Genomic DNA, 56244 nt, shown 5'->3' on the forward strand with positions numbered 1-56244 from the left:
CGCTTGGATACAAGCCACCGGCACCCGAGGCCATCATCTGGCCTGCGCCAGCAAGCGGAGCAGCACCGTCATCTGCCCAGGCAATAGCCCCAAGGCCGAACATGAACTAAGATTGAAACCGGACCACCCTATGGGGTCAGGCCAACGGTAACCCCGCGAATACCATTGCGTGCGAATTTTTCGGCGACACGGATGTCAGTAGTCCAGGCCAACCCGGTGACGTAATTCCGACCGCAACGGTGGTCGTTTTGCCCTCGATAGATCTCCAACACGTCCTCGCTGGGAAACAGCGCATCCAGATCCCGCTGACAGGCCTTGGTCAGATAAGCGTGGCGGTAAAGCGTATTTAGCATTAGATTTTGAATGGCATCGTGATCAATGTTGTCGAAGGTTGGCCAGTAGGAGGACAAATCACGCCAGAATGCCCGATGGTTTTTCGGTTTATCCTCGATATTTTCATAGTGGCTGATAAGCGCTGCGCATCGCTGTTCGGAATCGAATTTATTCAGGTCAATCTGGCTTTTCATGTGGGCTCCTTGAGGTTCGGTCATTCATCATTGTCGACCAACGGCTTGGAATAAACCACCTCGTATTTCGCGATTTTGCATTTAGATCTAGACAAGACCGATTCTTCATCGTATATGAACTTCACAAACAAGGATAAAGATCGTGAACACCACCCTGACCTTCAACAGCATAGCATGCATAGCGGGCGTCAAACACGTCACGATAATAGCTATATCTGTTTGAAGTTTATAAGGTTTCGCGGTAATAGAAAGCTCTCCTGAACTGAGCTTAGCGGCCGCTCCAAGGCCGTGATTTCCAACACTTCAATACCGGATCGACACAGGCGAATTCATATCGCTTGCGTCTTTGACGTCCAGGGGTTTCCCGCCTTCTATTGGTGAACAACCCGGTATACGACGTTTTAAATATATAAATCCGAATTGGTAGCCGTAGCTACCAATTCGGGCAAAGTCCGAAACCTCAGGTGGCCTGTTATTGGCCACCTGACCCCAACACAAGGAAATACGATCAGGCAGCGGTGAGCCCTCGCAACAGGGGAGCTGTGCCTACAAAATATGGAGAAATAAAATGAGCAGATATTGGCTGGATTGGTTTGCTGAACACGTGATGGAACATGATAATCCAAGCCGGATTGAACGTGGGCAAAAGCCTTACGCTTCGCATATCGAATGCTTCAATGACATTGTCAGACAAGCCTTCGAAATCATCAGGAATCCACACTCGTCGGTACATCCTTCGATCAATCAGGATTACTTATTCCTGATCGATAAAATGGCTCCGTTTGGGAACGTGAGTTTCAACAAACCTCCTCTCGCTGTAGCTGTCACTGATGCGCCGCATCCTGAAATTTTTGCTCATGACAATGATGTAGTGGAACATGCTAAAGAGGTCATCAATGCGCACAGCAGTGTCTATCTGGACCTTGCAGATCGCGTGTTCATGATGCCTGGCGGCGTTTTTCAGGTGCGTGCGCTATTCATTACGGGATTCGATAAACTCGCTAAATTCAACGCCATTCTGACACGTCCTGGATCAAACAAGAGCTGGGTGTTCGCATGGCTAGAAGGCCACCATGCTCGACATCCGACTAATGCGCTTTACGATGACGTCTGGGCACCGGAACTTTGGATGATTGCCGACGCAAGCAGGCCAATCAATCGCAATAAGATCGACTACAGTGCCTTTGCTGACCTCGAAAGGCTGGTCTGGATGTCAATTGTCAACTGGTCGACACTGAAGAGTAATGCAGCACCTGCTGTTATGGTGGACTTTGACAGACATCCAACCGCTGCAAACGATGCGCCGCTGCCAGTGGAAGCAATGGCGGAAGATGTTGCAAACGAGGATCGGATCGGTGAAGTGCCGATGGCGGATTCGATCTTCAATGTAGTCGCTCTGCCAGCTCTCGGTGAGGAACGAATCCAACAGATTCGTAGTCGCATTTCGGGCATTAAGTACCAGGATCGTCAGCGTAAGAATTGCGCTCATACGGTCGATGGATTCTGGAGAATGCAGGCATTCGGACCAGGTCGCAAATTGCGTAAAAGGGTTTGGATCGACGGATTCAAGCGTGGTCACGGTTCACCTAAACCCGTGATGAACTCGTTGCCCAGGGAATACCGTGCTGCATAATGAAAATGAAAACGACCGGATGACTTCAATCATATGACGTTGTCCGGTCTACCCTACGGGGAAAGGGCGGTCTCCAAACTGGTTCACCGGAGACACAAACTGGTGAGTGTTTATCCCAACATTCAAAACCCGTTTCTAAGGCCATAAAACACGGGTTCCGTTATGGTTATTGGTTGGGCCTTATCTCGACACGGGATTCCAGATTTTCTGATGTTTAAATCCCGTTATTTCCAGACGGTTCAATTCTCCAATCCGGCAACCCATCATCTAAACGCGAGTTTGGCAGATATAGTTTCAGCCACATCACGATTAGTCTGGAAAAACCGCTTCCGTGGTCTGGAAACAGGGAAGCCATCGTTGTCCGACCTGTCTATGACATCGAGAGCCTGGTTTCCGATTTCGGTTACCGTTTGACCGCTTCTGTTGGTTTTCCCGATCTCGATCTGGTTGGCCGACTCCGGTTTTCCTTTGATGGCGACTACCTGACGGTCATGGTTGGCCACCATTGGTGCCTGAATGTTGGAACGCTGAGGGAGATTCTGGTTCTTAAACATATCCGTGTTAGGGAATATCTTTTTATCTATACACTTATCTTTACACTTCCCGACACGGTTCAATAGCCTGAAAACCTGATCCCAATATTTGTGAACGGTCTGACGAGAAATGCCCGAAAGACGGGAAACAATCGTCTTCGTCAATTCGACCCCGTCTGCAGTCAACTTCTGTATCGTAGCCTTCAACGTCGCCACCACCCGGTCCGTCTTTTGCGTTGCAGCATATCGTGCACCTGTAGCCTGGCGGTCGGATAAGGACTTCATTCCCTGAACCAAATGCATAGCTGCGCCACGATTACGTTTCGTCGTGAGCTTATCCGGATTCCATTTCGACACAGCATAATTGGCAACGCTGGCAATCAGGTACTGAACATTGCCGTCCTTCTTCGACGGACGAAGATCAGATTGGGCAACAGCGCGTTCCAGTTCGATATGTAAGCGGTCGCTGATGGCACCCAGACGGCCTTCTTTATGATTGCGAGCGAATTCAGGATCGCCAGCAAAATGCCAGCTTGTCATGATACCGTAGGCGGTCTTCTGGAGAAAATTGAAGAGACCATTCGACTGCTGGATATCCATGCCGGACTGCACAGATGCCGAACGACGGGTCAGGGATTCACGATTGTGGCCGAGTTCCAAATATTCGGCGTGTTCACTGAGATCGGGGAAATGGGCGTCCTGAGGGCATACTGTGAACCATTCAGGGCTAAGCGGGTTCTTGACCTGTTGGCTCGCAGCTGGCGCACCAGCATCAGCTCCGGCGTCCAGCAAGGCATTGCAAAGCCCGTAATAGACGGAATGAAAGAGGTCGACAGGTGCGCGGTTGAATCCGTCTTTGGAAGGTTCGTTCCACACACCTGACCTGTATGGCAACATCCAGATAGCGTGGGGGCGTATGAACTGACTGTTTGGCAAACGGAGTCCAACCAGAAAATGTGGCTGGCTGGCTATCTTGCCATCGTGGGCGAGCTGGCGGAAGAAATCGACGCATTGCTCAAATGAATCCCACACGCGATCTGTGTCGATGCGGATAAATGACAGGAATTTGCGATTACCTTCAATGTATGGCTCGTCCAATGAAAGAAGTTTGTTACCAATTGTAGCCAGAGCGCCCTTCCCCCAGTTAGAACGGAGATCCTTGGCCTTCGGGACTGCGGCGACAAACAGCTTGGCAGCTTGGGAATTCAAGGTATTTGAACGGAGCCCCATTTCAGAAACTGGGGCAACCTGATGGCCGGACAGCATCTTCCAACCACGGCGATCATATCCGTTTTCGAGACGTTCCTTGATCAGCTCGCGCTGGATACGGGATTGCTCGATGAAATATTCGGCCTCAGGCGTGACCTCACGATTTGAATTCTTGCGACGGGCTTGCTTGCTGGCCTTCGCCAAATTGGAACGGAAAATGTCTTCCTGAAACTGCTTCATGAACGTCGCCGGCGACGATGGTGATGATTTGACACCGCTGAAACGGGTTTTCTGAAAATTATTTTTTGGGGTGTTTTGTGGACGAGCTGAACTGGTGTGGGAGTTATCATCAGATGCATTATCGCCACGGCAATCTACCTTCGAGATTTCGAAGTTTTTACAGTTGACGATTCCTGGGTTTGATCTGATCATTATCCTGTTCCTTGAACCTCCGCCGAGCCCTGCCAGGGGCGATGAAAGCGGGGGTTTTCTTTTTCCAATTCAATAGTTTGGTCTGTCGGCGCGGAAAAAAGCAACCCCTATTCTTTACAATTTCGCATTACTGTTGGATATTAATGCACAGTCGCTTTTTGTGATGTCGGCGGAATCAGCTATTTTGCGATTGAATTGAAATTGAGAACACCTGAACCATGGCGATCCATCAACTGATGTTGGCATATGAAATCACGGGCAAAACGAGTCATGCTCGGCGAGCGACGACGCATAAGATCGTCGAGAAGGTCGCCGTTCGGGTGCAGGAAATTGATGACATCGATGCCCTTAATGGCCTGACGATCACTATCGGCGGCTACTCCGAGACACTGAAATTTTATAATGATCGCTTCTGGATACGCGATAAATTGGATGGCGCAGCAGCTGGTATGCTGCGCGCTCAGGCTGGGGTCATCGAGGATATGCGATTGGCCACTGCTCTGGTAAAATCCCATAGCACCTTCGAGGTCTTCCATTACCGGGATCCAGAGATATTCTCCGACGATTTCAAATCAATTTCGGCCGACGACCTGAAAGACGTAAACGATGCTGGCAGAGCAACAGCATTGGAGCGCCTTGAGAATGCCGCTGAAGCAGATCTCATAGACATTGATGGCGAGCTATATGTTGCCCTTGGAGAGCCAGTTTACTGCCTGCGACTGCTGCCAGATACACTGCAGGTGCTCGTAAGTTTCCAGAAATCGAATGAGGTTGCTGTCACACGCACGCCGACCATTCGAATTCCCATCGGTGATATGGCGACATCAAATCGAGATGATCTGGATGCCCTGACGGCTATCTGGAAAGCCGAAACTGGCAAAGGCGTCACGCAGGTCGCAGAAGCCAGCCTTCATTTCGATTTAAAGCCTGAACTCGATTATTCGGTGGAACGCCAAATTGAAGACACGGCATCCGAAGTTGTAAACCGGACGTCGGGTATCGTTGAATGGTCGACGGCGCAGATCACAAAATGGGCTGAGCTACGAGATACTTTGAAATCTTATCGAGATAAAAATTCTGATGTGTATGATTTGGCAAGCAGTCTGACAGATTATGCATCCGCACAAACACCAGAAATGCGAGCATATATTCGGATGTTGAAGGATCTTTTGGATAATTCCCCGATACATATTCCAGAAATTTCTTTTACGGATTTTCCTCAATAGATTTTTTTGCTATATGTAGATTGCTGGCTGGAGCCAAGAACCCCTTAAGCCCCCCCCTTGTTCAACAGTTTCGGCCAGCTTGAATATCCTCCGTTGAGACTGAGGCCTGCGTTAATGTCATCTAACGCAGGCCTTGCCTTTTACTTTGTTGAATTCTCAACCTTTTTTCTCTTGTATTTTATCGGCGGAACTTCACCCGGCTTACGACCGAGACCCATATTCTTGGCCATTGCAGACCGCTTTGCCGAATAGTTTTTTGTGACCATTGGGTAATCCTGCGGCAACCCCCATTTCGCGCGATATTCATCCGGCGTCAGATTGTACACGGTCTTCAAATGCCGCTTCATGGATTGGAACTTCTTGCCGTCTTCAAGGCAGATGATGTGGTCATCGAATACCGACTTTTTCGGATTCACAGCAGGTTTTCGGGCCTCGGCCGCTTCGACTACTTCAACAGGGCCATTTTGCAACTCATTGAGCTTTCCATGAACCAGACTAATCAGGGATGGCAGTTCAGAATGCTGGATAGTATTGTTCGACACGTATGAAGATACAATGTCGGTCGTCAATTCTAGCAATGCGATAGTAGTCGGATCAGACATGATATATTGGCCTTATTAATCGGTAATCTGAATATGACCATATGGACGCGAAAATAATAGTAAAATATAATTGCGAAGTCCCTTATCGACTCCTTTCTTGTTTCCAAACGCCTCCTTTAAACATCCGGAAACAATCGGCAAGGGACATCACAGACGGCCTGATTGTAAAGCTGTCAATGGCTGAATTAGGCGGCAGCGCGGTGGAATTTCTCGACCGATTTTTCTACAAGAATATATGCCAATGCATATTCATCCAATGATTGAAGATCATCGTCGAGATCCATACTGGCAGACATCCAGTTAAAGAAGCGATCCTGCACCGAAATATCAGCATAATCGCTATCGCCGCCACGGATGACCCATAGATTTACAACAGGCAGCAGGTTTAATCTTGCAGTCAGCTCCGTTGGAAGGTCGAACTCATAGATTTCAAGAGTTCCGGTAGCCTTCCTACGATTATTCAAGCGCCATACCTCGTGACCAACGGCTGCCTGTAGAAGCTTCTGGACATCGGTATGGTATGGACTGTCTTCGCGTTCGTCAGCAATGTAGGCCTTTACCTTGTCTACTAGGACATCGTTGATCGTCACATAGGCCGTCTGCAGGCCTCTCGCTCCACTGATAATGCTTGTGAAAGCCACGCGTAGGGTGTTTCCTTTGAGCATGAATGAGACATCGTTGAGATACGATCTGCCGTATTCGATGCGGAATTTGTGCTTGAATAAATCGGACATGTTCGGTTCCCTTTTATTGTTTGGTTGACTTTGAGGTCGCCCCCTCCCCGAGGCTTCAATTCGAGGAGGGAACTTTTCGCGAGGAATTAGCCCAGACCTCGCTACGAGAAATATTCATCTCTCATGTTTATAATTATATGTAGCGCCGTGACACATAACAATGACCAAATTCAATACTTTTGAACATTCTGCATTTTCTTAAGTTGTTCTTAATATGGGATAATTTGGATTACAGTCCGCCGAACATTAAACGCCCGTATAACCAAGCGGTGTTCACAAATTGCGTTCCAATGGCGATATCGGAAATTAACGCTACTACTGTAATTCCAACGGCCATTTTCAGCCAGCCAACCAATAGTTTTGGCCGACGAGGTTTTGGTTTGTAGCCGACAGATTTTAAAAACTCGGACTTCGACATGCGAACGCAGCTCTTGCAAATGGCCACAGCTTCGTCGGCCGACAATTGGAAGAATTCGCGCTTATGATTGAGGCGATATCGATCCAAAGCCTGATGCAGGAGCTTCTCAGTCCAGTTTGGATACTTGGTGCGGATAGAGGCTTCCAGCTTAAATGGCAGAGCGACACCGGATGCTGAATTCAGTTCGCGCACGCGGTCTGTTGGATGTCGGGTAGTTCGGCCGATTTTTACCAATCCAGGCATTGCTGGATTCGATAGGACGTAAACGTAGCCCTCCTTCTTTTCACTCATGAGCAATCTCCTCTGCTCATGAGTATGGGCTCACAAATTGCACGTTCAAAACGCCGACAGAAAATATTGGAAGGAGGTAAGTCAGGTTTCTGAAAAGGAAAGCTTAGAGTTCGATCTCGGGTTTGATGACCTTGAGCGCCAGCAATGGGTTTTCGTAAATGCCCGCAAAGCTGCCGAAATGACGCTTTACGTCGTCGTGCGTCAGATCGATGCGCTGTTCACCCGAACTGTCATGCCAAATGATAGAGGCGTCAAGGGTATCCTCGAACATGTAGATACCGATTTCACCATTTCCGCGAACGCCTGTTGTCAATTGGCCAGCCTTGGTGAGCTTTAGGAAGATGTCGTCGCCACTCTGGGTAATTTCCTTCAGGTCGGTCGCCTTTGAAAACATCAGTGAACGTTTTAGATCATCGGGCGAAATCGTGATCCCGACCATACCGCCTTCGAATTTTATTTCATTCATGATCGCGGTATTCAGCGATGGCAGTTCTAGGCGTTCGGCTTCGGTTTCGGATTGTACTTTGATGATCATAACTCGGCCGTGCATATCGTATTCATTTTTGGTCATATTGGTTTTCCTTTAAATTGATTGGTTTTCGTAGTGATATTCAGCCTTCGACTACGCTTCCCTGATTGAAGAGCTCTAGCCATTCAGATGGGGTCTTTTCGGCAAGCATTTTTTCAATCAACTGCCTGTTATCATCGGTTAGTTTTGCGGCTTCTGCGTGCGGGTCAGCTGACTTTACGATTTCGAGAAAGCTGATACGCAATTCGGATATCGTGTCGATAAGAGAGAAGTCCTCAGCAGATCTCCATTCGCTTGGACAAATCTTTTCAGCGGCAACGAGATTATCAAAATTAGCCTTATTACGTATGAAGATATCGGTTTTCATCGAAGTCATATTATTCTCCTGATTGTAGCCTTTCCTGTTTGGTGGCCGATTGTTAGGGTTTGAGCATGCCGCTCTCAATCCTCTCAGCGAATGTGACCGGAGGATAAAGCGGGGCATGATCCATGCCCCTGCCCTCAGTGCTTATGATAACCGGAATTCAATGCGATGAGCGGGAGAATAACCTGACGATAGTCGGCAATCAAACGATCCATAAGTTCGCCATTCTCATCTACCTTTTTGGTGGTGCGAAGGCCTTTTTCCGTATCTTTCCATTCAATGTGGATGCTATCGTCTTCAAAATCCAACGTGACATTGATCGCGTGGGAGGCGTCAATCCGATACTGCAACAGGTAATCTGATGAGAGTTCAAATGTACCACGATTTGACTCCTGGTTGTGGGCAGCGGTGATGTCGACGGTTACGATTTCGGAATTGTTCATTTAATTATTCCTAATTAGGTTGTTTACGGTTTCGAGTGATGCCACTCCCCATCCCCACTCCTCTGACTTCAATGCCAGAGGTTGGGGATGAAATGGGACATCATCAGTCGCCCAGACGGACACCCCATTTCCAAGTTGCAGCTTCCTCGGCTACTCGGATCGAATAGAAGCGCTCTTCGTTGGCAAATATCGGGTCGTGTTGACCTTTGGTGTGAACAACGGTTGGGCACCAAGCGACAACATCAATGATTTCATCATCTTCAGTGCGGGCATACATCTCAGTTGAACGGACTTCGTGGGAGCCGCCAACGACTGCAGTTACTTCATCAACTCGGACATATTTGTCAGATGGGCGCTTGGAAGGCACCATCAAGACATCACCCTGACGAATAGAGGCATCGAGCTGCTTGTCCGTCACCTTCCACATCCAACGCTGTGCAGCGCGAACTGCGGCCTTTGGATCAGATGGGTTCTTGCGGATAGCTGCGTGGATAGCATGCGGCGATACAGGATGGCGGAAGAAGTCGTTTGTGATCTCGTTCTGGCCGACCAACACGTAGTCTTTATGGATGTTCGCGAAGCCCTTGGCATAGCGCTTGTAGAAGTGACGGATCTGAACGATGGCAACGCCCTGTTCAGCATCGTAGCCGTAGAGATCGAGATTCAGGCTATCACCGCGCATCTTCTTATCGAACTCAACGAAGGTCTCAGGAAGCACGGATTCGAAGATATTCATGATCTTGGAAGCTGATACTGCTACGCCTTCGGCATCGGTATAACGAATGATTTCATTGTAATGACCGCGTTCGACGGTGTTCTGCTTGTAAGTATTGATTGCGGTTTTATTGATTTCTACTGATGATAACATTTTACGTTCCTTAGAATTGAGAATTAAACCCTATGTCTAATCTCTATACTTATTATTATATGTGACGGCGCGGCACATAACAAGTGTTTTCAACAAATAATTTGCATATTTTTAAATTATTTTATTGACATGTTTTGTTAGTGTTTCCGGGCTTTATTTGTTTGAAATTCAAAGTAACCTATGATTTTTACATGAATATTTCACTTTTCACGATCTTTCTTGCTATGAAGATCGACTTCCAAAGTCGCTGACATGCGATGTGCAGCACTCGATCCGTCGATTACAGCTTCGAGATCGGTGTCGATTTCATGAACTAAATCCAGGAATTCGGCCGACAGCAGGAAGTCAGCGAGTTCCTTATTGCGGATGTCGTTGGGTAATGAGATGCGGATAATATCGGATTCGAAGGCCTGCCCGAGCGGATAGACGGCTCTTGCAATGGAAACAGACTCCGCTTTCAAATCGATATCAACGGCCGAGAATGGATGCCGGACTGTGCCGATCAAGGCATCAGGGTCGTTCATCAGCTGCTTTGCAAGAACTTTAGCATTCCATTCGGTTTTCAGGGGCTTAACGAAGTCGTTCATGGTTACGCATTCCCCGCGACTTCGGCTTTGAAAAGCATCAGTTTTGACAGCTCGTCGGCTGAAATAGCCAGCACAGTCTGTAGAAGCACGACCTCGTCGATGCCTGCTTCCTGATTCAAGAGATCTTGCCAGAAACCCAGAATGGCCTGCGCTATCATTCGAGGGTCGCGACCTTCGTCTCCAGATATGCAGTATAGGCTGCCAGAATGGGTGGTGAAATTGGTGCCGTCGAATTTGCGAATTGGTGACGTAACGCGGATCTTTTCGCCAGCGATCCCGCCTTTTGGGAAGCCCATGCAGTGAACTTCATTGGTCTTCGTATCGAATAGAAAGTGCCAGTTAGATAATGGTGTTGGTGACATGTAATCTCCTTAAGCAATGTCGGTATTAAGCAATAATGCATATAATATGTCGCAAGGCACAAGCAGTTATTTGCCTCGCCGTGCCCTCTCGTATGCGTATTTCTTGAGCCCTCGCACGCGCTGAATGTCCTCCCTAGCTTCCTGCGGCATCCACGCACGGATCAGGTCGCCATTGCGAATTAGGAGGTCATCTGCGAGCCGCAATACCTGCAAATTAACTGCCGCTTTAGGCACCAGTTTGATAATCCTCTCGACAGCCTCGTTTTCACGCCCTGCCCCCATTTTCCATGCAATAAGTAGCAGCGCAATCGCCGGGGATCGACACCGACCTGCATGGCAATGGATGAGAAGCCTAAGCCCCAAGCTCCTTCCAATAGAAAAATCCCTATAGAAACTGAGGGCATCGACTAGATGTTGGCTTGCCACCGACAATTCAGTACCGTCATCAAAATCGATGTCATTGAATCTCAGGGTGAGATGCGGACGGCCATCATCGATGGTCAGCGACACTAGATTTCGGTCAGCGTTCTCGATGCTGATAACGGCATCGAATTCCGCATGCCTTTCAAGGGCATTCTTTAAAGACATGACCTCCAGTCGGTTTAATTCGGTTTCCATCTTGCCTGCTTTCACTCCCATTACATTCTGATTCCGATTCCAAATCGGTCGGAAACCATTCCCTTTCACGTCCAATTTTCAACGGCGAAAAAATTCGCTTGTCGTATGCATGCTTGTCAATCACCATACTGCATATATTGCGGTATTGCATATATTGCAAGCGGAATCTTCAGGTCGACCTGTTGGCCGTCTCGATCCGAAACCGAGACCGTTCCGTGAGCTGATGATGAGACTGCAAAAACCGATAAAAGGAGAAAATTGAATGACTGATTTAATATCGGCGCTTGAGGAACTTCGTGATGAGGTTCCGGTGTTGAAAATGGCGGAAGCCAATAAGTCCCCGACGCGACGCCTCATGGAAAGTGTCGACCTCTTTAAACAGCTGATTGATCTCAAATTCCGCCCTTCGCAGGTCTATGCGAAGGTTAAGGACACTGACGGGATTAAAGAAATCCGCGTCGCCTCAGGCATGACAGACGAGGCATACAAGCAGCACTTTGCATCCGTATACAATGCTTACAAGCGCGACCTACGCAAGAAGGCCAACAGGTCTGTAAAGGCGAAGCCCGCACCAAAGGTGACGGCTGCCAACGCAGCACCATCCAAGACATCGACATCGGAAATCGCGATGTCCACCACCCCTGCCCCGACATCTGATGTTGTTGAGCCGACATCCGAGGTGCCTGTTGCGGAAACCAAAGCTGAAAAGAAAACCGAAAAGCCAGGCACACCTGCGCTGACTACTGGTGGTCGTGTCGACCGCCTAGCAAATTTCTAAAAAGGAGAAAACAATGACTGATATCGAAAATAGAAAAATCACTTTTGCTGATCGCTACATCGGATTCAAAATGAGTTCGGCAGGCGGCATCGGAAAGTCACGTGATTCAACTGAGACGGTGGACATACTACGCTCATCGTCAAGTTTGAGTACAATCGCAATTGACGGTGACAGCGATGAGCCGTTGGCGAACGAGACTTTATACAAGACAATGGGCAACCGCGAAGGCGGCAGTCATTTTGGCGCGCTTTTGCCAGCGTCAGAACAGGATCCCTATACCGGGGTTCTTACCGTGAATCTGCGGAAGGCAAACGCTCGTTCAGGTGATGTAATTTTCAACGCTATGGGTACCGAGGCAGATCGCATATGGGTCGACGGCGCGGGCGGATCGGAGCCTAACTTTGGCAAGCTGCTCATGGAAGACAACGGTGATCCAGAGTTTTTCGTCGAGACCATTTCAGAGGCTGGTTACGGCCTCGTCATATCGTTAATCGCATTACCTAGCAATCACAGCCGATGTGAGGATGCTGCAGAGTCGATCAGGTATTATTTCGAACTCTATGGCTCGTTTCCGAGTGTTCATTTTGTTGTCACGATGAACATGTGGGGCAGTGAAAAACTGGACGATATGGGCGACCCAAGCTTCGCGTATTGGTACAATTCAAAGACACGGAAGGCGATGATGGAATCTGGTCGCTTGAGCGAGATCAAGATGCCTAGTTTGGCCAAAGACATGTTTAAAATCTTTGGTGACTTTGCTTCGAAGGAATGCGGAGCAGCACTGTCTAAGATCATCGACAAGGACTTTGCTCAAGCGAATGGAGTTCCTTTCCGCCAGCGATCAACGATTGCTCGTACTCGGGCGATTTATATGAAGCAAATCGAGGCCGACCCATTTCTGAAGCACTTCTTCGGCATCGCCTAAGCGGTGTCGGGAAAGGAGACCACGATGCAACAAAAATGGGAGACGAATGCGCGCCTCGCCGAGAGCCTTCGGAAGATAGAAGGCCTCACCGACGACGACATTAAAACGTTGTTTGATGTCGCTGACGCAACCGGGATGCCTATAACCGATGAACTGCTGCCCTTCTTCGCGACGATGTTGAGCCTTCGCCGCGAGGGTAAAAATACGACAGCCGCGATGAAAGAGCTGCTCGACAATTTTCAGCAGAATTCATCCATGATGCTGGAGCTCGAACGAGAGGCGAAAACGAACTTTATCGAGGAGCTCGATGCCAGGGGTAATCAGGAGCTCGATCTCGCAAAGATAAAGCTGGAAGCCATCTCAAAAGAAATCGTCGGCGACACTGTAAAAACATTCAGCGCCGATATTCAGCAAAAAATGGCGGCAGCACTCGATGAAGCTCGGCATCAGGAACGAGACAGGATCGGCATCGAAAAGAAGGCTGTTGAATCCGAAAATCGGCGCAAGAACACCCGAATGCTTGCATCTGTATCAGCTGGCGTCGTAGCTCTTTTATTGCTGTCGAGTGCGGTGTTCTTTTCTATCGGGTACGTGAACGGCAAATCCAATGCGCAACTGATGGGGAGTGAAATCGCTCAGTGGGCAAAACTCCCGAATTCGAGACAGTTGGTGGATATCCTGAACAATGCCGATCCCTTGGCCATTACTCAGAAATGCGACCGCGCGGGTGGTGGTATGGTGGACGAGTTGGAGACCTGTCAGATCACCATCGTGAAAGGTCGGGACAGCCTGAGGCTTGCTTCTGGGACGCCCGTTTTTGATCAGATCGAAGTCTGGTTGAAGACCACAGGTTATGGATGGCTTATTGGCATATCAGCGATTTCGACACTGTTTATGCGACGTCTGCTGCGATCCGTTTTCCGACATCGTTGGGTGTCCTGGGTCCTCGAATAATTCTCATAAAATAATTCAGCAATGGCAGGGGTTTTGCCTTGTCTCTTGCATGAACTGCAAACAAACTATTCATAACTGTTTATCTGCGAGTCTTTCAATGGAGGTGAACATGTACCGTTAAAAAGGAGAAAATTCAATGAAATCAATCGGAAGTCTAAGGCTGTTTTTAGTGATGGTCACTCTATATATGCTTGCCGCAGTTAACCCTGGTTGGGCGGCGTCGGCAGTGACCTTGGAGGCGAAGGTTTCCCAATATTTTCAGCACAACTTCGCTGACGACTTCGCAGCTGGGCCATATTCGCTGGAAAGCGGCACACTGCCACCAGGTTTAGTGATGAACCTGAGCGGGGTTATCGATAATCCTACCCAGGTTGGGGTATATACTTTTACTATTCGTGGTTTCGATCTCAATGGAGATGAGGACAGGGTCACCTACACAATCAGGGTCAATCCGTTAGACCCAATAGTCGCACATGATGCACAGGCTTCACTCGGCACCAGTGGGAATTACACATATATCTATGATTTTTGGCAGCATGTGAACGCTGGAGACATGGCAGCTAGTCAGATCGTTATCAAATCTGTATCCGATTCTCGTGCTACAATTAGCCCAAGTTCCGGCTTTCGACCTGTCTATCTTTATCTTCCATTCGCCGTTCGTGGTGATTTGGTCGTCCAATATGTGGCCGTCGATGTTCTCAATGGTGTTGAATCCAATATCGCAACCATCACTTTTCAGGTTACTCGCCCTGAAATGGCAATCCGGTTAAACGAGTCTTCGCCTCCTACAAGCGGCGATACAGGTTATGGCGTGAGCTTTATTGCTAGCAGCGGCGTCGGTCCATTTACATACTCGTATTCCGGCAACATTCCTGCCGGACTCGTATGGGAAGAAGATCATAATGGCTCCGGCACAAATAACGCAGAAAGCGCTATTTTCACGCTTCGTGGCACGCTGCCGAACAATGGTGTCTATCCGATAACCGTCACCATCACCGATGCTCTTGGCCAGACCAAATCGATTTCGCACACCATCGATCTGGGAGCCGTTGATCCCGTCACTGCATCCGATGCAACTTTCGATCTGACATATGGCGGTTCACTCGATGTCGATCTGTCTACCTTAGTGACAGGTGATGTCTCTGCATTCGACAAAAGCTGGATTGATACGAGCTACTATCGTGCCGACCTGAATGGGAGTGTAGTTACAATTCATTCCATGATTGACGGCGGTAATCCACCACGGTCTTTCACGATCCCTTATATGGTTTTTGGTGCGAACGGTGGTTCAGCATCAGGCACCCTTACGATCAATCTCGTGATCGCGGCACCCACGGTGTCAGACCTCAGCGTTTCTGCCGACCACTCTGGTGCCATTAATATCGATTTCGCTTCAGTCATCACCAAAGGCTCGTTTGACATCATGGATGTTGCTTTCGAAAGCACCAGCCTGAATATCGTCAACACGTCGCCGACCACGTGGCACGTTCAGTACGATATCCTGGACAGCGCCAGAGAAGAAGTTATCCGGTTTTACGCTACCGATAACTTCGGTGAGCAATCGAACCGCGCCACGCTTCGTATTTCGATACCTGCTCAGAAGATGATTTATGTCCAAGGCAGTGCATTGATCGGCAAAGTCGGCGAGAAACTTGAACACCAGGTCGTCGTCACAGGCGGTGTGGCACCATATACCTTAACCGTGTCGCCTGCTCTGCCGGACGGACTTGCTCTCAATGACGGCAAGATCGAAGGCACGCCAACTGCTGAGGGAAGCCAGCTGGTTCAGGTCACCGCTATCGATGCTGAGGGAACTTTCGGGTCCGGCATATTCAGTATCACAATCTCCTCTGCTGAGGCCGTAATCGAAGCTCCGAAGGCTGAAAATGGCTCGCTCGATCTCGACTTTGGTCAGTCCGGCACCGTTGATTTGGCTCAGTTGATTTCCGGTGACGTGGACACGATTGCCATTGTTTCGCAGCCATCCAAGGGCAGCATCAAGCTGGAAAGCAACACCGTTACTTACGTGCCGAATGAAGGCGCAACGGGTTCCGACATATTCAGTTTCATGGCTTCCAATGGAGGTGGATCTGCGATTGCAAACATCGCAATTTCTATCAAAGAACCTGTTGGGGAAGCACCGATTGCCAAAAATCACTTCATCCGCCTTCAGCCATTACAGGCGGGCGATGTCAATTTGACAGAGGGTGCGGTATCGAAAGATACGATCACCAGAGTTCACGTGTTGTCTTCGATTTCAGATGACATTGGTATTGCAAACCTGGCTGATACACATCTCGGTTTCCAGCCAAATAAGGCCTTCGCGGGCAATGCCGTGGTCAGCTACCAGTTGGAAAACAAGTGGGGTCGTTCGGCAATTGCGACGGCAACATTTGCTGTAGCTGAACGCCCTGATCCATCTAAAGACGCCGAAGTGGCAGCGCTGCTGAAGGCGCAGGTTGATGCAGCAATCCGTCTTGCTGACGATCAGGTCGACAATATTACTCGTCGTCTTGAACAGATTCGTGCGGAAGCCCCTGGTGCCCGTTCGAATTCCTTTGATTGGCAGCTTGGTGTCGATTCCAAGGATAGCGCTCGCTATGACCATGAAGGCAATGACATCAGCGCGCAGAACAGTCTGAATGCCCGTGGAACGTTTGAGTCTTCAAATCCGCTGGCTGTTTGGACCACGGGTTATTTGAGATTGGGTGAGAGTGAGCTGGGCGGCATCGACATGAAGTCGACTGCGGTAGGTGGAACGGCTGGAGTCGATTATCGTTTCTCAGACGCCTTCGTTGGTGGTGTTGCTATCGGTTTCGGTCGTGAGATGTCGGAAATCGGCTCTAACGGCACCGAAAATGAAGCCAAGGCGATTTCAGGCGCTCTATACGGCACCTGGCATAACCGCAATGGTGCCTTTGTTGATGGCATTCTGGGCTTCTCCCATCTCACAATGGATAGCACGCGTTATGTGACGTCTACAGGTGAACTAGCATATGGTTCCCGTGATGGTACCACCGTCTTCGGATCGATCATCGGCGGATATCGCTTTGAGACGGAAAAGGGTCTCAAAATCGAGCCATACGCAGGCTTCCGTGGTGTAGTTGGAAAGCTGAATGGCTTTACGGAACGCGGTTACGACTGGACGAACCTCGCATACGGCAACACGGACATTCGCTCCCTCAAGGCTGTTGCTGGTATCCGTGTTGAGAAGCAGTATGAGACGGATGATTTCCTGATCACTCCAAATGCCAAGGTTGAATACCGTCATGAGCTTGCTAGCGGTACGAATACGGCTCTCGGATATGCTGACCTCGGTACCATGCCATACTCGGTGCTGACCGATCCAAGCGAAACCAGCAGCGTTGTTGCTTCCGTGGGTGTCCGTGTGAAACCGAAGGCTTCCAACCTGTCTGTCGAGGCATCCGCGCAGGCCAGCATGAGTGGTTCCGGTAAACCAACAATGACTTATGCAGTTCGTGCCAATTGGGAAATCTGCGGCATCGGCTTCAAGAAAACGGACTGCATGACCCGTGAGCAGCGCGTGACCTTCTTCAAGGGCGAGCTAACCAAGGCAGAAAAGAAGAAAGACGCGAAGAAAATCGCCGAATTCAAAAAGCTGCTAGCCAAAGCGGAAGCCGACCTTCGCGAATGGAATGCACTTTCGGCAAAGCTGACTCCGGTTCCAGATATGAACACCCAGTTCGTAGATACGATATCGGGCAAGGGGAAACGCAAGCGCTAGCCTTCCAAAATCGACATCCAAATGGGGCGGCTTGGGTCGCCCCATTTCATTTCTGTCGGCCGAATTTCTTCTCAGTTTGTGCTATGCAACCACCTCTCCAACAATGATGGCATCCGGCAAAAAATTGCCGTCATTAAAAGGAGAAAATTATGATCACTAAATTTATAATAGTCGCGGCAAGCGCACTATTGGCGACCGCGTCTTTTGCATCAGCAGACACCTCGCCTGACGGTTTTGATGCCAAAGGCCAGGTTGGGATTCAGTCTCATGAGTTCAGGAATGCCGCTGCCAATTCCTATAAGCTAAATCATTGCGCCGATTTGGACTCTGAGGCCCTGAAGGCGGAAATCGAGGCTGACGTTCTCGATGCCTCCGCAAAAACCGGAATTGAGGCTGGCAAGCTTCTGGTGCTGGTGGATGCCCGTGCCAAAAACATCGAAACCAGTTTTGCCAAAGCCGGAGCTGATGTGTCGTGGGTTTGTCAGACTGAATCTGTCGATGAATTCAGAAGTTTCAGCACCTTCAGGTGGTCGCAGATACCTGCTGATGCGGCATCGAATTAAGGGGGTATGGATATGAGAAAGACAATTTTATCCGCCCTCGCCTCTACTGCAATCATGGCATCAACTTTTTCCGTATCGGCAGCGCCTGTTGATCTGTTGGGGGGACAAGAGGACTACTCGAAGGTCGTCGCTGGAATGCTTCAAGTAAAGGTATGCGATGACGAGTCGGCATACGAAGGCCTACGCGTGGCAGCGCATTCATCCGCCAGAAAGCTGAACATGAGCATTGGCGAAATCATGTATTTCGCTCATGAGGAATCCGAGAAGATCGAGCACTCAAAAGGCGGCGCTTATCAGCATGCCAATCTCTATAGCGCACTCTGCGATCTGAAAAGACCATCCATCGCAGTCTCTCCAATTCCTACCGATTTCAAATCGACACTAAAAGCTAAGATCGCCGATGAAGCCCTTAAGGACATCGCAATTGAGACCATCGCCCTGCGCATGGAATCCAAGAATTGCGGTCTCAGCGATGACGAATTGGAAATCGCAGATCAGGCTGTTGTTGACCGCCAGGCTCGACTGAGGGCCATCGCATTTGATGATGAATTTCTGAGTGTCGGTGCTTGGTCGATGGCCGACCGTGCTGAGATTTTTAGCAAGCGTTTTGGGTCTAAGTCGGCCTGCGATGTCATCAAAGAATTGATTTCGAATGAGCGCAATAATGAAGTCGGTGGTGAGTGATGATGATTAAGAAAACAGTCTTTGCCGCCGGACTTCTCGCAATGCTTGCGACCAGTGCATATGCCGAGCCAAAATTCTATTTTCGCTACGCTTCGGGAGGTAAGACTATCGATGTCTCTCAACCAGAAAACCCCGTTGAACCGGAGATGCCGCAGCCAGAGAAAAAGGGGGTACTCAATATAAGCAACGGCTACCTTTCGCATTCTGATTACAATGCAAATGGTATAATCGACTCTGGCGACCACGTTTCTGTGCAGTGGACGCTTAGAAATACAGGTAAGGGTGAGATCAGAGGAATTTCAACCGCTGCAACCTTTTTGATAGAGGATCGCGGGATAGGCGGAATTGTCTGGAGCGGTGGGTCAACCCCGCTTTCTTGCGCAACCACGCTTGCACCAGGTGCGAGCGTGGTCTGCTCGACATCTATGTCCGTCACGGCAGGAATGCTGCCATCTAGCCGATCAGAGTCCTATTTTAGTGTTTTTTTTGGTATGTCGATGCCCGATAATGTTGATGACATAACCGGGGATAGCGAAATAAACAGCATCCCACTCGGCTCTGAGATGCTGGTCGAAGTGTCAGGATCGCCGAATGTATTTGAACTTCCCCATCAGCTAAAGCTGGGGGAAAAAATGAGCATGGAATTTGACCTGCGATCAGGAAATACCGATCCATTTTATGACTATGCGATTGCTGTCCGAATTCCGGAATTGAATACGACAATTCCCGCTAATTGCGGAGACACCTCAACACCTGATTACTTTGCCCGCTGCACAGCATCCTTGCCGCTCACTGAAACTCATAGATCGCTGCTCTATGCTGGCTTTCCTGACAATTACGCACTTTCCTATGAAATCATTCAAACAAAAATGGGCGGATATCCAACGGGCAAAAAACTTGCCGAATACACGCTTATGGAAGGCCCAGTTCAGTACGGTTATACGCAACTTGATTTGTCGTCGCTTTCAATTTCAGCACCAGCATATTTAGATGGTGACTTCGTAATAAATGCCATGATTCAAAACAACACAACTGATTACTTTCGTGGCTGGGAATACGATATCGATCTCGGATTAGATGTAAAATTAAAGAATATTTGTCCCAATAATGTCAACTTCAGTCCCAATCAAACGGTAAAATGCACGACGACAATGAAGCTGACGGAGACGCAAATAAATACTATCAAAAGTTTCTTTTATTCGAGTAGCTCCGCGACACTAAATTACTCTGCAATGCTTGGCAAAGAAAACGGTAGTGAATCTGGCGTAACAACCGGTCCATACGGGAGTTTCGATATAAGTTGGTAGAATACCACGATAACTACCAATAAGAATTAGCCTCCTTATGGGAGGCTTTTTATTGCCGATTTTAGCATCTTTGGCTTTAGTAACTCCTACAGTCGATAGCATCATAAAATATTGCCTAATTAATTTTAGATTATTTTGCTTTTCTGAACTTGATCTGAACGTCGACCATCCAAGCTTGTTCTCGTGCGCTACAGACTAGCGCCCCTTTGGTGGCAGAAAGTCGCCGTTTTTACAAAAAATCAACTCAGAAAAGGAGTACGACCATATGTCGTCTATCAATACTAATATCGCTTCAATGACTGCTCTCCAGACCCTGAAGACTGTACAGAGCAATCTAACGGAAACCCAGGGCAGAGTATCCACTGGCCTTAAGGTTCAGAGTGCAAAAGACAATGCTGCTTACTACTCCATCGCTCAGACGATGCGAGGTGACGCGGCCGTTTTCAATGCAATTAGCGAAAACCTTTCAATTACTGGCGCATCCATATCTGTTGCCCGTCAGGGGCTAGAGGAAATTGGAAACCTCACCAAGGAGATTCTGGAACGCGTGTCGTTTGCTCAGGCTGACAAGTCCGTCGACAAAGCCCTCATTCAGAAAGAGATCGTTGACTTGATCGGTCAGATCGAAACAACCCGTAGTCAGGCCACGTACAACGGTCAGAGCTTGCTGGAAAGCGACGGTTCTGCGACATCAGATTTGACAGTTGTCACGGGCGTTAAGCGTGAGATAGGTGGCCTGATGACGACCAGCTTTGTTGTGCAGACAGCTGAATTAGACAGTTATATCACGAACTTGAAAGGCATTAATGTTGAAACCGCAACAAACGCAAGCGATCTCGAAGATGCTTTGGCAACAGTTGAAACGCAGATCGCATGGGCGGCGCAGTATGAAACCAGTTTTGGTATGGCTGAAAAGCGCATCGAGAACCAGCAGAACTTTATTAGCAAGCTGGTAGACAAATTCGATACTGGCGTTGGCGCTCTCGTTGACGCAGACATGAACAAGGAAGCTGCTCGTCTTTCGGCTCTCCAGGTTCAGGAGCAGCTTGCTACGCAGGCTCTCTCTATCGCCAACCAGGCACCTCAGTCGATCCTGTCACTGTTCAGATAACTTCGACATCCAACCATTCTCAAGGGAGGCTTCGGCCTCCTTTTTGTTTTGGTACAAAATCGAGAAAATTGGCGGCGAACCTCCAGACCGTTAACCCATTGTTAAGAGCTATTAAAATTTTGTTAACAAAACCTAATACGACCTTAGCTTTGGGCACTACCGATTGATTTTTGGACTGCCATCCACTCATCGAATCAAGCGGCAAGTCGTGATAAGTCATTTTCCATCTTCCCAACTCCGACGTCAATTAGCGGCCATCGCAGTCCAATTCTCCTTCAAAGTGGACATCAATAGCTGCGAGATCGAAAAGCCCCCTCCCCTCGCCTTCTGGGTCAAGGACCGCAGATATCCACCTGCCGACTGGATGTCCCCTGCTCGTTGCAGAAGCCACGCAATGACTGCAGATACGCCTTCCATGCCCATGGTTTGTCGGGCTTCGACATAGGCCGAGTGTGTGATGCCGAGAAATCTTGAAACCATGGTGCTGGCCTCAACGAGGTCTCTCCAAGACCTGATGCCGTCAGATGCATACTCTCTGATGTCCGGACAGGCTCTGAGCACCATGTCGAGTGGAATGGTTTCCGCAACGATGGACACAGGTGCCTGCTTGTCCGCAGAATTCGCCTTCAAATCAATTTTTTGACCTGATTTAGATTCAAAAAGGGATTCTGGTAGGGATTCATAATGGTGCCGCTCAATTTGAGCGTCGCTGGCGCTCACTTCTTCAGCAATATCATTGTTTTTCAACTGGTTAGCCAATTCCGCGCAAATGGCTTCCAAATTGGCTTTTATGGTCTGCAGTTCCTGCACAGTGGCACGCCTTGGAATGGCATCAACGATTTCCCTGAACTTGAGAAACAGTCCCTCCAGATCGTCAGAATGGGCGTCTGGAGTGATTTCAGCGAAGCCAGATGCGATTTCGCGTCGGATGACGGAAACCTCGTCCCTGAGGCGTTTCAGGACCTTCTGATCGGTAACGATGCGTTCGGCTACCTGCGCAATCTCAATTGAACGGCAAACCATTGGTGCGAAGGAGAAACCATAGGCGATCTCTACTTCACCCTCTTTGTCCTTGTGCGCATAACGCTTGCGGGTTGGACTGTCCTTGCGTTCGATAATCCCGGCTTCAACCAGTGACGCGAGATGACGCCGTAGGGTGCTTTCGGGCATACCATGAGCGCGCAATGAAAGCTGACGATTGGATGGAAAGACGACAAGGCCATTCTTCTCATTGATCTCGTCTTCAGGCAGGAACGACAGCAAGGAGCTCAGCACAGCCAGACCACGATCATTCAGACCGAATTCGGACTTTGCGATGCATAGCTGTTTATAGATTGTCCAGCGATTAAGTCCCCTGCCCTTTTCAGAATTTTGGGCACGGTTCTGCAATCGACCGCGAATTGCGGACGCAACAGTCTCCAGAACTTGCATTTCCCTTCACCTTTCTAAAGGCAAAAGAATTCCGCTCGCCAAAACGACGCCAACGACTCTTGACAGTGATTCATGGAAATGCGATTCTCTAGCTGCTTAGACTTATGAGAAGGGCTTCCACGCGGTGACGTTTGGGGGCCTTTTTCTTTTGCGGTTTAGTCTCCTGTTTCCTTATTCATTGACTGTTCGAACTCGTCGTAGAGACGATCCAAGCGTGTTGTCAGCCAATCGCTGAATGGTTTTGCGTTCTTCTCTTCGAGCTTGATCGCAACCATTTTTGGCTTCTGATTCATGGATAGGCTAACTGAATTATCCTTAGATCTCCAGGCTTTAGCTGCAGAACCATTTTCGATGTCAGTTTCTGTGTTCTTGGAGTCGCTATCATGTTTACGGAGCGCCGACATGAGCTTTGCAAAACGCTGATCACTATCAAGCGATTTTACATCATCGTTGTTCAAGAGGCTTTCGGCAGCTTCTAATTTCTTCTCGTCATCAAGCTGTTCGAGTAACTCCATCCATCTTTTGCGACCCGCCTTTGGGGCTGAACCGATGACGCGGATCAGATTGAGAGGAACCTTCCGTGCAATCGAGATCAGGCGGCTGACATCGGATTTATCCATTCCCAATGCTGAAATGACGACAGCTCTTTCCACGCCTTCGTCTTCCAGATTCTTTGCGAAGAATGCTTTCTCAATGAATGAGAGATCCTGCCGATCCAGATTTTCACGTCCCTGCGCAACGATAAGTTCGTCGTCAGTCAGCTTCCTTACGATTGCGCGAACTTTGATCCCCAAAGCTTGCGCTGCTCGAAGGCGACGGCGGCCATAAGCGATCTGGAAGCGTGTGGCGTTGTCAGGATGCGGTCGCAACAGCACTGGTACCTGCTGACCGCTCTCACGAATGCTTTCAACCAATCCGTCAAATGCCGGATCGACATCGATTGAAATTCGGTCAGCAATACGCGAGGGGTCTACAAGTGTTGGGTCAATCTCTACGATGGAGTTGGCTTCTTCCAATTGCTTCTGGAGATCGGAAGCTTGTCTAGCGGTTTCGGCCATTTCCTTAAGTGAAGCACCCATGGCCCCGATAGCACCGGTGCGTACGCGATCCGTATCCAAAGACTTGGATGGGGCAGGGGCCTCACGTTTCTGAAGGAAAAGATTACTCAGTGTCTCTTTACGGCTCACTTTATCCTCCAATCTCTGTTTCGTTCAGTTGGGACGTCCCAACAAACGAGATGTTGATCAATTGGCTGTTGGGACGTCCCAACAGCAGGATGGGGAAACGCATCATCATTTCCGCCCCCAGGCGGCTTTGACGAGATCCTCAATCTCTCCATTAACAGCATCCAACGCTTCCATCGCGCGGTCATATGTTGAGCGAGTCAGGTTCTCTCGGCCGATTTCATAAAGAGTCTGCTTTGAAAGGCCTGCATCCGATACTGCTGCTGACTTCAGCATCGGGTTAACGAGCACACTGTCGTCGAACAGGTTACGGAGTAGGGCAGCCACCTTCGTCTGTGGGGCGTCCTGAGGCTCGTAGCGCGTTAACAGATAGCGGATGAAGTCATATTGCAGATTGCCACCTGCCTCTTTGACGACACCCAGCAGATCACGTGTCATCAGCAGAAACTGCGACATGGACGAGATATCCAGCATCTGCGGATGTACGGTGACGATCATCGAAGTTGCTGCACACAAACCAGAAAGGGTCAGGAAGCCGAGCTGAGGTGGGCAATCAACGACGACAATGTCGTAATCATCGGCGACTTGATCAATCGCATCGGCGATCCGCATAAAGAATAGCGGCTGGCTACGATCACCCGACGTGAGAGCCTTAGGTGTCGTATGTTCGAATTCCATTAGCTCCAGATTTCCGGGCACCAGGTCAAGGCCATCGAAATAGGTCTTGCGAATGACGTCCGACAAAGGGCGCTTCTCGTCGTCGTAACGAATAGCTGCATACAGGGTCTGATTGGAATGGACGTCTACCTCTGGCATAACGCCTAGCAGTGCAGAAAGAGATGCCTGAGGATCGAGGTCAATGGCCAGCACACGATAGCCTTGCATTGCCAGGTATTGAGCAAGGTGGGCCGATGTCGTTGTCTTCCCGGAGCCACCCTTGAAATTAGTGACTGCCAGAACCTGTAGGTGTTCATGCGCACGGCGGCGAGGAAGCAACTCGATTGGATCGCGACCGCGAATGTTGTCCGCCAGCAAGCGACGAAGCGCATTGATATCGCCAAGCGTGTATAGTCGACGTCCATTACTTGAAGTTTCAGGTTGCGGGCCATCACCTGCAATGCTCATTTTTCGAAGATGAGAATCCGACACGCCAATCAATTTGGCAGCCTCTGTTGACGTGAAACGGCGAAGCTCTTTCGATGCCGTTGGCGGAAACAGGGCTTCGCTCATCGCTTGTAGAGACGAGCTTAGAATTTCAGCTTGATCGCCGATGGAATTGTAGACATCCTGACGTGCAGGCTGAGATTGTGTGTTCACAGAGAAATCTTTCATCACGCGAAATCAATGGAAATGGGTCGTTTGCCGTGATGATAGCAAGAAGGTCATTTGCTGCAAGAAATTATTCGTTAACAGAGGGTTAACATGAGAACCTCGCAGAAGCGAACAGTTAACGTTATCAATACGTTAAAGCTACAAGGATGAACCTATGACCAATGAAAAAAATGGTCCAGATTGACTGCGGCTCATGAAATTAAGCCAAGCCAGAGGACATTCTGACAGAATCGGATTGAAAGAGTCATAAAATGGTCGAGAAACCAGGGACTTTGATTCTGATTATGATGCAAAAAGGCGGGTAGGGGAGGGCCGTATAGGATGCCGATTGCGGAAGACACAATGCAAGTCAACGAGCAGAAGTCAGAACCGTCTGGAGCCGTTATCGCAGCTGACCTTGAAATTCAGTTCTTTAAATTGTTTTCACGTTTCGAATTCGCACTGAAAAAAGCGGGCTACTTGCGAGTAAGAGCAGGCCGTATATCAGCTCACTGGGACAAGTTTGCCAGCGATATCGGCGTACGGTTTTTCGATGTTGTGAAAGAAATCCATGTCGCTGATACAATTATTCAGCAGCCACCAAACAAGCAGGTTGTCGACGAAGGCGGTGAATTGGGTTGGAAAGCTTGTAAATCGCCTGAGAATACCGTCGGTCTATTCGTCGCGATCCGCCGAATCCGAAACAACTTGTTCCACGGTGGAAAACACGAGAACCCCTTCAACGACCGAGACCAGGAACTGCTATCGCAAGGCATCGCGATACTTAGATTGGCTCTCGAAACCCACGATATGGTGAAGTGGCATTTCGATGGGAACGCATAGGAAAGCTTAAAACCTGTGCGATGCAGGCGGCTCGTAATTCTCACATGCCTCTAACGCCGAGACGAAGGCATCTTTCAGCGTCCTCGACTTCCCAGACATAACCTCGGCATCACCTTGGGTGATCCGCCAAACTGATGTGACATCGTTCTTGCGATGGATTTCGACGGCATAATCCCGATCCCCGAGTACGACCATTTTGCAATATATCTCAGCAGCTGTATCCAGATTTCTCTGCCAACCAGTGAGATCGAAGTCGTGCATGAAGGACGAGTATGCGTGTACCGTCGTCATCATCTGATCGTAACCGTCATCGAACGTGTCTGATAGACCGGAGCGGATTTGCTTGTCGAAACGGCCATGCTGATTATCGTATTGCCCGCGCTGGAACATCCAAAGACCACGGCCCTCATTCGTGCGGGTAATCTCTATGGAGTACGAACCGCCATCTATCTTGATTGTCTTCCCGAAGACATTCGGATTAGCCTTCGTTGTACGCCAGCTGCTGAAATCGATGTTTGTCATTTTGCCTCCCTTTCTATGTAGATGATCATGGTAACCTAACGGCTCGCAAGTCACCAATTGTGGGGGAGGGGAGGCTATTATTCGGTGGCGTCAGAATACCCAGTTTTGAAATCATCGACTACGCCATTCACAGCATCAGAAATAGGCTTGGTCTTTTGTTCCCATAATTTACCGATGCCCGATGTGACCTTGCCGACTGCGGTGCCAACGTCTTTGGCCGTTAAAGTCCTCTTTTGCTCTGGTGTAGTGCCTTTATCATTAGGCATTAAGTCATCGAATTGCGCGTAGCAATCTTGTCTGACGGCGTTCGCATTCTCCACATATGGAAGCCATATCTCAACTTCAGCGATGGCTTTCGCTCTAACCTTTTCAATCACGTCCGCTGAATAACGTCGCTTGCCAACATAATTGACAGTGCCTCTTCGGCAATCAGCAACAGCCAGAATAGCGATGACCCGAGGCCTGATGGGATTGATAAACTGGTAACCGTTTTGAATGTTTTCTAAGGCACGTTGGCGTACTGATTTATCGGCGTATCGAACTTCGGCGATAGATCTTGCTTGATAATAATCAAGCCCAGCCATCGCGGTCTCGACTACCAGTTTGTTGAAAAGGCCTGGGTTGTCTTTGTTTTTGTCGACTTCATCGAACTTGGCGTTGATTTCGGCAGCGATTTTATTTTGTCGTGTAAGCTCTTCTTGTTGCCGTTGCTTGGTATCTCTATCGTTTTGATATGCCATAACGCCGATAAAAATAATGACTGCAATTAGCCAAACCAGATTTTTCATAATAGCCCCCTGTCGCCCACCTTGTCAGTCTATGTGCGACTAAAAAATTGGCAACAGTATATTTGGCACGTTCCCATAATTGCTGATTTCTTTGTTCAAAGGGCGATGTTGGGTACCTCCCGAACTAAACGCTTCAAAAAGACAAACGGCCGCTGTAGCGACCGCGACTGCTTACCCGATAAGGGGGAGGGCCTATCGGAATTCGGCTGCATACTCAGTCAGGAAATAGTCTTCCGCATGGCCGTTCGGAAGTTTCGTTATCGACCCTCCGTTTTGTAGATATGCGTTCACCAAATCGAGGTCAGCTTCTATCGAGTTTTGTTTTCACTTTCGCTTGCGTTTTGCGCCGTACTCAAAAGGTGTGGGTCTATTGTAAAATTCTTCTGAATGCATGGCGGCAATGACTCAACGATTATCAATATGAGCGATTGCCAGGCCAGCAATTACGCCGACAAAACAAACAATTGCATACATGATGATAGAAGGATTGAAGTCGGCTCCAAACAGGGTTGCGGCCTTCAGGATCGACAACAGGATTACCACGCAAGACAGCATTGAGATCGCGTATGTCCCGACAGTTGGAAATCCAGATTGGGAATAAGGGTTATTGTAGTATGCAGTATCAGACATCGATTTTTTCTCCTTGTGATATCGGTTTCGGTTGGTGTGGCTTCGGTTGCCTCACAAGGATATCGTCGCTCGACGGCGTGCATAGAACAACCCCATAATAGACAAATATGCATTAAGAAGAAGAAACGACCGTGTTTGATGTCAATAGACGTGGTGTAGGCGATTCTCAGTGGTGGTTATTCCGCGAGATCGGCATAGGTCGCTTTGGAATAGCCCCCTAATTGCCCGGACAGTTTCTGCCACTTAAATAAGTGATAGGACTACTGTTCACATTATGACTGGTAATAGCATTAAGATGGAAATTCTTTCCGGCCCTGAGCGGCGTCGACGCTGGAGTACAGCGGAGAAGCTTGCGATTGTCCACGAAACCTACGAGGCGGGCGCGACGGTCAGTCTGGTCGCCCGTCGTCATGGCATTGCGCCTAACCAGCTGTTCGCGTGGCGCAAGCTTGCATCGCAGGGTGCCTTGGTTGCCACCGCAGCCGAAGAGGAGGTTGTCCCTGCCTCGGAATACCGGGCGCTTCAGGCTCAGGTGAAGGAATTACAGCGCCTGCTGGGCAAGAAGACGATGGAAGGGGAAATTCTCAAGGAGGCCCTCGAAATCGCCAACGGCCCAAAAAAACGACTGCTGCACTCAATCTCGCTGCCGAAGGACGTTTTGCGATGAAGGCGCTATGCGAGACGTTAGGCGTTGCCCGGTCGAATATCGCTGCACGCGCCACAGGCACCCTTTCCAGAGCCCGAGGGAGACCTCCGCTTCCCGACGCTGATCTGGTTGCTCAGATCAAGGCGGTCATTGAAGAAATGTCGACCTATGGCTATCGGCGCGTTCATGCCATTCTGCGGCGCAAGGCCCGTGAACAGGGGCGTTCATGGCCGAACGCCAAACGTGTTTATCGCGTGATGAAGCGGCATGATCTGCTCCTTCAGCGCCATACCGGAGCTGCCGGTGAACGCAGACACGACGGCCAAGTCACCGTCGAGCGCTCCAATACCAGATGGTGCTCCGATGGCTTCGAGATCACGTGCGACAACAAGGAAAAGGTCCGCGTTGCATTTGCGCTCGACTGCTGTGATCGGGAAGCAATCGCTCATGTGGCCACGACAGAAGGCATCAAGAGCGAAGACGTACAGGATCTTGTCATCACGGCGGTAGAAAACCGCTTCGGGCGCATCAATATGCTGGCAGAGCCCATCCAGTGGCTTACCGACAATGGTTCATGCTTCATTGCGAAAAACACCGCGTCCCTGCTCCGGGACATCGGTATGGAACAGTGCAGAACACCAGTGCGCAGCCCGCAGTCAAATGGAATGGCTGAGGCTTTCGTCAAAACATTCAAGCGCGATTATGTCCGGATCAACCCGACGCCGGACGCCGAAACTGTCATGGCTCAACTGCCATCATGGTTCGAGCACTATAACAATCTTCACCCGCACAAGGCTTTAGGATATCAATCTCCACGAGAGTTCCTGAGCCGAAATGCTCAATCCTGAAAATGTCCGGTTTTTAAGGGGCAACTCCACGCTTCGGTACGGTCGATGAGTAGTTTCGCTGCATCCCATATAGCGAGTTGGGTTTCAGTAGCCAGTAAGAAATATGTTTTCAATTTATCGCTATTCTTAATCTTATACCTATTCGGAATTGCCCAGTATCCTACGTAGTCCATGAGACTCATCGCCTTGTTCAGATCGCAATCCAGCTCCTTGGTAATCGTGACCACATAATCAACGGCCAGCGACTCCCATTTACGGCTATCTACACCACGTGTGGCAATGGTATTGATATATTCGTGATTACGGACGATATCGGCGAGCGAAACATTAAACTCCCAAGGGTCTTCCTCATCGTTTTCATCGACCTTGGTTTCATAGCCACGTGTCGCATTGTCGGATATTCTTGATTTGAGATAGTGAAGAATTCCGATGCTGTTGCTTTCATCATTGCGGAAGTTGGTGTTATTCATAATGTACTCCTTATATGCGCGATCCTTTCGCGACTTGGTGTTTCGGTTGGTGCCAGACGTTTCGCACTGACATTGAGATCGTCCTATATCGGCTTGCAAGGAACTAACGATTTTTCTAAAAATTGATGGCAATATAAAATGGCCGCCGAAGCGACCGTGTATCATTGGGAGGAAGTAGGGCAGGGGGCGCGTAGTCTTTATCCGACGTCAGCGGTCTTGAGCTCGTTTACCATCTCTTCGACGATGCTGTCCGGAATGACCTGATAGGGATTCCGCAGCGCTTCACTGATTGCTTCCATTTGCTTGGCTACTTGGAACTCGGATTTTTGATTATTTGAATGCGTCATGGGTGTCCTCCTTAATTTAAGCGGGGGGATGCTGGCATCGGCGTCATGAAAAATTCGACACCCAGGGCTTCTTCATAAGCGGCGATCAATCCGCATACGATCTTTGCCTTTGCATCTGGATACATGCCATCCCATTTTTCCAATTTGGATGCAATGTCGTCATTATCATTGCTATCGTCAGCATTCTTCAACAGCGTTCTTATCAATGCTTCGCGGAGTTCGTCGTTGAGAAGAATTTCAATGGCATAGTATGGCTGCTCGTCGACGACACCATAAGCACGGTAAAACCAATCCAGCGTTTCGATGCAGTCTTCGACCTCAGTCTGGTCGCCTGCGTTTTGGTGGTTTTCAAGTCTTTCCAACAGGTAATCGATCATCGCGGTCGCATTCGGATTTTCGATTTCGTCTTCATAGCTTAAAGCTTGCAATTCTTCTAAGGCATTGGATTCAAGTTCATTTGTCGTATTCATATGATTTTTCCTTTTTAGTTCATCGCATCTCCAAGTTCGGTTTCGAGATGGTGTGATTTTATGGTCGGTCAAACTCTTGCAAGGCACAATCGGTTTATCAGTGAGCTTCAAATACAAGCTGAGCGCGCTGCCTTAAAATACCACCGTCGACTACAAGGGTAAGGTTATGGGTGCCTGCCTCGATGCCGATAAGGTCTCCCAGATTGCACCAGATTTCGCGGTCGGATTTCTGCAGGATCTCGCCGAGATAATCTAATGCAGAATTTCGGTAGTCATTGGCGTAGTCGAACAGGAGAGTGATGTTTGTAACAGTTAAATCGGTGATATCATTTACTGACCTGTTGATGGCCTGGTAGACTGCATTAAACTGATCCTTGACGATCTCGTCCTCACGGTCAGCTCCGACAACAGAAATTGAGCTTGGGTCATTCCATACATGCTCCAGCAGACGGAAGATGCCCAACAACCCGCCATCCAGGTAGAAGTCAGGGCTGAAACCGTTGACCTCGATGACTCCGGCTTCTCGAAGCGACAGTAAGCCAATAGTGTCTATGATCCTGGCTTTCATATGCGCTGTGCCGAAGAAGCCAGCCTTGCGGCTATATCGCTCTCCAAGGTAGACGTCTTCTAGGAAATTGCCATCGGATGCAATTAATCGTGCGAGACCATTTAAAGATGGCAATACGGTTTCATGCGGCTGTTCAAGTAGCCGACGTGGCCAATAAGTTTCGCCATCGTATATGGTGCCAACGCTAGGGCGGATGCGGTTATTAATAGTATCGATTGCTTCAATGTCTATGTGTAGAGCGGGCATTACAATTTCCTTTAATGCATGGACATCTCCATGTTGATTGCGATTGTGATAGGTGAATAAGTCTCAAGGTTTTGGCAGACCCGCTTCATGGGGGAGGGCCTTTGCCTTGGCGATTATCTCCCTGAACTTTGGATCGCCACGATAGAAGCCTGCTGAACTGTGCCCGAATTCGATAACTGGCGCTGCTCGATGTCCCAATGACATGACGTGATCGAAGGCTATGGCATCGTCTTCGAGATCGATTGTTTCATAGTCGATGCCCTCGCGGTCGAGGTAGTGTTTGAGCTGTGTGCAGCTCGGGCAAACTTTCTTGGTGTAAACTGTTAGCATATTAGATTTCTCCTCCTGAAAATAGCGACTGAATAACTAAACGGTAACGCATAAAAACGATCAATGAAAATGCCTGATGTAGTCAATATCTCTATCTTCAAGGAGAGACTGCATGGCATCGTCGTCGTCATAGGCATTGTATTCGACCTTCTGACGTTTTATTTCGGAAAAGACATCACATCCGAAGTATGCGAGTTCTTCGATTGAAATGTTCTGTGCAATGTAAGTCATTTCAAATCTCCTGAGATCAATAGCCCTATGCCTGATCTTTATAATATAAATATATGTGACGGCGTCACATATGTAAACACTAGTAGAAAGTTAACAAGACTATGCGGTTGCTCGATTTTGCTAAAAGTAAGAAAAAATAAATTAAAACTATCGATCACGAATTGTTACAGAAGGCGAATCTATACAGCTACTCAATGTGGAATATTGAATAGCTCTTATGGAAATCCGTTGATTGACGTAGCAAAATCTTCATTTCTCGCGATGCTATAGGCGATAAGTTGCCACCTTTTACAATTTCGCGAGATTCCAGTGCTTTCAAACGGTAGTCCAGTTCGGATACCGAAATCGATGGGAGCACCAAGCCGACTGAACGCGCATCGTTGCCTCGTTCTTTCTCAACAATGTTGAACAGATCTCTTGCCCATCCGAGAAAAGCCGTCTGCATTTCATTCACTAAGGCAAGCGGAGGAAGTACCGGACGACTATACTCAGCCCAGCTACGAGCCTCAGAAAGGCCTATCTTGTTGCCTGCTGCGACGTCTTGTGGCGTCCGGATGCCAGCGTAAAGAGCAATAGCTTCGGCCGTTAAGCCAAAGAAATCGATGAAATTCCGATATCTGGTTTTCTGCCACAGGAACTCTTCAAGCTCGGTACGTTTTTTGCCAGCTGCCAGCTTGAGCCAATTGCGATAAGAGAACCATGCGTTGTCCAGGATGTCGTCAACGAACGCATCGGTGGCTTCGAAATCTGGTATGTAATGACCGCCTTCGACTGATCCCAATTTGCGGTCAATAGATGATGAAACGGAGCCAATGAAACCGACACGGCCGAGAATGTCGAACCTGTGAATTCTGCCTTCATCTGAATCCGAAATCATACTTATGACGCCTTTGACGTTCTGACGATTGGCGTCGATGAATTCCTGCTTGCTGAAGGGATTTTCGCCCTCAATAGAACGGCCATCGTGAATAGCCTTGTGGGCGACGGCGATGGTGAATTCGCGCAGCGCATCGACAGCAGACTCCTGTGGCTGATTTACATTTGCACCCGGCCATTCTTTGGTCGCGAGGTAGTGTTCAGCACCCTCTAGGCCATCCAGCCAGCCTTTGATTTGTGGCTCTGTCGCCGACACGATTTCAGCTATCATTTTGCGCGGCAGTCTCAGTATTTTGCTTAAGCGAATGAATTCAACCTTTCTCTGCATCGCTTGATGCCTTCTTTCATCATCTATCTCTCGCATTTACAATTCCCCTTTCATTAGCCACCGAGTGGATTAAACCTATTATGTGTAACGAGGACTCATACATCAATGGTAAAAATAAAGGGAGAAGCCATTAATCATCTCCTTCTAATAGTACATTCTCTCCATGAAAATCATTGCCGACATCATCTTCGCGAGAAAAATACCTCAATATTGCTGAGGTAACTGAGCCAATCACGACGAACCCGAAGACAAACACGCTGAATGTGGCAACCAAATCACTGGCTATGTCTAAGAAGTAAAGTCCATTTGTCACAAAGGCCAAAATCGAAACTGGCAAAACAGCTGGAATGGCAGCGAACTGGATATGTTCGGAAGCCGTTTCGAGTGCAAAGATCGAGATGAATAAAACTCCGAAAAAGCCCACCCAAAACACGATGTCATGGAATTCGGATAGCAAAAACATTGTGGTATGTATGAAGACCCCAATTGTCATTACCAGCAACAGGATAAATGCAGATCCCGCAATTCCTGCATCGATCTCATCGGCGATGTCCTTGAGAAACTGTTTCGTGATCATGTCAGCCCCCTGGATGCAAAGACCGAGAGCATTATGCCCGCCAAAGAGAAACCTGCAGCGAGTATTGCGGTGTCCTTTTTAGTTCCATCAGACAACAATATCATTGCGATGCCCGTCGAGACGACGACGATAGCCGCCGTCTTTACGGATAGAAGTGGTAATAGATAATCAAACATTATGAAAACTCCCTTATAAGCGGTTGTGAATATTATTGGCCGAAAGGCTGGATTTCTGTTGCGGTGACGATGTGCAGATCATGCAATGGCAGGTCTTCGACTGTTCCGCGTTCAAAGGCATTAATCCAACGCACGCGCGTCAGTTTATGACCTTTGCCGAAGCGCTGAAGTCTGAAATGTCCACGAACCTCATGACGTCGTCTGCCAATCACTGGAAGCCCGGAAGTCCTGCCTTCGCCTTGGGTTTCGACATCCCGTCCAAGATCGCGACCGCCAGTGATTTTCTTGACGCGAAACATGCTGAACTTCTTCGCGACCTGTCCCGCTTTGCGACCTTGGCGTCGAACATGATTATAGGCGAGGTGCGGTAACTGCTGATATTGGATGCCGCCATGCTCTTCCTCGGATTCCATAAATGCCAGCGACAACCAAAACAGATTTTCAATGTCCGTCATGATGCGTTTGGTCAGCATATCTGCATTTGTCATCATGACCTCCGGTGCACTCAACGCGATCCCAAGTTGCTTAACACCGCGAACCATATAGAAGTCGCTGCCCTCAACCCAGCTGAGGCGTGGATAGGTGTTGTTCTTGAGGTCTCGAAAAATCGCTGTGAAGACGACTTTGTCATCTGGACGGCGATGGCGCATGACAAAACCAAGGTCATTAACAACGGTATCGTACGTTCCAGGGATGTTGCCTGCTGTGGCTTCCATGCGTAAACCGCCAATATCGACCATGATAGCCCTCAGTGACAGATTATCACGAAGTCGATAGTCTTTATGCGGGATGTCGATATAGGCACATTTGTGCTCTTCAAGGATTCCAAATGAGTGGTCGCGGATATCTTTCGAGGCATCTGCTGCGGCCAATGCGGCTACCGTTTCTCTTGAGAGCTGGAGAGCGAGTGGTTTTGAATCCTGATTGAAGAATGGTAGCAGGCGGGCTTGGAAATAATTGGTCTCGATCATTTCTTCCGACAGGCATCGGAATTCGTTAGCCAAATCGGGACTTGTCAGCAGCTTGTGGGCGACCTGTGCAATGAAATGGAGAGCATAGCCATCGGATTGGCACGCTTTTTTCAAGAACTCGAAATCCGATTCTGAGTATTCATTTTTAGCCAAATGGAGTTTTGCGCCAGCTATTTTGGCTGACAAACCGTGGGCGTAATAATCTAAATATGTCTGCATAATATGTCTCTTTCCGGCCAACAGCCAAATGCATAAATAAACAACTATGCATAGTATGTGTGACGCCGTTGCATATAACAATACTGAAACTAGAAAATTATGTGTTCACGTCTATAGATCCGCTCCAACTGCGGTCATCATGGCCGATGTATACGCGACCGTAAAACGGCCTGGTCACGATGCCGGGTAGGGGATTACCGTAGAATTCAGCGACATCCAGCGGTAGCAACATCAGTACCGACGACTTCACGCGTATCGACTGAACACCACCTGGATAGTCAACGGACACCATCATTCCATCATTGTCGGCCTCAGTTGCCGTTGCTTGCCAGAGGCCTTGCATTCCGCCGATAAGAATTCCGCCGCCAGAAAATCCCTGTCTCATGTATTCAGCCATGGCTGCACCCAATTCAAACCATTCGGATGCCGAGAATATCAGGGACGGGTCGCCAAACCAGACTTTGGATTTCTCATCATGAGTGAAGTCGAGATAATCGGCATCAAACAGCTTGAAAAAAGTTCTCTCCTCAGTGGTTTCAATTGGAAACATCGGGTTCTCCTAAGGTGCATCAAGAGCAATTATGAATGGGAGGGGGCCAAAGAAAGGAGTAAAATGGCCGCCCGTCCCATTCACGCGGTCACACCAGAGCAAGGGCTCGATGGCAGCTGGCCGCGCTTCGAAGGCGAGGAACCGAAACCGTCATCTCCGAAATTCTTGATATTTGAAGTCTGACTGCCACTTTTGAGTTCAACAAGCGACAATTTTGCCGCCGGTGGTTTTTCTTTAGCAAGCGAGAGCAATACGAGAACCGTAAGCAGGAAAGCTGGCATGGACATCAAGACGATTACCGTCAGGAAATCCACTCGTTTCGATTTCTTCGCCATCCTTAAGCTGCTCTCGCCATCGGTCTTGGAGCAGGCGCGGATACCGAACCCTGTTGGTAGACCTCATTCATGTCGATGCCATGCTTCTCAAGGATGTCTCTCTTGGCATCGAAGAGGTCTCGGACGCCTTCTATACAATCGGTGCCAGCGAGATGATTGTAAACGTCAGCAGGATCGGCATTCTGTAAGATTGCACATTCGCGGTCACTCATGGAAACAAGCCAGAGACCGTGGTTGCCATCGAAATTGTCGACGTTCTTGGCCAGGAACTGAACACGCTCAAGCTTATCAAGGCACGCCCAATCTTGAACGAACTGCGACACCGCAACTCTGTCATGATGGGAGGCAAACATCTGATTTTGAGAGCGCAGCCATGCCACGTAGTCCTCACCTTGTAGTGGGGTGTCGTGCAGTGGGCTGATCATGGTCTTCGTATTTCGATTATAAAAGACAATCGAGTTTTCTTCATCCGACAGATAAAATAGCCCGTAATCGCGCAGGAATTCCTCAAGACGTCGATTCAGATCATTCTGGTGATCTTCTGCGCGCTTCATCTCTATCCGCTGTTGCAGTCTTGCTTTCATTGCCTCATTCATTTTTGTTCTCCCTTTTATTGGTTTGGTTTCGGTTAGTTTTGCCCAAACGGCGCGATGTCCGTCAGATACGTCCACTTTTTGTTGTATCCAGCTTCTGAGCGTGCCCATCTTGGCAACAGCATCCATGTGATGATGATTACCGCGTTCGAGTACATAATTTTGAATTCAGTGGTGAGACGCTTGTCTTTCACGAGGGACTGGTGGATGTCTTTGTAGTCAGCGCGCTTCATAAACCATGCCCTGAATTCGGCGTATGTTCCGAAGGTCGGCGTGCAGATCAGTCTTTCTTCGATATCGTCCAAAATGTCTTTTTTGTCTGCCTGACTGTCGACGTGGCAGTAGTCGCGCAGCATATCTTCAAGAGCGTCATACGATCTCATGACCATGGTGATCGCCGTGGTATCGAAATGGAGTATATTAATGTCGAAAGTCTTGGTTGCACGTTTCAGCCTGACTCGAACACCGTTGTAAAGCTGGTTTCTTGTATAAGACAGATGATGCAAGATGCCGTTTGCAGCTTCTCTTGCGATCTTTTCATCTAGCTCAATTGTCAGCGTCGGTTGCATTGTCGAATACTCCTTTTGCTATGCGCTCTCCATATTTATTGAGAATATCCTTATTGTGTTCTTGTCTCTTGCAAGCCACAAGGCATTTGTTTCTTGCAAATCGCAATGGCCTTGAAACCGTTGTTAGATGTGGGTTGTTGGAATCCGTTTGAGTGAAGGTGTCAAAACTGCCGTGTGACGAATTCCATGTCACCACGGTAGTAACCTTTCGAGACCATCAACTCGGGTTCGACGATCCTGACCTTGAATTTGCCTTCCAACGTTTCCCTGCATTTTGCCCACTTGGGCAAGTCGTTATAAAAGAGCTGCAGAATTTGGCGATGCCGTTGTCCGTCACTCGACATTTCGTTCAAGGCGTATCGGACATCTGGAATATCGGTGATGGCGTCCTCGAACTCCTCAAAGCGTTGATATAGATAAGCCTCTCCTTTCAATTTTCCTGTTCGGTCTGCCTCACTGATCGGTTCCAGACATCGTGCAACAAGCTCTCGGAAATCGGCTGGTATGCGATATTCGACACCTCTGTCATCCGTCAGGATTATGTCATTGAATTCTACAGTTTTCTGGTATGTCAAAGTCCTCTCCAAAATCGGTTTCTGACCGATCTTTGAAGCTGACGTTGCAAGGCACAAAACGATGACTGACCTGACTTTACATATGGAACTGACTGACGAAGCGTATTCGGTGCTGAAGCGCGATGGCATTTTGGTGAACGCTCCCGACCTCATCGGTGATCAGAATTGGCTTCCAGCATATGAATGGCTGACATTGAAGATGCTTGAACGTCTGCCAGCACCTAATAGTGGTTGGAAACCCTGGCCGCTGTGGGCGTGGCTTCGTATAGATGGAAAAGAAAAGGGGTTCCGCATCTCAGAGCCTAGGATGGGGACTCATTCAATCCATGCGATTACGGCTGATACGAGCGCAATAGCTGAAAGGTAATTTACAGCCAGTCTGTCGTAACGGGTTGCGATCCGCCGCCAGTTCTTGAGCTTGCAGAAGAGACGCTCGATGACATTGCGGCGGCGATAGGCTTTCCTATCGAGGGGATAGGGTATTTTGCGTGCGGCAGACGACGGGATCACAGCCTTGATCTTTGCCTTTCCCAGCCATTGCCTGAGACTGTCTGCATCATAAGCTTTGTCAGCCAGCAGGCGCTTCGCGGGTCGCGCGACTTTCAGTAGTGGGATGGCCATCTTTATATCTGCGACGTTTCCCGGTGTCAGGACGATGGCGACCGGTCTGCCACGATCATCGGCCAGACAATGGATTTTGCTCGTTCTTCCGCCACGTGAGGTGCCAATCGCTTGCGCCCACGCCCCCCTTTTGAGCCTTGGGCGGAACGATGTGCCTTGATATGTGTACTATCTATGGAAAGCTCTTCCGGCACGGGGCCACAGGCCGCCATTTTCTCGAAAAGACGATGCCATATACGCCTCTGAGACCAACGATGGTAACGATTGTAGATGGTCTTTGCCGGACCATATTCAGTTGGAACATCACGCCAGCGACATCCAACCTTTAACACATGCAAGATACCGGAGATCACCCGCCTATCATCAACACGCCGTGCACCAGGCTGGTTCTTAGGTAGGTGTGGTTCAAGAGCCGCCCAAGCAGCATCAGAAAGCCAGAAAAGGTCAGCGTTCATAATCTCCTCCTTGCAGGAAACTCGTTCACACAAAGAATCAGCCAATTATGACAACAACTTGATCAGGTCCCCATCCTAGAAACTGGATGGTAAAATTCCGAAAGTCGGCCAACCAGGTTTTGCTTTCTGACTACGTGAAATGGCACTCGCCGCTGAACCTGTCATTTTTGCCAGACTATGCCGCCGACGAAGCCGCCGCTGATCGTGAATACGACGAGTTTCAAGAGTTTATGGCCAGAGCTGGACGTATCGGCGTCGACGAGCTGATCGAGAAATCGAAGCATGAAAGCAGTCTACATCCCTTGCTGGGAATTGTGCATCGCTCGTGGGATCGTATCTTCGATGTTGAAAATGCTGGGACAGTGCAGGCAACCTTTTGGCAACTTGATCTTCAGGACGTGATTAGCGCTAGACAGAAAAGGTAAAATAGGTAGGTATTATTTTATAAATATTGTAGCCGACAGTTTTCCTGGGCAAGCTGATAACTCAGAAGATTTCGAACCGATAAAATTGGCATCCTGACAGGTGGGGTAGGGGGCGCGGAAATGGGAGGCTACGGCCTCCTTTTTCTATTGAAGACCGTGTGGCCATTTCCTAAGGTGAAACTGTTAGTTGATTTTGGGGCGGGGTGTTCCGTGTTGAAGAAAATAGTTCTCACTTGCTGCATTGCAGCAGGCCTTTCTGCGTGCAAACAAGAAGTCGTTGGCACGCTTTATGTTCGTGACCTTCTGGAGGTCCTGGAAACGAAAAAGGACATTCCAGTCGATATTTCGATAAACATTTACGAGATGGGCATCGCCAAAAAATGCAATGACCCCAAGAGCGATCAAATTGTGAAAGCAGTTGCCGCTCAATTCCAATCTGCATCGCTTGCAGGCTGTGAAGTCGTGAAGGGCAGTATGAGAGATCGCATGACCATTAAGGCGACTACGGTTTTGACTGCGCCTGAGGGACGTGAACTCTCAGCTGGGAAATACCTTCTGCAATTTGATGCTATGAAAACACCTGTCACCAACAATAATAAACAGGTCGATGGATTGTTCTTTATAGCCCATTTTTCCAGAGACAAATACGAAGAAATCAGGAAAGCAATTCGGGCCGTTGATATGATGGCCAATATCGACCTCGAAGAAGTTGACGTTAAAATCAGTATTAATAACGACCTTCGCTCGGACGTCGTTGTTGTACCTACAATTGGATCATTCGTTGATGGGCATCCTGTCGACGTCGAAAACGTGTCTCTTACACTGCAGCCACGCAAAGAAATTGAGGCGGTATTTGGTAATGTGAAATCGGCTTCGCTTACAATGAACCAATGGGCAGCCGTTGCCACTCTGTTTGAACCGGAATCCTCCGACAAAGCGGCGACAAGCCAGTGATGCGCGCTTGGTTAACCATGGTCTTTTTGCTGATGGTGTCGCAAATGTCACCATCAGTCGCTGCCGAATTGACGAAAGCTGAAGCAAATGCTTCGATCTCGCTTCAAGAGTTTGTTCAGGCTCACCCCGACTGCATGGATTTTACCGATCAGTGCTCAATTTGCTCGCAGCAGAGCGGGGAATTGGTCTGCTCGACGCCAAAGATCGCGTGCATTCAAAAAGAACTGTCCTGCACGCGATCTCGTGTACCAGACGCAAAGAACAAGTGATCAGAATTCCGGTTACTCGGTCAACTGAAGGCTCCAATGTCTGCTGAAGATATCGAGCAGTTTTTGCTGTCGATCTTCGAGCACCTCCGGCGTCCAGGCTGGTAATGACCGGACTTCCTGAGTGAGGACGAACGGCGATGCGGTGCCGTCATTTCCGGCAAAATAGACGTTCTTCTTCGTATCGAAATCAAAATTCGAAGCGGCGGGATTCTTGCGGATGTGAAGCGGCACCAGGTTTGCCAATCGTTGCGTCCAATCCTCCCGCAGTTCGGTGTCTGGAAAGATGTCCAGCCATCCGGATTTCTCTGACGGCGTCTGTGGCAGGATGTGCTCAATAGATACGTTTGTGAATTCCTGCCTCTTTGATCCGTCCGATTTCAATGCTTCAAGGCGTAGGATGAGAGCCGCACGGGCTTTGGGCAACTTTTTATAGATGTCGCCATCGAGTGCGGCGATGAAGGATTTCTTCTCTTCGTTGTCGAGCCCGAGGCTTGCCATGCTTTCGCTGAAGCCGTCAAAACCCTCCTTTTCAATCTCTTCAATGACAGCCACGAAATGCTCGATACGAGAATTGATGCCCGCTTTGGTGACAAGCAGATAATAGGAAAGCCTTTCGAGGCGCTTCAGGAACTCGGCAATCAGGCGAGGCTGATTTCTGAATTTTTTGAAGAACGATAGCGCTGGCGGTATCCAGTCTTTCCAATCGACCCGATTCAGGTGCCGGAGCCGCTCATTGATTTCCTCGGCGGTCTCAGTCGCTTCGAAGTTTGCGTCTCTGACGAACGAGTATATATCCGAATACGGTTCAATGACATCGTCGACCAGTTTTTCAGCTGGCATGCCCTTTGCAACGAACTCTGTGAACTCCTTTGACAGAATAGCGTGCTGCTTCTTCTTTGCATATATCGTGCGAACGTGGCCGAGAAGGTCCACGAAACCGTTCCGGCCCAGTTTCCGTTCCAGTGACGTCCATTTCTTCGCGTAATCCTTGCTCTTAGCTTCACCGTCTTTTGACTTACGGATATCGCCCAGCACTTTGGCTTTCAGGATGTCACTTGGGAAAAGATCGAGCCCACGATCATTCAGAACGCTAAAGATGCGATAGGCGGACTCGAAATTCGGGGTCGAGATGACCACCATCGAGCATTTGTAAGCCAAAAAACCTAGCAGTGAGGCGCGCTCTTCCTCTGTGAGCTTCCCGAGCTCGTCGAGAAAGAGGGCAGCGTTTTCCTTGAACCGGAGACGGCTATCGACCAGTTTCTCTGTCGATGCGACCAACCATTGGATTCCACCGGGTTCCTGAATGTAATCTCGAAAGAATGCTTCGTCTTCCTGAAACGCAGATAAGCGATACTCGTTTGGCTCGTCATCCCGAATGCCGAGGCCTTCCTTATATAGAAATGCTGTCAACGCCCTGGCCTTACTCGGTAGCAAGGCGCGCAGGGCGGAAAACAGAATAGTCAACGTAGTTAGGCGCTGTTGACCATCGACGACGTCGGCGTTTGCAATGCGGTCAGCTTTGATCAGAACGATACTGCCAAGAAAGTAAAAGGCGTTGTCCGTCGAATTGCTCGTTTGGAAATCCCGCATGGCGTCGAGGAGATCGCTGAGAAGTTCGCCAGCTTGCTCGGTCGTCCACGAGTAGGGCCGTTGGTAGTCAGGAATTCTAAATTGAAATTCGTCAGAAAAAATATCTTTAATCAGCTTGTCATGCGCTTCCAGAGATTTCGTCATTTCCCGCCCAAATCAGTATGTTAGTGGTTGTATGCCTATAATCCACATCCCGCGACCGTTGTGAATCCTGAATCTGTATCGTTCTTGATATGTTCCGTCATTGGGCGTATGACTCCTGACAAGCAAGACAGGAGATATCTCTCATGGTCGACGAACCAGAAAAGATCGCGTTGGTGCTGAAATGGACAAAGACATGGGAAGACCGCGAGAACGATTTCGTGGCACGTTCTCCTGTGCATGAGGACAGCGTCGGCCGCATTTATCTCCATGAACACGGTGCCCAGCAAGGCGAATGGTCGTGGAGCTTTACTGCCCACGGTGAGGGCATTGCTCGTCCCAAAATTCACAACGGGATAGCTCCGTCACCTCGCGAAGCGGCGAAGGCTGTCGAAAATGCTTGGTTCGCGGCCATAAAGGATACTCCGCTCGACGTCGCCGAACCTTCAAAGCCTTCCAAAAACTCCTACGCGGCAGCAAAAGGCGGCGAATGATGACGACGTTGACGCCAGTTCCGGTTTCTTACGTGCAGCACTTGCTGCCCATGGCGTCAATTCGTGTGCCAGCTGGCTTTCCCTCGCCAACGGCAGACCACGAAGAGGACGAGATTGATCCAATAGCATGGGTCGTTCGTCACCCGTCAGCGACCTTCTGGTGGCGAGTATCGGGCGACAGTCTGATGGACGAAGGTATTCACGATGGCGATCTGATTGCGGTTGACAGGGCAGGGAAAAGACGTGTCGGAAGGATCGTGCTAGCTGTCGTTGACGGTAATGTGACCGTCAAGAAGCTCGCGAAACGCGACGGCCGATATTGGCTTGATCCGAAGTCGAAGGGAAGGGACTTCGCACCGATCCTGATCACCGAAAGCACCGAGATTTGGGGCGTGGTCGCGGGTGTAGTCAGGAGGTATGCCGTTGAATGACGCCACCCATTGCCTTGATCGATTGCAATAATTTTTACGTGAGTTGCGAGCGGGTTTTCGACCAAAGCCTCGTCGGCATCCCTGTGATCGTGCTTTCCAATAATGATGGCTGTGCTGTCGCTCGATCCGAAGAAGCGAAGGCGCTTGGAATTAAGATGGGCGCACCACTGTTCCAGATCCGCGACGTAGTCAAAGCACATGGCATTCGCGTGCTGTCGTCGAACTATAGCCTCTACGGAGACATGAGCAGGCGTGTGGTCGAGACCATAGGCGGGTTTTCACCTGTGATCGAAAATTATAGTGTCGATGAAACGTTCGTCGACCTAGATGGCTTTAATGATCCTGTCAGGCAGTCAACTGAGATGCGTATGGCCGTCCGCGAGGCCACAGGAATTCCAACCTGCGTCGGTTTAGCTCCAACAAAGACGCTCGCAAAGCTTGCCAATTTCGCCGCCAAGAAGAACCCCATCTTTGGAGGTGTGTGCGATTTCATGAACGACCAGGTGCGATCTTGGTGCATGGAAAGGATAGATGTCGGCGAGGTCTGGGGCGTGGGAAGCAGAACCGAGGCTAAACTGAAGGTTATCGGGATCAACACGGCCGCCCAACTACGCGACATGTCGATGCCGCAGGCCAGAAAGATCGGCACCGTTGTCCTGGAGCGCCTCGTTGCCGAATTGCAAGGTGTTCGTTGCCTTGAACTTGAAGAAGTGGCTCCTCAACGTAAAGGCATGGCTGTCACCAGATCGTCTGGATCGCCCATGACCTCATTGGATGCCGTCGCGCAGGCAGTGACAGCGCATGCAACACGTGCTGCCGAGAAGCTGAGACAGTATGGTCTCGTCGCGGGGCAGGTAACCGTCTTCTTTCACACCAGCCTTTTTTCGCCGACCGCACCGCGTCATTCGGTGTCGAGAACAGTGCATTTGAAGCCGATGAGCAATGACACCTTCGACCTCGTTCAGGCGGCGCTTCTTTGCACGCGTAAAGGTTGGAAAGGCGATCCATCTGGTAACGGATCTGCCTATACGAAGGCAGGTGTATTGCTCGATGACCTGATTGCGGCCGACAAGGCTCCGGCGATTCTGTTCGAAGTCGAGCGGCCGAGGGATGCACGGCTTATGACGGCGCTCGATGCAGTAAACGACCGATGGGGGGAAAAGACGCTTCTGCTTGGTTCCGAAGGCTTCAAACGGGATTTCGAAGCTAAGGCAATGATGAGGTCGCCAAGGTATACGACGAGATTGGACGAATTGCCTGTCGTCGTCGTTTGCTAGGGGTCAACGACATCGTCATTCATGGAGATCAAAGGAATTGCAAGACCAGACTTCTTTCAATTGTGACAGAGAGGCCCCCCAAGCTTTGAATTTTATTGAGCGGTAGAACAATTTGTCTTTTTTATTCATAGATAAGGTGTAGTTCTGATTGCTGCAGGATATCTGCTGACCTGCTACATTGCAGTTATGTGCCACAAAGCTTCCCCCGCCTGGTAGCAACAAAGTCATTCCTAACGACGTAACACCAACAATGGACTCGGAAGAGTGACTGAATTGATTGGTAATCCCGAATTGCCGGGAGTTGTTTTCGACGTGTCTGCATCTGTAGACACCGCTAAATCCATCAGTATCGGCTGAAATAGAATAAAAATCAGCATACGATGAAAGTGCCGACATAAGAAGAACGGCAAAGCCAACAACGACAGTACGCATAAAGTCCCCCACGCTAATCAGCGCATATTAGTAATGTTGGACAGGATTTCTACGGTTTTTACCGATTTGGATGGACCGTTTTTCAAACACTCCTGCTTTTTCACAGGTAAACTCTCTAGCACGCGGCAGAAGGCTATCAACAGTCTAAAAATGGGGTTGCAAACTCAAGATGGTATGAGGAAAAGTAGTCCCGATGTATCTGATATCCCATAATTTGAGGCTTTAATGAGACGTGTTGTTAAAGTGGCACTTATTGTTGCGACAGTTTTTGTAGCACAAAGCGTTGGGGCAATCGATATCGGGAAGATTAACGGGCACGAAATCACGCTGACCGAGCAGGACTATGAGAAAATCCTTAAGGTCGACGGTCGCGAAATGCACCGCAATGCGATCATTCTCTTTGATGAGATGACGACTGTGTCGGGAGTTCCGATCATTATCGGTTTGAGTTCTGGGGGCGGCAATGCCTGTGATGGCAGCCCTTTTGTTATCAGCCTTCCAGTAGACGGGAAAGCGAAGCTGGATGGCCCCATAGATTCATGCGCAACGGTGTCGCACGATATAGAGAACGACAAGGTCATATTTTCTACTCCGAACCTTCCTGGAAAAGGTCAGGAGAAATGGCAATGGACGGCCGAGGCCGGACTAAAAAGCATAGGAAGAACCGAGTTCAAGGCCAGCGATAACAGTGGTTGGAATGCGCTAAGAGAGCAGACTATTCGCTATCCTTGGGATGTCTTTGACAACGTGGAGATCAGCGCACAAATCAAGCAACTTCTTGGAAGCGACTTTGAGAAATATCAGACGATATTGACGGGCGTGGGGAGCGGCGAATATCAAAATGGCGATTATTCAGGGCAATCCTGCACGCCACATAGCTGCACATTCGAGGAAGCAATTATCTATCTGTCCCACTCCGACAAAAAGGTCTATGCCGGGTACAAACTTGAAGGGCAGAAGATAAAGGTATTTCCGGTCGTCAAGGAATGGCCGGACAAGGCAAAGGCGGAATTGAGAAGCTGGGCGACCAAGTGGAAATGACTAGATTTCAAAGTTTGAAAGGCAATTAGGGGAGGCAAATGAAAAAACTGGTGATAGCAACCGCGATATCATCGTTCACGCTAACAAGCTATGCAAATGCTGCTTGTCGAACGATGCATCAAGTTTCCGACAACATGATGGAGTTGGGTTACACCGAAGAGTGGGAAGGCGACAACAACAGAGATGTTCTCGATTTCGTTCACGCATACTCAAGAATATGGTGCGGCGGAAAGTCCTGTAAAACGGACAACGATGCCGTCCTGAAGGCAGACCACGTTATCGTTTATTCCGGAAAAGACGATAGGGCTGTGTTTTTCAATAGAAAGGGCTGCAAGTCCTATTCGATTGTTCACCGTCGAGGCGATTTGACCAGCATTTGGTGAGGCATGCAGGTGCACTGAGATTGGTGAGTGACATGGAAGATCTAACAAAACCAACAAACGGCGAACACACCTACAGGGTGCTGAAGTTTTTAACTAAGTCCATTGTCCAGTTTCTGCCGCCAGGAGCGTCAGGGACAGCCTCAGAGTTGTTCGACCTTCTAGTATCGGATCCCGCCGTCAAAAGGCGGGACCGCTTCATGATGGATCTCGCCAATAGGCTAGATGAACTTGCGGAAAATGCGGTGTTTGACCCGGCATCGTTGATCCATAACGATGATATTAGCGCATTCCTGCTTCACGCCGTTCAGATTGCTGTTCGCTCGCGCGGCGTTGAAAAACTAGAAGCGCTCAAAGAAGTAGCGGCCCGTGGAACGATAGCTAGCGATGAGGAAGAACGAGCTCCCGCGTACGTTGCTATGGGTATCATAGATCGGCTAACGGAATATCATATCATTCGGCTACGATGGGAAGTGAAGCCACGCAGGTCTTACACGTACGGAGAGGTCAAGGCTGGCAACTTTGAAGATCTGCATTATGGTCAGCCTACATTCTCTGATCCATCCGTTCTAAAGAACCCCACTGAGGTATTTAATTTTCAGGGTACTATACGGTACGTGGAGAAACAGAGCGTCCTCAATTTCCGTTTAGCATATGCAGATCTTGCCGCAATGGGCCTCCTTACCGCCGTCCCGGAGCAGGAGATTTACGTCGAGAATTACCGAGAGAAACAGAGGCCAACGGGGAAGATAGCTGGATATGTCCCTTCGGAACTCGGTAAGTTTGTTGTCCAGTACATCGAGCCTTTGCAGACGCCTAGTAGCGTTTAACGTTGTTTACATTAGAGAAACAAACAGACCTTTATCTTCTAATTTGTGGAAACCTTACCCGTGTTCACGTCGAGATAGACTCGCTTCGCGCCTCCGTTGCAATAGGTAAAGTAAATACCGACACCTCTGCTTTTTTGTGTCGAACGCACCCAACCGCCTTGATCAATGAAATCTTGCAATTTGCATTGACCTGATGCCATTAGCTCTTCTGCGGCTGCGATGAAGCGATCCTTATGTTCATCATATCGATCAGAATCCTTCAGAGCCTGCTCAATAGCAGAATTCCCTGCTTTAGCTTGCGCTGGCCTTTCCTTGGATAAGGCATCGAGTTTGACCCATTCGGCAAACTTGCCGCCAACAATTCCATTGGATTTGTCACATACCGCTCGCCCTGAATCCACATACTGGGATTTACCGCCTGAGCACGAGGCATCATAAAAATGGGTTACGCGGCCCCATCCATTTCGCGTTTCCAAGACTTTCGCCGATTCACGGAAGGACAGCTTTCCGACTGTTCCACACTTAACGCTAGGACAGGTTTTGCGCTCGACAGCTTCGACTTTGACCCAGAACTGGTCCTCAGCTAGCGCTGATCCGGAAACGAGCGTTGCGGCCGAAATCGCAATGGCGAAACTGATCGTTTTCATGTCGCGCTCTTTCAAAACTTGAATTTTGGTGTCGATGCGGCCGCATCAGCTTCCATGTCGACACAGCCCTTCAGGATGACATAAGAGCTATCACTGTATCGAGCAACTTCCTCACAGTAATTTCGTGTCTTTGAAGAGAGAGCCGCCCATCTGGGTTTCAGCTCATCATAAGAGCTCTGCTCCATCTCAATGCATCCATTGTAAACGACGGATGATCCGCCGCTGTAGTCCGAGACGCCTTTGCAGTACGTTGCTGGGTCATAACGTGGTAAAGATTGTGCCAGTGCAGATGTCGCAGTAGTTGCGAGTAACGCAATTCCGATTGCGGTTAAAAATTTCATGATTCCATCTCCAAGCCCTCGTTGGAGATTATCTGTGTAAGCATATATTTCAACTCCGACGACGTGCGCCTACGACCGGTAATTCATAGCTTCAGGGCAATTCCTTGTTGCTACGAACGCAAAAAGAGGGCCGTAGCCCTCTTTCGGTCAGTGTCGGTAGAAAAGATCAGAAGCTAACCTTCAATGACGCGTTGACGCCATTTCGTTGTGCTCCAGAGCCGAACTGACCGCTATAGGACACACCAAGTGTGGCGTCCTTCGACAGCACAAAATCCAACCCGGCTTCGATAATGGTAGTATCCTTGGCTATCGGCGCACCAGTAACGGTGAAAGCGTTGGAGCCCAAGAAGCTCGCGGTCGAAACAGGGTTCACGTCTCCAGCTGCATGTCTCCAGCCAAGATCAGCGCGAGCGGTAGTGGGGATCGATCCCAGATCAAATGTAGTCGAAGCTCGGAATCCGAGGGTGCTGAACGTGGTGTCCGTCGTGTCGGATTCCATGGATAGCGCTGCTGCCGTCTGGCCGTCCTCGTTGAATCCATCAGTTTTCAATCGGACATAGGACAGATTGGCGTACGGTTCGAGCACAGCCTTCGGGAGTCGGATTTTGTATCCGAGCTCACCGAATATTTGGAACGTTCCCGCATCGTAGTCAGCGCTCAAGCTATCATTGAAAACGGGGAAGGCGACAGAACGGTTCATATCCAACTGATGCCAAGTGTAAGCGAGACCCGAGCTGAAAGCCAAGGCGTTGCCGTCAGACATCTGCCATTCGGTGCCCGTGTAAGCACCAATGGTGTAGTTATCGCTGCTGCCGGATGATGCGCTGCTATCGACATCGAAGGAGGTATGACTATAGCCAGCCAGGAGTCCGAGACGCCAGTTTTCATAAACAAGCCTGTCGATACCTGTGACAAAGCCGCCAACTGACGATTTCATGCGGCTAGTGTTGCCGGTCGAATCCTGTTCACTCCAAGCGCCGTAAACGTATCCCCATCCCGTATAGAGGTTTCCAGTATCTGCTTGTGCTGTCACGGTCTCGAAGGCTTCAGACTTTTTGGCTTCAGAAGCATAGTTCATCGTGGCCACTGGTGCTGTCGGCGTCGATCCGTTGGCTTGTTGCAGCCAATTGGTGATTGCGCTGTTGATGAACTGCGACTGATTGATCAGAGCACCTTTCGCAGACGCGTAAGCCTCACCTGACAGATTGTTAAATGCAGCACGGGCTTCATCGGCTGAGAGCATCAAGAGCCTGTTGTAAAGGGCCAGAGAACTTCCTGTCTGTGAAAGGGAATCCAGTGCCTGGGCTGTTGCGAACTCATTTTTCGTTTCTGCAACTGTCGTGAACAAAGGCGTTGGTTTCGGATTCTCACCTTGTCCGGGATTGCCACCTGGATCTGGATTGTTCGGTTCGGGTTCGGATGCAATAGGCTTCAGCGCGACGTTGAAGGCATTTGAACTCTGATCTGGATCGAGTGTGAAGGTCAGGAACGCGGAGTTTGATGTCACATCCGCAAATTGTCCGTTAACCAGGTTAGCTGCAGACAGAATATTGTAATTCTGGCCTGCTTGGTAGCTGATTTCGGGATCAAGTGCCGTGATGACGAGATGCGAACCGCTGATGTTTGCCCGACCTGTTACATTGACGAGATCGGCAGTGCCGTCACCAGCCAGTTCGGCCATAAGGTAGGAGCCAGCCTGCAGGGTTAGGTCACCATTGATCGTCAACGTTCCAATCGAATTGCCTGGCGACAGAATACCACCGGATTGAATGCTTATGAGTGAACCTGGGCCTGAACCCAGCGTGCCGTATCCGCCGAGTGTTGCTCCGTCGAAAACAGTCACATTGCCGCCAAGCTTACCGTTCCCCAGATTGTTCCCAACGATCAACTTGCCGCTCTTAACCGTGGTCGAGCCTGCATATCCAGAACTGTCACCTGTCAAAGTAAGGGTATTGGACCCATCTTTGATTATGTCGCCATTGCCAGCATAGATACCGTTCCAGGAAACGGCATTTGAACGATCATAGATTAAGGTGCCAAGGTTGGTAATCGTGCCAGTGAAATTGGTGCCGCCAATGAGACCAGTCGTTCCGCCATTGCCCAACTGAAGTGTGCTGTTAGGGCCAATAAGGACGTCGCCTCTTGAACTATTGGTGGTGGCAAGAATGAGCTTTCCACTGCCGACGTGGGCGAAAAGACCATTGCCAGTAATTTCTCCGTTGTAGAGGACGTCATCTGAGCGATTGAAAACAACCGCGCCGTGATTGGTTATGCTGCCAGCGACTGATCCTTCAGTACCACCATTTCCTAACTCCAGGACCGCACCAGCCATGATGCCTGTCCCGCCTGTATAGCTATTGGTACCAGTGAAAACTTGTTGTCCACTACCGATATTTACGCCGCCATCCCCGGAGATCACACCGCTAAACGTTCCAGCGGCGTTATTGATTTGCAGGTAATTGCTGCCAAGCGCGACATTTCCATGGCCTGAAAGGTTGTTAATCTGTGCGGAACTGGCATTGGAAACGTCGAACGTTCCATCAACTTGAACGTCGCTAGATTGGTTTACTCGCCCTTGACCGGATAAAGCTAATGTCGCCCCGTTGGCAATCGTGGTTGCGCCAGTATAATCATTCATTCCCTCCAAGGTCAGCGTACCATTTGCGGAATTGCTGCTATCCTTGACTGTCAGGCCACCACTTCCTGATAATGCCCTTCTGATAGTGCTATCGTTCCCCGCCGTGTCGATAGTGCCACCACCTGCCGACAGATTGATTGTCCGCGACGTCGACAAATCAAAGGCCGACCCAAATTTGAGTTCGCCGCCATCGAAGGTTAGCCCTCCATTGATGTCACCGAGATTGCTATCAGAGGAAACAGAAAGCGTACCCTGGTTGAGGACCGTGCCGCCTGCATAAGTGTTATTTCCGAAAAGCGTAAGCGTACCCACACCGTTCTTAATAAGCCGCGCCGCCGAACCTCCGCCTGAATTCGCCTGAATTCTGCCTGTCAAAGAAATTGCATGTCCGGCAGTGTCCACCGTAAGATCGGTAGAAGGGTTCAGGCTAAAGTTGTTGGCCAAGGTTACGTCTTTATTTGCCGACAGCGTGGCCGAAGAAAACTGTGTTGTAATGCGAGCGGTTGAAAGAGCTCTATCATCGCCTGCCACGAGTGTTCCATTACCGATAAGGATAGATCCTGAACCTCCGCCAAATGTATTGGCATGATTAAGAACGAGCGTTCCTTGGACGTAGATTCCCGTACCGCCGCCGCTGATCTCACCATCAATTATAAGTGTTCCCGAACCAGCTTTATCGATGAAACTCGTTCCGCCTTGGATGCCCCCAGTGATATGGCCGTTACCTAATGTGTTGAATTGCACATATTGGCCATTCGTGACGATATTTCCACTTAGAACGCCATTTGCACCGTTCGCAAAAAGCACAGTTGCAGGCATTACCAAATAGAAGTCATCCGTGACCGTCTGTTCACCTGAGATGGTGAGCGTACCACCTGGAAATACACTCTGTGCTGATGCCGATGAAATGAACGTAGTTGAAGACAACACAAGAATGGACGCCGCGATAACGCAGCGCGAAGAATTTCGCGATTTTGACATGTGTCCTACCCCAAGACGCCTACCGTGGCGTCTATGTGCCCCAAGTTTGATCTTCGCATTCGATTGGACGAGGCGAAGATATTGCCCAACTGCTTTGTTGACATTAATGAAGTATTTTTAGAAAAAAATCTACGATAAACGCCAATTTTCTCTGAAATTCGTATTTGAACTGCCAGAGAACCGATTTGAATTGCTTGTGAGCTCTATAAGAAAAAGCCGCCCTGTCTTTATGGCAGGGCGGCAGTTCAAAACTCTGGAACAGACCAAAGCTCAGAGAGGGAAATCGCAGTGCTCAACCAGCATTAAGTAGCGCCACGATTTCCTAACTATTTTAGAACTTCATATTCAAGGACGCATTGAAACCATTCTGCGTTGAGCCACTACCAAATTGACCAACATAGCTCACCCCGAAGGTTGATGCTTCGGTGATCGCCATATCGAAGCCCACTTCTACCAGTGCTGCGTCTTTGGCAATCGGAGCGCCTTCGACAGTAAAGGCATTGCTACCAGCAAAGAACTGTGTGGATTCTGGAGTGATATCGCCGTAAGCGTGACGCCATCCAAGAGTTCCTTTCAGATTTGCATTCGACGTACCCAACTGAAGGGGAGTCGATGCACGCAGACCAAGTGTCGTGAAGGTCGTATTGGTCGTTTCGCCGTCAACAGACAGTGCTGCGGCACCGCCTTTTTCAGTGAAACCATCGGTACGCAAACGAATGTGTGACAGGTTCGCGAAGGGTTCGAATGACGCGACGGCCGTATCAATACGATAACCAAGTTCACCAAAAGCTTGGAACGTTCGGGCATCATAATCAGCATCGAGGCTGTCACTGAAGCCAGTGTAGGCAACAGAACGAGATGAATCGATGTTATGCCATGTTTGCACAAGGCCAGCCCGCAAACCAATTGGTCCCCACTGATTGCCGCCATAGACACCGAGGTGCCAGTTATCACTCGTTGCCGAAGCAAAACGGCCCTTGGCATCGAGATCAGTCTGGCTGTAACCACCGACAATACCGAGACGCCATCCGGACGCAAATCCGACGTCCACACCTGACAGGAAACCTCCTGTCGTAGACTTCAGGCCACCAGCATTTGAATTGCCATCATGATCTACCCACGAACCGAAGCCAGATGCCCAGACGCCAAAGTCATATGTTGAAGGAGCAACAGCTTCGAATGGCTGAGGAGCGCTTCCTTTTGGCGATTGTGCAAAGGACAGCACAGGGGTGTCCTTGGCAGCCACACCTGCGAAAGCTGTACGCAGGCGATTATTGATCGCATCTGCCGTCAGATTGGCGGTATCGATGAGTCCGGTTTTGACCGAAGCATGCGTGTCGCCAGATAGCTGGTTAAACGCATTGCGAGCTTCGTCTTCACTCGCAAGGAACAGAACGGAGTTGTACAGTTCGAGCGAGGATCCACTCTGTTCAAGGCTATCCAAAGCACGAGCTGTCGATTTCTGGTTGCTCGTTTGCGCAACTTTCTCAAACACAACTGGTGGGGTTCCTGGATCGACAGGTTCCGTTACCAGTCCAACGGTCAAATCGACTTGATTAGCCTGATAGCCGAGCGAAGTCGTCAAGAAAACGGATTTTGATACCGCCTCCGAGAACGCTCCGCTTACACCACCATCTGCAGTCAAAATCGTATAGGTCTGACCGTCCTGATAGCTGATCTTGTCATCCAATGCATAAACGTCTACGCGCCCGCCATTTAGCGTCGCTTTCCCGCTAGCATCAATACGGTCGCTTGTGCCGTTTCCAGCAATTTCTACTTCATATACAGAATCTGCGCCAAACGTTACGTCCCCGCCGACAGTCATAATTCCGATGGAGTTACCAGGGCGAAGAGTTCCATTAGCGGTCAGATTACCACCAATGCTCCAGTTGCCACCCATGAAGGACGTCTGATCGACAACAACGCTTCCACCAACAATAATTGGCGTGCCAATAGCACCACCGCGCGTAACGGAACCGTTATTCAGTTCAACATCGCCGCCAATTGTCGCTCCGGTTGAATGGAAAGTCAGCTGAGTTCCCGTGCCAATAACGTTTCCTTCGATATCTGTCCCTTCAGCAAACGAAAGTTGTGTACCTGCTTCCGTGTTCAGATTGGTGATACCGGATATCTTGCCATTGAACTTCGCGTTCTCTTCGATCTTGACGTGCGTAGCTCCCGATCCCTTTTCATCGAGATCGACAATATCGCCACTGGCTTCCGAACCTGCCTTCAGGGTCAGATTAAATGTTCCGTCTGCACCGTTGCCTGAGCGGTTGACCTGAGTCAGAACGCCATTGTTTGCAGTTGAGACTGTTCCTGCGCCAAACGAGACATTTGCAATGTCATCAGAAGCAGAGAAACCCACAAGGATTGACGGGCCTTGCGCACTCTTAAGAACAGTGCCTTCGACAGAGATGGTTCCCGTACCGTTAATCTCCAACGCAGCGGCGTCAGTGCCATTGGCAGCAACAGATCCACCGCTAAGATTAACTGATCCGCCATCCTTAACGAAAACGCCGGATGCAAATTTGCCGTTAGTGACAACATTTGTATTGGTTGCGCTAACGACGCCTGCAACAGTGCCTCTGTCGTTATTGGCGATCAGACCATAGCCATCTGCGCCATTCGTCACGATCTCAGAGTCGATCAGATTGATCGTGGAATTGGACTCTGCAAACGCACCAAATCCATTTGCACCAGATGTAGACACCGACACAGTTCCAGCAATCTTACCGCCGTCAATTGCATGAAGGCCAAAGGCGTCGCTGCCGGACGTGACGACTTCAGAACCTTCTTTCAACGTTATGACAGAATGATCATTCCCGTTAGCGCTTCCACCATTTGCACCAGCCTGTACGCCATGCGCTTTCGCGCCAGATGTTGTCACCTTACTATTTGACGTCAAAGTCGAGTTCTTGGCCGCCAACAGACCGAAAGAACGATCACCGCTTGTGTCTACGCTACCGCCATTCAGCTCGATATTTCCACCATTGTCCGCAAAAGCGCCGTAAGCCCAAGCACCACTGGTAACGATCTCTGTGTCATGGGTGACGATTTTACCACCCTGCAGATTGCGATCATTGTTCGCAACTAACCCGTGGCCGCTCGCGCCTTGCGTGGAAATCTTGCCGCCAGTCTGATTGATTTCAGAGAAGGATTCAGCGAAAGCGCCAAAACCGTTCTTACCGCTCGTATTAACGTCAGCGGAACTGTTAATCACACCGCCATCGATGGCATGCAGACCGTAAGCATCGCTGCCTTTTGTGGAAACGGATGCACCTTCGGTCAGGGTTATAACAGATTCATCTGAGCCATCTGCAGTACTGCCGTTCGCGCCAGCTTGGACGCCGTGTGCTTTATCCCCTTTAGTGGTGATCGCCGCACTCGATGTAACTGTCGAATTCTTAGACGCCAGAATACCGAAAGCACGCGCGCCAAGTGTGGTGACTGTACCACCGTTCAGCGTGATATCACCACCATTATCAGCGAAAGCACCATGGGCCCAGTCACCTGACGTTTCGATATCAGTATCTGTCGCAACAATTTTGCCGCCTACAGTATTGAGATCATTGTTCGCGAGAAGCGCATGCCCATTCTGGCCTGTGGTTTTGATCGAGCCACCTGTCTGGTTAATAGTCGAATAGGACTCGGCAAACGCGCCAAATCCATTCTTTCCGCGAGTCGATATGCTAGCTTCGCTGTTTATTGTACCGCCATCAATCGCATGGAGACCATATGAGTCTACACCGATAGTAGAAACAGACACCCTTCCGCCAAGCGTCAATACGGACTTATCATTGCCGTCCGCATTTGATCCTTTGGCTCCAACTTGAGCGCCATGAGCCTTATCGCCTTCGGTAAAGATCGATAGCGAACCGCCCTGGGAACCGTCAAAACCAAAGATGGTAGGAGCAGTCAGGCTCTTTGAAACCAGAATTCCCCACGCACGCTTCGTTGACCCCGTCGTTGATGCTCTGATTTTATAGTCGCTGGTATAAGCATAACTTTCGTTCACTCCATTCGAAAATGAAATGGCGGCTTTGTCGGAGACGTCAATGTTAAACAATGGCTCGCTGCCAGCAGACACTATGTTCCCGCAAAACAGTACTACAGCGGTAGACGCAAGTGTTAGCGCCTTGTTCTTCGATACAATCGACATACTCACCCCAATCAGTTAATTACCTTCGGGAGCTTAGTGACCAGAACGCAGATAAGCA

At 49.4% G+C, this 56244-nt stretch carries 61 protein-coding genes; 20 read left to right on the forward strand and 41 right to left on the reverse strand.

Annotated features, from left to right (window positions below):
• Positions 1–128: 128 nt before the first annotated feature.
• Entirely contained in the window at positions 129–527 is a 399-nt protein-coding gene (locus FJQ48_RS11040) for a hypothetical protein (protein WP_139975167.1), read from the reverse strand.
• A gap of 568 nt (positions 528–1095) precedes the next feature.
• Here FJQ48_RS11040 and FJQ48_RS11045 point away from each other — a divergent pair.
• Positions 1096–2160, forward strand: coding sequence for a hypothetical protein (locus FJQ48_RS11045; RefSeq protein ID WP_139975168.1), 1065 nt, complete (start codon positions 1096–1098; stop codon positions 2158–2160).
• Between the two features lie 263 nt (positions 2161–2423).
• Here the strand turns inward: FJQ48_RS11045 and FJQ48_RS11050 are convergent, their stop codons facing one another.
• Positions 2424–4334 (reverse strand): hypothetical protein, encoded by a 1911-nt coding sequence (locus FJQ48_RS11050; protein ID WP_139975169.1) that lies wholly within the window; start codon positions 4332–4334, stop codon positions 2424–2426.
• Between the two features lie 218 nt (positions 4335–4552).
• On the opposite strand from FJQ48_RS11050, the gene FJQ48_RS11055 reads away from it, so the two are divergent.
• Positions 4553–5560 carry a hypothetical protein gene (locus FJQ48_RS11055; RefSeq protein ID WP_139975170.1) on the forward strand — a complete coding sequence of 336 codons (1008 nt, stop codon included), beginning with the start codon at positions 4553–4555 and terminating at the stop codon, positions 5558–5560.
• A gap of 140 nt (positions 5561–5700) precedes the next feature.
• Here FJQ48_RS11055 and FJQ48_RS11060 read toward each other — a convergent pair whose 3' ends face one another.
• The 10 genes from FJQ48_RS11060 to FJQ48_RS11105 all read right to left on the reverse strand — a co-directional run bounded on the left by FJQ48_RS11060 (position 5701) and on the right by FJQ48_RS11105 (position 11397).
• Positions 5701–6162, reverse strand: coding sequence for a MucR family transcriptional regulator (locus FJQ48_RS11060; RefSeq protein ID WP_139975171.1), 462 nt, complete (start codon positions 6160–6162; stop codon positions 5701–5703).
• 185 nt (positions 6163–6347) lie between these two features.
• Positions 6348–6896, reverse strand: a complete 549-nt coding sequence (locus FJQ48_RS11065; RefSeq protein ID WP_139975172.1) for a hypothetical protein — start codon at positions 6894–6896, stop codon at positions 6348–6350.
• Positions 6897–7125: 229 nt separating this feature from the next.
• Positions 7126–7605: a GIY-YIG nuclease family protein gene (locus FJQ48_RS11070; RefSeq protein WP_139975173.1), complete on the reverse strand. Its 480-nt coding sequence runs from the start codon at positions 7603–7605 to the stop codon at positions 7126–7128.
• Positions 7606–7708: 103 nt separating this feature from the next.
• Entirely contained in the window at positions 7709–8176 is a 468-nt protein-coding gene (locus FJQ48_RS11075) for a hypothetical protein (protein WP_139975174.1), read from the reverse strand.
• A 40-nt stretch (positions 8177–8216) separates the two neighbouring features.
• Positions 8217–8510 carry a hypothetical protein gene (locus tag FJQ48_RS11080; RefSeq protein WP_139975175.1) on the reverse strand — a complete coding sequence of 98 codons (294 nt, stop codon included), beginning with the start codon at positions 8508–8510 and terminating at the stop codon, positions 8217–8219.
• Positions 8511–8635: 125 nt separating this feature from the next.
• A complete protein-coding gene (locus tag FJQ48_RS11085; protein ID WP_139975176.1) occupies positions 8636–8941 on the reverse strand; it encodes a hypothetical protein in 306 nt (101 codons plus the stop codon).
• Between the two features lie 103 nt (positions 8942–9044).
• Entirely contained in the window at positions 9045–9809 is a 765-nt protein-coding gene (locus FJQ48_RS11090) for a hypothetical protein (protein ID WP_139975177.1), read from the reverse strand.
• Between the two features lie 200 nt (positions 9810–10009).
• On the reverse strand, positions 10010–10396 hold the full coding sequence (locus FJQ48_RS11095; protein ID WP_139975178.1) for a hypothetical protein: 387 nt from the start codon (positions 10394–10396) through the stop codon (positions 10010–10012).
• 2 nt (positions 10397–10398) lie between these two features.
• Complete coding sequence (locus tag FJQ48_RS11100; RefSeq protein WP_139975179.1) at positions 10399–10758, reverse strand: hypothetical protein; 360 nt, start codon at positions 10756–10758, stop codon at positions 10399–10401.
• 66 nt (positions 10759–10824) lie between these two features.
• On the reverse strand, positions 10825–11397 hold the full coding sequence (locus FJQ48_RS11105; RefSeq protein WP_139975180.1) for a hypothetical protein: 573 nt from the start codon (positions 11395–11397) through the stop codon (positions 10825–10827).
• A 241-nt stretch (positions 11398–11638) separates the two neighbouring features.
• Here FJQ48_RS11105 and FJQ48_RS11110 point away from each other — a divergent pair, with 241 nt between their 5' ends.
• The 8 genes from FJQ48_RS11110 (at position 11639) to FJQ48_RS11145 (ending at position 21443) form a co-directional block, all read left to right on the forward strand.
• Entirely contained in the window at positions 11639–12154 is a 516-nt protein-coding gene (locus FJQ48_RS11110) for a hypothetical protein (protein WP_139975181.1), read from the forward strand.
• Positions 12155–12167: 13 nt separating this feature from the next.
• Complete coding sequence (locus FJQ48_RS11115) at positions 12168–13079, forward strand: hypothetical protein (RefSeq protein ID WP_139975182.1); 912 nt, start codon at positions 12168–12170, stop codon at positions 13077–13079.
• Between the two features lie 24 nt (positions 13080–13103).
• Positions 13104–14033 (forward strand): hypothetical protein, encoded by a 930-nt coding sequence (locus FJQ48_RS11120; protein ID WP_139975183.1) that lies wholly within the window; start codon positions 13104–13106, stop codon positions 14031–14033.
• A gap of 136 nt (positions 14034–14169) precedes the next feature.
• A complete protein-coding gene (locus FJQ48_RS11125; protein ID WP_139975184.1) occupies positions 14170–17778 on the forward strand; it encodes an autotransporter domain-containing protein in 3609 nt (1202 codons plus the stop codon).
• 149 nt (positions 17779–17927) lie between these two features.
• Complete coding sequence (locus tag FJQ48_RS11130) at positions 17928–18341, forward strand: hypothetical protein (protein ID WP_139975185.1); 414 nt, start codon at positions 17928–17930, stop codon at positions 18339–18341.
• A 12-nt stretch (positions 18342–18353) separates the two neighbouring features.
• On the forward strand, positions 18354–19025 hold the full coding sequence (locus FJQ48_RS11135) for a hypothetical protein (protein ID WP_139975186.1): 672 nt from the start codon (positions 18354–18356) through the stop codon (positions 19023–19025).
• Positions 19025–20332 carry a hypothetical protein gene (locus FJQ48_RS11140; RefSeq protein WP_139975187.1) on the forward strand — a complete coding sequence of 436 codons (1308 nt, stop codon included), beginning with the start codon at positions 19025–19027 and terminating at the stop codon, positions 20330–20332. The genes FJQ48_RS11135 and FJQ48_RS11140 overlap by 1 nt, the downstream gene beginning before the upstream one ends.
• Positions 20333–20597: 265 nt before the next feature.
• Entirely contained in the window at positions 20598–21443 is an 846-nt protein-coding gene (locus FJQ48_RS11145; RefSeq protein WP_139975188.1) for a flagellin, read from the forward strand.
• A gap of 19 nt (positions 21444–21462) precedes the next feature.
• On the opposite strand, the gene FJQ48_RS11150 is transcribed toward FJQ48_RS11145, so the two are convergent.
• The 4 genes from FJQ48_RS11150 to repA all read right to left on the reverse strand — a co-directional run bounded on the left by FJQ48_RS11150 (position 21463) and on the right by repA (position 25390).
• A complete protein-coding gene (locus FJQ48_RS11150; RefSeq protein WP_139975189.1) occupies positions 21463–21663 on the reverse strand; it encodes a hypothetical protein in 201 nt (66 codons plus the stop codon).
• Positions 21664–21686: 23 nt separating this feature from the next.
• Positions 21687–22874 carry a plasmid replication protein RepC gene (repC, locus tag FJQ48_RS11155; RefSeq protein WP_139975190.1) on the reverse strand — a complete coding sequence of 396 codons (1188 nt, stop codon included), beginning with the start codon at positions 22872–22874 and terminating at the stop codon, positions 21687–21689.
• A 155-nt stretch (positions 22875–23029) separates the two neighbouring features.
• A complete protein-coding gene (repB, locus tag FJQ48_RS11160) occupies positions 23030–24073 on the reverse strand; it encodes a plasmid partitioning protein RepB (protein ID WP_247870354.1) in 1044 nt (347 codons plus the stop codon).
• A 93-nt stretch (positions 24074–24166) separates the two neighbouring features.
• Positions 24167–25390: a plasmid partitioning protein RepA gene (repA, locus tag FJQ48_RS11165; protein ID WP_139975191.1), complete on the reverse strand. Its 1224-nt coding sequence runs from the start codon at positions 25388–25390 to the stop codon at positions 24167–24169.
• A gap of 342 nt (positions 25391–25732) precedes the next feature.
• On the opposite strand from repA, the gene FJQ48_RS11170 reads away from it, so the two are divergent.
• Positions 25733–26212, forward strand: a complete 480-nt coding sequence (locus FJQ48_RS11170; RefSeq protein WP_139975192.1) for a hypothetical protein — start codon at positions 25733–25735, stop codon at positions 26210–26212.
• A 6-nt stretch (positions 26213–26218) separates the two neighbouring features.
• Here the strand turns inward: FJQ48_RS11170 and FJQ48_RS11175 are convergent, their stop codons facing one another.
• The 3 genes from FJQ48_RS11175 to FJQ48_RS11185 form a co-directional block, all read right to left on the reverse strand.
• Positions 26219–26734 (reverse strand): hypothetical protein, encoded by a 516-nt coding sequence (locus FJQ48_RS11175; protein ID WP_139975193.1) that lies wholly within the window; start codon positions 26732–26734, stop codon positions 26219–26221.
• Positions 26735–26811: 77 nt separating this feature from the next.
• A complete protein-coding gene (locus FJQ48_RS11180; protein ID WP_139975194.1) occupies positions 26812–27522 on the reverse strand; it encodes a hypothetical protein in 711 nt (236 codons plus the stop codon).
• Between the two features lie 405 nt (positions 27523–27927).
• Positions 27928–28152: a hypothetical protein gene (locus FJQ48_RS11185; RefSeq protein ID WP_139975195.1), complete on the reverse strand. Its 225-nt coding sequence runs from the start codon at positions 28150–28152 to the stop codon at positions 27928–27930.
• A 274-nt stretch (positions 28153–28426) separates the two neighbouring features.
• Between FJQ48_RS11185 and FJQ48_RS11190 the strand changes: the two genes are divergently transcribed.
• Positions 28427–29646 (forward strand): IS3 family transposase gene (locus FJQ48_RS11190; RefSeq protein ID WP_139975196.1). Its coding sequence is split into 2 segments (ribosomal slippage): positions 28427–28763 and positions 28763–29646, totalling 1221 coding nucleotides; the frame shifts between segments, so codons are not numbered across the junction.
• Here FJQ48_RS11190 and FJQ48_RS11195 read toward each other — a convergent pair.
• The 16 genes from FJQ48_RS11195 to FJQ48_RS11260 all read right to left on the reverse strand — a co-directional run bounded on the left by FJQ48_RS11195 (position 29637) and on the right by FJQ48_RS11260 (position 39153).
• Positions 29637–30116 (reverse strand): hypothetical protein, encoded by a 480-nt coding sequence (locus tag FJQ48_RS11195; RefSeq protein WP_139975197.1) that lies wholly within the window; start codon positions 30114–30116, stop codon positions 29637–29639. The two genes, FJQ48_RS11190 and FJQ48_RS11195, sit on opposite strands and share 10 nt — an antisense overlap.
• A gap of 197 nt (positions 30117–30313) precedes the next feature.
• Positions 30314–30463 carry a hypothetical protein gene (locus FJQ48_RS22370; protein WP_180350185.1) on the reverse strand — a complete coding sequence of 50 codons (150 nt, stop codon included), beginning with the start codon at positions 30461–30463 and terminating at the stop codon, positions 30314–30316.
• An 11-nt stretch (positions 30464–30474) separates the two neighbouring features.
• Positions 30475–30933 (reverse strand): hypothetical protein, encoded by a 459-nt coding sequence (locus tag FJQ48_RS11200; protein WP_139975198.1) that lies wholly within the window; start codon positions 30931–30933, stop codon positions 30475–30477.
• A gap of 97 nt (positions 30934–31030) precedes the next feature.
• Positions 31031–31747, reverse strand: a complete 717-nt coding sequence (locus FJQ48_RS11205) for a hypothetical protein (protein WP_139975199.1) — start codon at positions 31745–31747, stop codon at positions 31031–31033.
• Positions 31748–31810: 63 nt separating this feature from the next.
• Positions 31811–32077 carry a glutaredoxin family protein gene (locus tag FJQ48_RS11210; RefSeq protein ID WP_139975200.1) on the reverse strand — a complete coding sequence of 89 codons (267 nt, stop codon included), beginning with the start codon at positions 32075–32077 and terminating at the stop codon, positions 31811–31813.
• Positions 32078–32137: 60 nt separating this feature from the next.
• Positions 32138–32308, reverse strand: coding sequence for a hypothetical protein (locus tag FJQ48_RS22375; protein ID WP_180350186.1), 171 nt, complete (start codon positions 32306–32308; stop codon positions 32138–32140).
• 187 nt (positions 32309–32495) lie between these two features.
• Entirely contained in the window at positions 32496–33548 is a 1053-nt protein-coding gene (locus FJQ48_RS11215) for a hypothetical protein (RefSeq protein WP_139975201.1), read from the reverse strand.
• A gap of 94 nt (positions 33549–33642) precedes the next feature.
• A complete protein-coding gene (locus FJQ48_RS11220) occupies positions 33643–34089 on the reverse strand; it encodes a hypothetical protein (protein WP_139975202.1) in 447 nt (148 codons plus the stop codon).
• Complete coding sequence (locus tag FJQ48_RS11225) at positions 34086–34265, reverse strand: hypothetical protein (RefSeq protein WP_139975203.1); 180 nt, start codon at positions 34263–34265, stop codon at positions 34086–34088. The genes FJQ48_RS11220 and FJQ48_RS11225 overlap by 4 nt, the downstream gene beginning before the upstream one ends.
• Before the next feature lie 32 nt (positions 34266–34297).
• Positions 34298–35455 (reverse strand): hypothetical protein, encoded by a 1158-nt coding sequence (locus FJQ48_RS11230; protein ID WP_139975204.1) that lies wholly within the window; start codon positions 35453–35455, stop codon positions 34298–34300.
• 97 nt (positions 35456–35552) lie between these two features.
• Entirely contained in the window at positions 35553–36005 is a 453-nt protein-coding gene (locus tag FJQ48_RS11235) for a hypothetical protein (RefSeq protein WP_139975205.1), read from the reverse strand.
• A gap of 80 nt (positions 36006–36085) precedes the next feature.
• Complete coding sequence (locus FJQ48_RS11240) at positions 36086–36340, reverse strand: hypothetical protein (protein ID WP_139975206.1); 255 nt, start codon at positions 36338–36340, stop codon at positions 36086–36088.
• 2 nt (positions 36341–36342) lie between these two features.
• Positions 36343–36936 carry a hypothetical protein gene (locus FJQ48_RS11245; RefSeq protein ID WP_139975207.1) on the reverse strand — a complete coding sequence of 198 codons (594 nt, stop codon included), beginning with the start codon at positions 36934–36936 and terminating at the stop codon, positions 36343–36345.
• Positions 36937–36968: 32 nt separating this feature from the next.
• On the reverse strand, positions 36969–37502 hold the full coding sequence (locus FJQ48_RS11250) for a hypothetical protein (protein ID WP_139975208.1): 534 nt from the start codon (positions 37500–37502) through the stop codon (positions 36969–36971).
• A 161-nt stretch (positions 37503–37663) separates the two neighbouring features.
• On the reverse strand, positions 37664–38077 hold the full coding sequence (locus tag FJQ48_RS11255) for a hypothetical protein (protein ID WP_139975209.1): 414 nt from the start codon (positions 38075–38077) through the stop codon (positions 37664–37666).
• A 315-nt stretch (positions 38078–38392) separates the two neighbouring features.
• Positions 38393–39153, reverse strand: a protein-coding gene (locus tag FJQ48_RS11260; protein WP_139975210.1) for an IS5 family transposase whose coding sequence is annotated in 2 segments (ribosomal slippage) — positions 38393–38817 and positions 38817–39153 — 762 coding nt in all. Because the reading frame shifts where the segments join, the coding sequence is not laid out codon by codon here.
• 86 nt (positions 39154–39239) lie between these two features.
• On the opposite strand from FJQ48_RS11260, the gene FJQ48_RS11265 reads away from it, so the two are divergent.
• Both FJQ48_RS11265 and FJQ48_RS11270 read left to right on the forward strand, forming a co-directional pair.
• A complete protein-coding gene (locus FJQ48_RS11265; protein WP_139975211.1) occupies positions 39240–39578 on the forward strand; it encodes a DUF3841 domain-containing protein in 339 nt (112 codons plus the stop codon).
• Between the two features lie 120 nt (positions 39579–39698).
• On the forward strand, positions 39699–40532 hold the full coding sequence (locus FJQ48_RS11270) for a hypothetical protein (protein WP_139975212.1): 834 nt from the start codon (positions 39699–39701) through the stop codon (positions 40530–40532).
• Positions 40533–40813: 281 nt separating this feature from the next.
• Here the strand turns inward: FJQ48_RS11270 and FJQ48_RS11280 are convergent, their stop codons facing one another.
• Positions 40814–42535 (reverse strand): DUF262 domain-containing protein, encoded by a 1722-nt coding sequence (locus FJQ48_RS11280; RefSeq protein WP_139975213.1) that lies wholly within the window; start codon positions 42533–42535, stop codon positions 40814–40816.
• Positions 42536–42678: 143 nt separating this feature from the next.
• Between FJQ48_RS11280 and FJQ48_RS11285 the strand changes: the two genes are divergently transcribed.
• The 3 genes from FJQ48_RS11285 to FJQ48_RS11295 are packed head-to-tail and all read left to right on the forward strand — an operon-like array spanning position 42679 to position 44734.
• Positions 42679–43026, forward strand: coding sequence for a hypothetical protein (locus FJQ48_RS11285; protein WP_139975214.1), 348 nt, complete (start codon positions 42679–42681; stop codon positions 43024–43026).
• Positions 43026–43457 (forward strand): S24 family peptidase, encoded by a 432-nt coding sequence (locus tag FJQ48_RS11290; protein ID WP_247870355.1) that lies wholly within the window; start codon positions 43026–43028, stop codon positions 43455–43457. Before FJQ48_RS11285 ends, FJQ48_RS11290 begins: the two co-directional genes overlap by 1 nt.
• Entirely contained in the window at positions 43454–44734 is a 1281-nt protein-coding gene (locus tag FJQ48_RS11295) for a Y-family DNA polymerase (RefSeq protein WP_139975216.1), read from the forward strand. Before FJQ48_RS11290 ends, FJQ48_RS11295 begins: the two co-directional genes overlap by 4 nt.
• Before the next feature lie 15 nt (positions 44735–44749).
• On the opposite strand, the gene FJQ48_RS11300 is transcribed toward FJQ48_RS11295, so the two are convergent.
• Positions 44750–45166 carry a hypothetical protein gene (locus FJQ48_RS11300; protein ID WP_139975217.1) on the reverse strand — a complete coding sequence of 139 codons (417 nt, stop codon included), beginning with the start codon at positions 45164–45166 and terminating at the stop codon, positions 44750–44752.
• A gap of 225 nt (positions 45167–45391) precedes the next feature.
• Here FJQ48_RS11300 and FJQ48_RS11305 point away from each other — a divergent pair, with 225 nt between their 5' ends.
• The 3 genes from FJQ48_RS11305 to FJQ48_RS11315 are packed head-to-tail and all read left to right on the forward strand — an operon-like array spanning position 45392 to position 47417.
• Positions 45392–46207, forward strand: coding sequence for a hypothetical protein (locus FJQ48_RS11305; protein WP_247870356.1), 816 nt, complete (start codon positions 45392–45394; stop codon positions 46205–46207).
• Positions 46208–46245: 38 nt separating this feature from the next.
• Positions 46246–46590: a hypothetical protein gene (locus FJQ48_RS11310; RefSeq protein ID WP_139975218.1), complete on the forward strand. Its 345-nt coding sequence runs from the start codon at positions 46246–46248 to the stop codon at positions 46588–46590.
• Positions 46591–46622: 32 nt separating this feature from the next.
• Positions 46623–47417 carry a hypothetical protein gene (locus FJQ48_RS11315; RefSeq protein ID WP_139975219.1) on the forward strand — a complete coding sequence of 265 codons (795 nt, stop codon included), beginning with the start codon at positions 46623–46625 and terminating at the stop codon, positions 47415–47417.
• Between the two features lie 38 nt (positions 47418–47455).
• Here FJQ48_RS11315 and FJQ48_RS11320 read toward each other — a convergent pair whose 3' ends face one another.
• The 4 genes from FJQ48_RS11320 to FJQ48_RS11335 form a co-directional block, all read right to left on the reverse strand.
• Positions 47456–48064, reverse strand: a complete 609-nt coding sequence (locus tag FJQ48_RS11320; RefSeq protein ID WP_139975220.1) for a hypothetical protein — start codon at positions 48062–48064, stop codon at positions 47456–47458.
• 11 nt (positions 48065–48075) lie between these two features.
• Positions 48076–48405 (reverse strand): hypothetical protein, encoded by a 330-nt coding sequence (locus tag FJQ48_RS11325; protein ID WP_139975221.1) that lies wholly within the window; start codon positions 48403–48405, stop codon positions 48076–48078.
• A gap of 166 nt (positions 48406–48571) precedes the next feature.
• Positions 48572–51787, reverse strand: a complete 3216-nt coding sequence (locus FJQ48_RS11330; protein ID WP_247870357.1) for an autotransporter domain-containing protein — start codon at positions 51785–51787, stop codon at positions 48572–48574.
• Positions 51788–52355: 568 nt separating this feature from the next.
• Positions 52356–56186: an autotransporter domain-containing protein gene (locus tag FJQ48_RS11335; RefSeq protein WP_139975222.1), complete on the reverse strand. Its 3831-nt coding sequence runs from the start codon at positions 56184–56186 to the stop codon at positions 52356–52358.
• Positions 56187–56244 lie beyond the last annotated feature (58 nt).

It is taken from the genome of Ochrobactrum sp. CGA5, from assembly GCF_006345815.1.
GTDB lineage: Bacteria > Pseudomonadota > Alphaproteobacteria > Rhizobiales > Rhizobiaceae > Brucella.

Coding starts and splice junctions, on each gene's coding strand:
- FJQ48_RS11040 (WP_139975167.1), bottom strand. CDS start 527: ATGAAAAGCCAGATTGACCTGAATAAATTCGATTCCGAACAGCGATGC.
- FJQ48_RS11045 (WP_139975168.1), top strand. CDS start 1,096: ATGAGCAGATATTGGCTGGATTGGTTTGCTGAACACGTGATGGAACAT.
- FJQ48_RS11050 (WP_139975169.1), bottom strand. CDS start 4,334: ATGATCAGATCAAACCCAGGAATCGTCAACTGTAAAAACTTCGAAATC.
- FJQ48_RS11055 (WP_139975170.1), top strand. CDS start 4,553: ATGGCGATCCATCAACTGATGTTGGCATATGAAATCACGGGCAAAACG.
- FJQ48_RS11060 (WP_139975171.1), bottom strand. CDS start 6,162: ATGTCTGATCCGACTACTATCGCATTGCTAGAATTGACGACCGACATT.
- FJQ48_RS11065 (WP_139975172.1), bottom strand. CDS start 6,896: ATGTCCGATTTATTCAAGCACAAATTCCGCATCGAATACGGCAGATCG.
- FJQ48_RS11070 (WP_139975173.1), bottom strand. CDS start 7,605: ATGAGTGAAAAGAAGGAGGGCTACGTTTACGTCCTATCGAATCCAGCA.
- FJQ48_RS11075 (WP_139975174.1), bottom strand. CDS start 8,176: ATGACCAAAAATGAATACGATATGCACGGCCGAGTTATGATCATCAAA.
- FJQ48_RS11080 (WP_139975175.1), bottom strand. CDS start 8,510: ATGACTTCGATGAAAACCGATATCTTCATACGTAATAAGGCTAATTTT.
- FJQ48_RS11085 (WP_139975176.1), bottom strand. CDS start 8,941: ATGAACAATTCCGAAATCGTAACCGTCGACATCACCGCTGCCCACAAC.
- FJQ48_RS11090 (WP_139975177.1), bottom strand. CDS start 9,809: ATGTTATCATCAGTAGAAATCAATAAAACCGCAATCAATACTTACAAG.
- FJQ48_RS11095 (WP_139975178.1), bottom strand. CDS start 10,396: ATGAACGACTTCGTTAAGCCCCTGAAAACCGAATGGAATGCTAAAGTT.
- FJQ48_RS11100 (WP_139975179.1), bottom strand. CDS start 10,758: ATGTCACCAACACCATTATCTAACTGGCACTTTCTATTCGATACGAAG.
- FJQ48_RS11105 (WP_139975180.1), bottom strand. CDS start 11,397: ATGGGAGTGAAAGCAGGCAAGATGGAAACCGAATTAAACCGACTGGAG.
- FJQ48_RS11110 (WP_139975181.1), top strand. CDS start 11,639: ATGACTGATTTAATATCGGCGCTTGAGGAACTTCGTGATGAGGTTCCG.
- FJQ48_RS11115 (WP_139975182.1), top strand. CDS start 12,168: ATGACTGATATCGAAAATAGAAAAATCACTTTTGCTGATCGCTACATC.
- FJQ48_RS11120 (WP_139975183.1), top strand. CDS start 13,104: ATGCAACAAAAATGGGAGACGAATGCGCGCCTCGCCGAGAGCCTTCGG.
- FJQ48_RS11125 (WP_139975184.1), top strand. CDS start 14,170: ATGAAATCAATCGGAAGTCTAAGGCTGTTTTTAGTGATGGTCACTCTA.
- FJQ48_RS11130 (WP_139975185.1), top strand. CDS start 17,928: ATGATCACTAAATTTATAATAGTCGCGGCAAGCGCACTATTGGCGACC.
- FJQ48_RS11135 (WP_139975186.1), top strand. CDS start 18,354: ATGAGAAAGACAATTTTATCCGCCCTCGCCTCTACTGCAATCATGGCA.
- FJQ48_RS11140 (WP_139975187.1), top strand. CDS start 19,025: ATGATGATTAAGAAAACAGTCTTTGCCGCCGGACTTCTCGCAATGCTT.
- FJQ48_RS11145 (WP_139975188.1), top strand. CDS start 20,598: ATGTCGTCTATCAATACTAATATCGCTTCAATGACTGCTCTCCAGACC.
- FJQ48_RS11150 (WP_139975189.1), bottom strand. CDS start 21,663: ATGACTTATCACGACTTGCCGCTTGATTCGATGAGTGGATGGCAGTCC.
- repC (WP_139975190.1), bottom strand. CDS start 22,874: ATGCAAGTTCTGGAGACTGTTGCGTCCGCAATTCGCGGTCGATTGCAG.
- repA (WP_139975191.1), bottom strand. CDS start 25,390: ATGAAAGATTTCTCTGTGAACACACAATCTCAGCCTGCACGTCAGGAT.
- FJQ48_RS11170 (WP_139975192.1), top strand. CDS start 25,733: ATGCAAGTCAACGAGCAGAAGTCAGAACCGTCTGGAGCCGTTATCGCA.
- FJQ48_RS11175 (WP_139975193.1), bottom strand. CDS start 26,734: ATGACAAACATCGATTTCAGCAGCTGGCGTACAACGAAGGCTAATCCG.
- FJQ48_RS11180 (WP_139975194.1), bottom strand. CDS start 27,522: ATGAAAAATCTGGTTTGGCTAATTGCAGTCATTATTTTTATCGGCGTT.
- FJQ48_RS11185 (WP_139975195.1), bottom strand. CDS start 28,152: ATGTCTGATACTGCATACTACAATAACCCTTATTCCCAATCTGGATTT.
- FJQ48_RS11195 (WP_139975197.1), bottom strand. CDS start 30,116: ATGAATAACACCAACTTCCGCAATGATGAAAGCAACAGCATCGGAATT.
- FJQ48_RS22370 (WP_180350185.1), bottom strand. CDS start 30,463: ATGACGCATTCAAATAATCAAAAATCCGAGTTCCAAGTAGCCAAGCAA.
- FJQ48_RS11200 (WP_139975198.1), bottom strand. CDS start 30,933: ATGAATACGACAAATGAACTTGAATCCAATGCCTTAGAAGAATTGCAA.
- FJQ48_RS11205 (WP_139975199.1), bottom strand. CDS start 31,747: ATGCCCGCTCTACACATAGACATTGAAGCAATCGATACTATTAATAAC.
- FJQ48_RS11210 (WP_139975200.1), bottom strand. CDS start 32,077: ATGCTAACAGTTTACACCAAGAAAGTTTGCCCGAGCTGCACACAGCTC.
- FJQ48_RS22375 (WP_180350186.1), bottom strand. CDS start 32,308: ATGACTTACATTGCACAGAACATTTCAATCGAAGAACTCGCATACTTC.
- FJQ48_RS11215 (WP_139975201.1), bottom strand. CDS start 33,548: ATGCGAGAGATAGATGATGAAAGAAGGCATCAAGCGATGCAGAGAAAG.
- FJQ48_RS11220 (WP_139975202.1), bottom strand. CDS start 34,089: ATGATCACGAAACAGTTTCTCAAGGACATCGCCGATGAGATCGATGCA.
- FJQ48_RS11225 (WP_139975203.1), bottom strand. CDS start 34,265: ATGTTTGATTATCTATTACCACTTCTATCCGTAAAGACGGCGGCTATC.
- FJQ48_RS11230 (WP_139975204.1), bottom strand. CDS start 35,455: ATGCAGACATATTTAGATTATTACGCCCACGGTTTGTCAGCCAAAATA.
- FJQ48_RS11235 (WP_139975205.1), bottom strand. CDS start 36,005: ATGTTTCCAATTGAAACCACTGAGGAGAGAACTTTTTTCAAGCTGTTT.
- FJQ48_RS11240 (WP_139975206.1), bottom strand. CDS start 36,340: ATGGCGAAGAAATCGAAACGAGTGGATTTCCTGACGGTAATCGTCTTG.
- FJQ48_RS11245 (WP_139975207.1), bottom strand. CDS start 36,936: ATGAATGAGGCAATGAAAGCAAGACTGCAACAGCGGATAGAGATGAAG.
- FJQ48_RS11250 (WP_139975208.1), bottom strand. CDS start 37,502: ATGCAACCGACGCTGACAATTGAGCTAGATGAAAAGATCGCAAGAGAA.
- FJQ48_RS11265 (WP_139975211.1), top strand. CDS start 39,240: ATGGTAAAATTCCGAAAGTCGGCCAACCAGGTTTTGCTTTCTGACTAC.
- FJQ48_RS11270 (WP_139975212.1), top strand. CDS start 39,699: ATGGGAGGCTACGGCCTCCTTTTTCTATTGAAGACCGTGTGGCCATTT.
- FJQ48_RS11280 (WP_139975213.1), bottom strand. CDS start 42,535: ATGACGAAATCTCTGGAAGCGCATGACAAGCTGATTAAAGATATTTTT.
- FJQ48_RS11285 (WP_139975214.1), top strand. CDS start 42,679: ATGGTCGACGAACCAGAAAAGATCGCGTTGGTGCTGAAATGGACAAAG.
- FJQ48_RS11290 (WP_247870355.1), top strand. CDS start 43,026: ATGACGACGTTGACGCCAGTTCCGGTTTCTTACGTGCAGCACTTGCTG.
- FJQ48_RS11295 (WP_139975216.1), top strand. CDS start 43,454: ATGACGCCACCCATTGCCTTGATCGATTGCAATAATTTTTACGTGAGT.
- FJQ48_RS11300 (WP_139975217.1), bottom strand. CDS start 45,166: ATGCGTACTGTCGTTGTTGGCTTTGCCGTTCTTCTTATGTCGGCACTT.
- FJQ48_RS11305 (WP_247870356.1), top strand. CDS start 45,392: ATGAGACGTGTTGTTAAAGTGGCACTTATTGTTGCGACAGTTTTTGTA.
- FJQ48_RS11310 (WP_139975218.1), top strand. CDS start 46,246: ATGAAAAAACTGGTGATAGCAACCGCGATATCATCGTTCACGCTAACA.
- FJQ48_RS11315 (WP_139975219.1), top strand. CDS start 46,623: ATGGAAGATCTAACAAAACCAACAAACGGCGAACACACCTACAGGGTG.
- FJQ48_RS11320 (WP_139975220.1), bottom strand. CDS start 48,064: ATGAAAACGATCAGTTTCGCCATTGCGATTTCGGCCGCAACGCTCGTT.
- FJQ48_RS11325 (WP_139975221.1), bottom strand. CDS start 48,405: ATGAAATTTTTAACCGCAATCGGAATTGCGTTACTCGCAACTACTGCG.
- FJQ48_RS11335 (WP_139975222.1), bottom strand. CDS start 56,186: ATGTCGATTGTATCGAAGAACAAGGCGCTAACACTTGCGTCTACCGCT.